General features: G+C 74.1%; 49 protein-coding genes and 1 pseudogene (1 of these 50 only partly in view). 31 read left to right on the top strand and 19 right to left on the bottom strand.

The genetic code is table 11. From position 1 onward, the window contains the following. From AB0C99_RS22300 to AB0C99_RS22285, 4 genes are all read right to left on the bottom strand, one after another. Positions 1-496, bottom strand: partial view of a transcriptional regulator gene (locus tag AB0C99_RS22300; protein WP_362477596.1) — the 5' portion only. Its footprint begins 263 nt before the window's first position; only the first 496 of its 759 coding nucleotides appear in the window; it begins with the start codon at positions 494-496; its stop codon lies off the left edge, out of view. Beyond that, complete coding sequence (locus tag AB0C99_RS22295) at positions 493-915, bottom strand: hypothetical protein (RefSeq protein ID WP_362477593.1); 423 nt, start codon at positions 913-915, stop codon at positions 493-495. The genes AB0C99_RS22300 and AB0C99_RS22295 overlap by 4 nt, the downstream gene beginning before the upstream one ends. Before the next feature lie 150 nt (positions 916-1,065). Continuing rightward, a complete protein-coding gene (locus AB0C99_RS22290; protein ID WP_362477590.1) occupies positions 1,066-1,545 on the bottom strand; it encodes an SRPBCC family protein in 480 nt (159 codons plus the stop codon). Next, positions 1,542-2,888, bottom strand: a complete 1,347-nt coding sequence (locus tag AB0C99_RS22285; protein WP_362477588.1) for a diaminopimelate decarboxylase — start codon at positions 2,886-2,888, stop codon at positions 1,542-1,544. Before AB0C99_RS22285 ends, AB0C99_RS22290 begins: the two co-directional genes overlap by 4 nt. A gap of 103 nt (positions 2,889-2,991) precedes the next feature. Between AB0C99_RS22285 and hutU the strand changes: the two genes are divergently transcribed. The 4 genes from hutU (at position 2,992) to hutI (ending at position 8,515) form a co-directional block, all read left to right on the top strand. Then, the gene (gene hutU / locus AB0C99_RS22280; protein WP_362477585.1) at positions 2,992-4,704 is read left to right on the top strand and encodes a urocanate hydratase; all 1,713 of its coding nucleotides are present in this window, start codon (positions 2,992-2,994) and stop codon (positions 4,702-4,704) included. A gap of 17 nt (positions 4,705-4,721) precedes the next feature. Then, a complete protein-coding gene (locus AB0C99_RS22275) occupies positions 4,722-5,921 on the top strand; it encodes an allantoate amidohydrolase (protein ID WP_362477720.1) in 1,200 nt (399 codons plus the stop codon). Beyond that, positions 5,912-7,246: a formimidoylglutamate deiminase gene (locus tag AB0C99_RS22270; RefSeq protein ID WP_362477583.1), complete on the top strand. Its 1,335-nt coding sequence runs from the start codon at positions 5,912-5,914 to the stop codon at positions 7,244-7,246. The genes AB0C99_RS22275 and AB0C99_RS22270 overlap by 10 nt, the downstream gene beginning before the upstream one ends. A 96-nt stretch (positions 7,247-7,342) precedes the next feature. Continuing rightward, positions 7,343-8,515: an imidazolonepropionase gene (gene hutI / locus AB0C99_RS22265; RefSeq protein ID WP_362477580.1), complete on the top strand. Its 1,173-nt coding sequence runs from the start codon at positions 7,343-7,345 to the stop codon at positions 8,513-8,515. 7 nt (positions 8,516-8,522) lie between these two features. Here the strand turns inward: hutI and AB0C99_RS22260 are convergent, their stop codons facing one another. Both AB0C99_RS22260 and AB0C99_RS22255 read right to left on the bottom strand, forming a co-directional pair. After that, the gene (locus AB0C99_RS22260; RefSeq protein WP_362477578.1) at positions 8,523-8,876 is read right to left on the bottom strand and encodes a hypothetical protein; all 354 of its coding nucleotides are present in this window, start codon (positions 8,874-8,876) and stop codon (positions 8,523-8,525) included. A gap of 65 nt (positions 8,877-8,941) precedes the next feature. Further along, positions 8,942-9,787 carry an RNA polymerase sigma factor SigF gene (locus tag AB0C99_RS22255; RefSeq protein ID WP_362477575.1) on the bottom strand — a complete coding sequence of 282 codons (846 nt, stop codon included), beginning with the start codon at positions 9,785-9,787 and terminating at the stop codon, positions 8,942-8,944. A 173-nt stretch (positions 9,788-9,960) separates the two neighbouring features. Here AB0C99_RS22255 and AB0C99_RS22250 point away from each other — a divergent pair, with 173 nt between their 5' ends. From AB0C99_RS22250 to AB0C99_RS22225, 6 genes are all read left to right on the top strand, one after another. Further along, positions 9,961-10,326, top strand: coding sequence for an STAS domain-containing protein (locus AB0C99_RS22250; RefSeq protein WP_362477572.1), 366 nt, complete (start codon positions 9,961-9,963; stop codon positions 10,324-10,326). A 178-nt stretch (positions 10,327-10,504) separates the two neighbouring features. Continuing rightward, the gene (locus AB0C99_RS22245; protein ID WP_362477717.1) at positions 10,505-10,864 is read left to right on the top strand and encodes an ATP-binding protein; all 360 of its coding nucleotides are present in this window, start codon (positions 10,505-10,507) and stop codon (positions 10,862-10,864) included. Positions 10,865-10,964: 100 nt separating this feature from the next. Next, positions 10,965-11,669 carry a peptidase gene (locus AB0C99_RS22240; protein ID WP_362477569.1) on the top strand — a complete coding sequence of 235 codons (705 nt, stop codon included), beginning with the start codon at positions 10,965-10,967 and terminating at the stop codon, positions 11,667-11,669. Beyond that, the gene (locus tag AB0C99_RS22235; protein ID WP_362477566.1) at positions 11,669-12,454 is read left to right on the top strand and encodes a hypothetical protein; all 786 of its coding nucleotides are present in this window, start codon (positions 11,669-11,671) and stop codon (positions 12,452-12,454) included. Before AB0C99_RS22240 ends, AB0C99_RS22235 begins: the two co-directional genes overlap by 1 nt. Further along, the gene (locus AB0C99_RS22230; protein WP_362477563.1) at positions 12,451-13,518 is read left to right on the top strand and encodes a hypothetical protein; all 1,068 of its coding nucleotides are present in this window, start codon (positions 12,451-12,453) and stop codon (positions 13,516-13,518) included. The genes AB0C99_RS22235 and AB0C99_RS22230 overlap by 4 nt, the downstream gene beginning before the upstream one ends. A 56-nt stretch (positions 13,519-13,574) precedes the next feature. Beyond that, on the top strand, positions 13,575-14,981 hold the full coding sequence (locus AB0C99_RS22225) for a hypothetical protein (RefSeq protein ID WP_362477714.1): 1,407 nt from the start codon (positions 13,575-13,577) through the stop codon (positions 14,979-14,981). Between the two features lie 88 nt (positions 14,982-15,069). Here the strand turns inward: AB0C99_RS22225 and AB0C99_RS22220 are convergent, their stop codons facing one another. Beyond that, the gene (locus tag AB0C99_RS22220; RefSeq protein ID WP_362477561.1) at positions 15,070-16,587 is read right to left on the bottom strand and encodes an oligopeptide:H+ symporter; all 1,518 of its coding nucleotides are present in this window, start codon (positions 16,585-16,587) and stop codon (positions 15,070-15,072) included. Positions 16,588-17,011: 424 nt separating this feature from the next. Between AB0C99_RS22220 and AB0C99_RS22215 the strand changes: the two genes are divergently transcribed. Next, positions 17,012-17,689 carry a response regulator transcription factor gene (locus AB0C99_RS22215; protein ID WP_362477558.1) on the top strand — a complete coding sequence of 226 codons (678 nt, stop codon included), beginning with the start codon at positions 17,012-17,014 and terminating at the stop codon, positions 17,687-17,689. Positions 17,690-17,739: 50 nt separating this feature from the next. After that, positions 17,740-19,011 carry an ATP-binding protein gene (locus tag AB0C99_RS22210; RefSeq protein ID WP_362477555.1) on the top strand — a complete coding sequence of 424 codons (1,272 nt, stop codon included), beginning with the start codon at positions 17,740-17,742 and terminating at the stop codon, positions 19,009-19,011. A 32-nt stretch (positions 19,012-19,043) separates the two neighbouring features. On the opposite strand, the gene AB0C99_RS22205 is transcribed toward AB0C99_RS22210, so the two are convergent. Then, a complete protein-coding gene (locus AB0C99_RS22205) occupies positions 19,044-19,559 on the bottom strand; it encodes a GtrA family protein (protein ID WP_362477553.1) in 516 nt (171 codons plus the stop codon). A gap of 133 nt (positions 19,560-19,692) precedes the next feature. Here AB0C99_RS22205 and AB0C99_RS22200 point away from each other — a divergent pair, with 133 nt between their 5' ends. From AB0C99_RS22200 to AB0C99_RS22185, 4 genes are all read left to right on the top strand, one after another. Further along, complete coding sequence (locus tag AB0C99_RS22200; protein WP_362477550.1) at positions 19,693-20,886, top strand: 5-(carboxyamino)imidazole ribonucleotide synthase; 1,194 nt, start codon at positions 19,693-19,695, stop codon at positions 20,884-20,886. Positions 20,887-20,905: 19 nt separating this feature from the next. Then, positions 20,906-21,403: a 5-(carboxyamino)imidazole ribonucleotide mutase gene (gene purE / locus AB0C99_RS22195; RefSeq protein ID WP_362477711.1), complete on the top strand. Its 498-nt coding sequence runs from the start codon at positions 20,906-20,908 to the stop codon at positions 21,401-21,403. Beyond that, positions 21,400-22,593, top strand: coding sequence for a dipeptidase (locus tag AB0C99_RS22190; protein ID WP_362477548.1), 1,194 nt, complete (start codon positions 21,400-21,402; stop codon positions 22,591-22,593). The genes purE and AB0C99_RS22190 overlap by 4 nt, the downstream gene beginning before the upstream one ends. A 160-nt stretch (positions 22,594-22,753) precedes the next feature. Further along, positions 22,754-23,677 carry a membrane dipeptidase gene (locus tag AB0C99_RS22185; protein ID WP_362477546.1) on the top strand — a complete coding sequence of 308 codons (924 nt, stop codon included), beginning with the start codon at positions 22,754-22,756 and terminating at the stop codon, positions 23,675-23,677. 112 nt (positions 23,678-23,789) lie between these two features. Here AB0C99_RS22185 and AB0C99_RS22180 read toward each other — a convergent pair whose 3' ends face one another. Together AB0C99_RS22180 and AB0C99_RS22175 are read right to left on the bottom strand one after the other, a co-directional pair. Continuing rightward, positions 23,790-25,127: a UDP-glucose/GDP-mannose dehydrogenase family protein gene (locus AB0C99_RS22180; RefSeq protein ID WP_362477543.1), complete on the bottom strand. Its 1,338-nt coding sequence runs from the start codon at positions 25,125-25,127 to the stop codon at positions 23,790-23,792. Between the two features lie 76 nt (positions 25,128-25,203). After that, positions 25,204-26,541: an LCP family protein gene (locus AB0C99_RS22175; RefSeq protein ID WP_362477541.1), complete on the bottom strand. Its 1,338-nt coding sequence runs from the start codon at positions 26,539-26,541 to the stop codon at positions 25,204-25,206. Between the two features lie 131 nt (positions 26,542-26,672). Here AB0C99_RS22175 and AB0C99_RS22170 point away from each other — a divergent pair, with 131 nt between their 5' ends. Then, the gene (locus AB0C99_RS22170; protein ID WP_362477538.1) at positions 26,673-27,206 is read left to right on the top strand and encodes an acyl-CoA thioesterase; all 534 of its coding nucleotides are present in this window, start codon (positions 26,673-26,675) and stop codon (positions 27,204-27,206) included. Between the two features lie 73 nt (positions 27,207-27,279). On the opposite strand, the gene AB0C99_RS22165 is transcribed toward AB0C99_RS22170, so the two are convergent. Beyond that, complete coding sequence (locus tag AB0C99_RS22165; protein WP_362477535.1) at positions 27,280-28,650, bottom strand: LCP family protein; 1,371 nt, start codon at positions 28,648-28,650, stop codon at positions 27,280-27,282. 234 nt (positions 28,651-28,884) lie between these two features. Between AB0C99_RS22165 and AB0C99_RS22160 the strand changes: the two genes are divergently transcribed. Then, positions 28,885-29,907 carry a glycosyltransferase family 2 protein gene (locus AB0C99_RS22160; RefSeq protein WP_362477532.1) on the top strand — a complete coding sequence of 341 codons (1,023 nt, stop codon included), beginning with the start codon at positions 28,885-28,887 and terminating at the stop codon, positions 29,905-29,907. Positions 29,908-30,002: 95 nt separating this feature from the next. Here AB0C99_RS22160 and AB0C99_RS22155 read toward each other — a convergent pair whose 3' ends face one another. The 4 genes from AB0C99_RS22155 to AB0C99_RS22140 all read right to left on the bottom strand — a co-directional run bounded on the left by AB0C99_RS22155 (position 30,003) and on the right by AB0C99_RS22140 (position 36,014). Continuing rightward, entirely contained in the window at positions 30,003-31,781 is a 1,779-nt protein-coding gene (locus AB0C99_RS22155; protein ID WP_362477529.1) for an LCP family protein, read from the bottom strand. 50 nt (positions 31,782-31,831) lie between these two features. Further along, the gene (locus tag AB0C99_RS22150) at positions 31,832-33,595 is read right to left on the bottom strand and encodes an LCP family protein (protein ID WP_362477527.1); all 1,764 of its coding nucleotides are present in this window, start codon (positions 33,593-33,595) and stop codon (positions 31,832-31,834) included. Between the two features lie 256 nt (positions 33,596-33,851). Next, positions 33,852-34,988: an LCP family protein gene (locus tag AB0C99_RS22145; protein WP_362477524.1), complete on the bottom strand. Its 1,137-nt coding sequence runs from the start codon at positions 34,986-34,988 to the stop codon at positions 33,852-33,854. Positions 34,989-35,258: 270 nt separating this feature from the next. Beyond that, positions 35,259-36,014: a TIGR03089 family protein gene (locus AB0C99_RS22140; protein ID WP_362477522.1), complete on the bottom strand. Its 756-nt coding sequence runs from the start codon at positions 36,012-36,014 to the stop codon at positions 35,259-35,261. Between the two features lie 136 nt (positions 36,015-36,150). Here AB0C99_RS22140 and AB0C99_RS22135 point away from each other — a divergent pair, with 136 nt between their 5' ends. The 3 genes from AB0C99_RS22135 to AB0C99_RS22125 all read left to right on the top strand — a co-directional run bounded on the left by AB0C99_RS22135 (position 36,151) and on the right by AB0C99_RS22125 (position 40,295). Beyond that, positions 36,151-37,809 (top strand): peptidoglycan recognition protein, encoded by a 1,659-nt coding sequence (locus AB0C99_RS22135; protein ID WP_362477519.1) that lies wholly within the window; start codon positions 36,151-36,153, stop codon positions 37,807-37,809. Positions 37,810-37,922: 113 nt separating this feature from the next. Further along, the gene (locus AB0C99_RS22130) at positions 37,923-39,005 is read left to right on the top strand and encodes an NDP-sugar synthase (RefSeq protein ID WP_362477516.1); all 1,083 of its coding nucleotides are present in this window, start codon (positions 37,923-37,925) and stop codon (positions 39,003-39,005) included. 195 nt (positions 39,006-39,200) lie between these two features. Further along, positions 39,201-40,295, top strand: a complete 1,095-nt coding sequence (locus AB0C99_RS22125) for a DNA-3-methyladenine glycosylase 2 family protein (RefSeq protein ID WP_362477513.1) — start codon at positions 39,201-39,203, stop codon at positions 40,293-40,295. Positions 40,296-40,307: 12 nt separating this feature from the next. Here the strand turns inward: AB0C99_RS22125 and AB0C99_RS22120 are convergent, their stop codons facing one another. The 3 genes from AB0C99_RS22120 to AB0C99_RS22110 are packed head-to-tail and all read right to left on the bottom strand — an operon-like array spanning position 40,308 to position 43,142. Next, positions 40,308-41,630, bottom strand: a complete 1,323-nt coding sequence (locus AB0C99_RS22120) for a coenzyme F420-0:L-glutamate ligase (protein WP_362477511.1) — start codon at positions 41,628-41,630, stop codon at positions 40,308-40,310. Beyond that, the gene (cofD, locus tag AB0C99_RS22115) at positions 41,627-42,619 is read right to left on the bottom strand and encodes a 2-phospho-L-lactate transferase (RefSeq protein WP_362477508.1); all 993 of its coding nucleotides are present in this window, start codon (positions 42,617-42,619) and stop codon (positions 41,627-41,629) included. Before cofD ends, AB0C99_RS22120 begins: the two co-directional genes overlap by 4 nt. Positions 42,620-42,632: 13 nt before the next feature. Further along, complete coding sequence (locus AB0C99_RS22110; protein WP_362477505.1) at positions 42,633-43,142, bottom strand: cysteine dioxygenase family protein; 510 nt, start codon at positions 43,140-43,142, stop codon at positions 42,633-42,635. A 703-nt stretch (positions 43,143-43,845) separates the two neighbouring features. Here AB0C99_RS22110 and AB0C99_RS22105 point away from each other — a divergent pair. The 3 genes from AB0C99_RS22105 (at position 43,846) to AB0C99_RS22095 (ending at position 49,550) form a co-directional block, all read left to right on the top strand. After that, positions 43,846-44,109 carry a WhiB family transcriptional regulator gene (locus tag AB0C99_RS22105; RefSeq protein ID WP_046911872.1) on the top strand — a complete coding sequence of 88 codons (264 nt, stop codon included), beginning with the start codon at positions 43,846-43,848 and terminating at the stop codon, positions 44,107-44,109. A gap of 213 nt (positions 44,110-44,322) precedes the next feature. Beyond that, positions 44,323-48,027 carry a glycosyltransferase gene (locus AB0C99_RS22100; RefSeq protein WP_362477503.1) on the top strand — a complete coding sequence of 1,235 codons (3,705 nt, stop codon included), beginning with the start codon at positions 44,323-44,325 and terminating at the stop codon, positions 48,025-48,027. After that, positions 48,024-49,550: a DUF5719 family protein gene (locus AB0C99_RS22095; RefSeq protein ID WP_362477500.1), complete on the top strand. Its 1,527-nt coding sequence runs from the start codon at positions 48,024-48,026 to the stop codon at positions 49,548-49,550. Before AB0C99_RS22100 ends, AB0C99_RS22095 begins: the two co-directional genes overlap by 4 nt. A gap of 102 nt (positions 49,551-49,652) precedes the next feature. Here the strand turns inward: AB0C99_RS22095 and AB0C99_RS22090 are convergent, their stop codons facing one another. Continuing rightward, positions 49,653-50,099 (bottom strand): metallopeptidase family protein, encoded by a 447-nt coding sequence (locus AB0C99_RS22090; RefSeq protein WP_362477497.1) that lies wholly within the window; start codon positions 50,097-50,099, stop codon positions 49,653-49,655. A gap of 284 nt (positions 50,100-50,383) precedes the next feature. Here AB0C99_RS22090 and AB0C99_RS22085 point away from each other — a divergent pair, with 284 nt between their 5' ends. The 7 genes and pseudogenes from AB0C99_RS22085 to AB0C99_RS22055 form a co-directional block, all read left to right on the top strand. After that, complete coding sequence (locus AB0C99_RS22085) at positions 50,384-50,815, top strand: DUF3499 domain-containing protein (protein WP_362477708.1); 432 nt, start codon at positions 50,384-50,386, stop codon at positions 50,813-50,815. A 122-nt stretch (positions 50,816-50,937) separates the two neighbouring features. Next, on the top strand, positions 50,938-52,299 hold the full coding sequence (locus AB0C99_RS22080; RefSeq protein ID WP_362477494.1) for a phosphomannomutase/phosphoglucomutase: 1,362 nt from the start codon (positions 50,938-50,940) through the stop codon (positions 52,297-52,299). A 143-nt stretch (positions 52,300-52,442) separates the two neighbouring features. Further along, positions 52,443-52,628 (top strand): Trm112 family protein, encoded by a 186-nt coding sequence (locus AB0C99_RS22075; protein WP_362477491.1) that lies wholly within the window; start codon positions 52,443-52,445, stop codon positions 52,626-52,628. A gap of 138 nt (positions 52,629-52,766) precedes the next feature. Continuing rightward, entirely contained in the window at positions 52,767-54,026 is a 1,260-nt protein-coding gene (locus AB0C99_RS22070; protein WP_362477488.1) for an SIS domain-containing protein, read from the top strand. A 352-nt stretch (positions 54,027-54,378) separates the two neighbouring features. Next, positions 54,379-55,530: a mannose-6-phosphate isomerase, class I gene (manA, locus tag AB0C99_RS22065; protein WP_362477485.1), complete on the top strand. Its 1,152-nt coding sequence runs from the start codon at positions 54,379-54,381 to the stop codon at positions 55,528-55,530. 81 nt (positions 55,531-55,611) lie between these two features. After that, positions 55,612-56,544, top strand: coding sequence for a cation diffusion facilitator family transporter (locus tag AB0C99_RS22060; protein WP_362477482.1), 933 nt, complete (start codon positions 55,612-55,614; stop codon positions 56,542-56,544). 24 nt (positions 56,545-56,568) lie between these two features. Continuing rightward, positions 56,569-56,679, top strand: a pseudogene (locus tag AB0C99_RS22055) (3-hydroxyacyl-CoA dehydrogenase NAD-binding domain-containing protein); the annotation flags it as partial.

The raw sequence follows: 56,679 nt of genomic DNA, 5'->3' as shown, positions 1-56,679 counted from the left end.
GCTGGCCGGGGGCGGCGGGGCGGGGCACCACGGGGGCGGTGTCGACGGCGGGGTAGGGCCAGACGCTGTCGAGGAGCTCGCGGCGGCGCACGGTCTCGCGCTCGACGGCCTCGGCGTCGACCGGCCGCACCGCGCCGAACCAGTGCCCCACCCCGTACCGGAAGCGGCTCGGCGCGCTGGTGGGGGCGAGGGCGAAGAAGGCGGCGTCGAAGACGGCCCCGAGGTGGCAGATCTCCAGCTCCCCGTCGTGCAGCCGGCCGCTGTCGACGAGGAAGCGGCCGACCGCGCGGTGCGCCCCGGCCCGGTCCACGGCCTCGTCCCAGCCCTCGCGGGGCAGTCGGCCGCCCGCCGTGAGCAGGACGTCGAGGCCGGGCGCGGAGGGGCTCTCGGCGTGCACGACGCGGCCGTCGACGAGGTAGAGGGTGCCGTGGTCGCGGAGCAGGGCGCCGGTGGCGCGCTCGGCGGCGAGGCGGGTGAGCATCGGGGAGACGGTCATCCGAGGACCAGCCTCTCCGCGAGGTCGCCGAGCCGGAGGCGGGCGAGGGCGAGGTTCCCGGCGTCGCGGTCGAGCCAGAGGTGGAGGAAGACGCTGCTGTCGAAGGCGGTCTCGACGAAGCGGAGCAGGTGGTAGCCGGTGCGGGTGGTGAGGATCAGGTCCTCGACGGGGGGACCGTCGGGTATGGAGCTCCCGGATCCGCCGGGTCCGCCGGGTCCGTCCGGCCCCCCGGGTGGGGATTCGAACTCGGCCGCCGCGCGGGCCAGTTCGGCGGTTTCGGCCGCCGTGGTCTCGTGGTCGCCGACCGGGGACTCGCCCGCCGAGCCGAGGGCCAGCCCGCTGGTCCAGTCGACCAGCCAGGCGCCGCGTGCCCCCGGCAGGCCCATGGCCTCCAGTAGGCACTCGTCGATTCCGGGCACGCGAGATCCCCTCCCGATGCGGCGTGCGGACGTACGGCAGTGACGGTGACGCTACTGAACGTCGCGGCCCGGGGGAGGGGTTCTGGCATTTTCCAATGGAATTTGTCAGACCGGTGGTAAGGGAGAGGGGGCGACCGCCCGGGACAGACCCTAGCCCCGGCTCTCGACCGCCGCCGCGAGCTCCGCCAGGTCCTTGGCGAGCGCCCGCGCGACGGCCCGGGCGCCGAGGCGGCTGAGCAGCCGGGTGGCCAGTCCCGGGGTGCGGTCGTGCGCGGGGCGGGCGCTGAAGGTCATCCGCAGGGTGGTCGCCCCGGCGGAGACCGCCGGGCCCTCGGGGAGCAGGGTGAGCTCGTTGACGTAGTGCATGCCGTGCGAGTCGGCCACGGTGACGTAGCGCTCGGGCGGTTCGCAGGCGGTCACGGTCATCTCCTCCGTGGCCGACCTCCCCATCATGCGCCGGGTCTCGCGCCAGCGGGTGCCCACGCCGAAGCCGCCCGGGGTGAGCACCTCGACCTTCTCCACGCCGCTGAGCACCCGGGGCAGGTCCGGCAGGTCGGTGATCGACTCCCAGACCCGCCCGGGGGAGGCGGCGACCCGGCGCTCGACGACCACGGAGGTGGTTCCTGTCATGGCCTCATGGGACCACCGGACGCCCCGTCCCGCAGGAGCGCGCCCGGCCGGTCGCCGCCCGCCTCGGCCACGATCTCGTCGAGGGTCTGGGCCCGGCGGACGGTGCGGAAGGCGACGGAGCCGTCGGCCGTCGGGGTGAACCCGTGGACCGCCGGCCGGGGCAGGCTGTTGTACGCGTAGTGGTGGGCGAAGTAGTACGCGCCGGTGTCCGGCACGGCCACCACGTCGCCGGGGCGCAGCGGCGGCAGGCTCCGGCCGGTGGCCAGCAGGTCCCCGGCGAAGCAGGCGGGCCCGGCCACGTCCTGGACGGTCTCCTCGCCGGTCCGGGGGCGGCCCCCGGAGTCGTAGGCGAGGATCCGCAGCGGCCAGGACTCCGGCGCGTACACGGTGCGGGTGGCGACCTGGACACCCGCGTGGGTGACGGCGATGGGGCGCCCGCCGGAGACCTTGGTGTACTCGACCCGGGCCAGCACCGTGCCGTGCTTGGCGAGCAGGGCCCGGCCGAACTCGGTGACCAGGGCGTAGCGCCCGTCGAGCAGTCCGGGGACGGTGGCGGCGAGCAGGGCGGCGTACTCGGCGAAGGTGGGGGTCTCCTCGTCGGAGGCGAAGTTCACCGGGAGCCCGCCGCCGATGTCGACCGTGTCGATCTGCTGCCGTCCGGCCTTGGTGTTGATCTCCTCGGCGAGCGCGTAGGCGGCGCCGACCCCTTCGGCCATCAGGGCGAGCGGGATGCCCTGGGAGCCGGTGTGGGTGTGCAGCCGGGTGAGCCAGGGGCGGTCGAGGAAGGCCCGGACGACGGCCTCGCGGGCGCCCTCGTCGCGCAGCGCCACGCCGAACTTGGAGGTGGCGGTCGCGGTGGACAGGGCGCCGATGGAGCCGGCCCCGAGCTGCGGGTTGACCCGCAGGCCGAGCGGCGAGGCGGTGGGGGCGGAGGCGACCAGGGCGTCGAGCCGGGCCAGCTCCTGGAGGCTGTCCGCGTTGACGGCGATGCCCAGCGCGAGGGCCTGGCGCAGTTCGGCGGGGGTCTTGGCGGGGGAGTCCAGGACGGTACGGGCCGGGGGCACGCCCGCCGCGCGGGCCAGCGCCAGCTCGCCGGGGCTCGCCACCTCGACGCCGAGCCCCGCCTCGTACAGCAGGCGCAGCACGGGCACGAGCGGGGCGGCCTTGACGGCGAAGGCGTGCAGCACGGGGGCGTCGGTGACGGCGGCGAAGGCGCTGGTCAGGGCGGCGGCGGAGGCGCGGATGCCCTCGGTGTCGAGGAGCGCGGCGACGGGTTCGGAGGGGGTGAGGAGTCCTTGCTCGACGGCGGCGCGGACGGCCTGGTCGCGACGTGAGGAAGCCATCCCCCCATCCCACCACCGGGCGGGGTGGGCGCGCAGCTGTTGACTACTTCTATTCAGCCGGTCAGGATGTGAATATCTGAATCACATGCGAGGAGGCACCGCCATGTCAGGACCCCGCCCCGTACGGGCCCCGCGCGGTACGGAACTGAGCGCCCTGGGATGGCAGCAGGAGGCCGCCCTCCGGATGCTCCAGAACAACCTCGACCCCGAGGTCGCCGAGCACCCCGACAAGCTCGTCGTCTACGGCGGCACCGGCAAGGCCGCCCGCGACTGGCGCTCCTTCGACGCCATGGTCCGCACCCTGCGCACGCTGAAGCAGGACGAGACCATGCTGGTCCAGTCCGGCCGCCCGGTCGGCGTCATGCAGACCCACGAGTGGGCCCCGCGCGTTCTCATCGCCAACTCCAACCTGGTCGGCGACTGGGCCAACTGGGAGGAGTTCCGCCGCCTGGAGGCCCTCGGCCTCACCATGTACGGCCAGATGACCGCCGGGTCCTGGATCTACATCGGCACCCAGGGCATCCTCCAGGGCACCTACGAGACCTTCGCCGCCGTCGCCGCCAAGAAGTTCGGCGGCACCCTGGCCGGCACCATCACCCTCACCGCCGGCCTCGGCGGCATGGGCGGCGCCCAGCCCCTCGCCGTGACGATGAACGACGGCGTCGCGATCTGTGTCGACGTCGACCCGCGCGCCATCGAGCGCCGCATCGAGCACCGCTACCTCGACGTCAGGGCCGACAGCCTCGCGCACGCCCTCCAGCTCGCCGTCGAGGCCCGCGACGCCCGCCGCCCGCTCTCCATCGGCCTGCTCGGCAACGCCGCCGAGCTCGTCCCGCAGATGCTGGCCGAGGGCGCCCCGATCGACATCGTGACGGACCAGACCTCCGCCCACGACCCGCTCGCCTACCTCCCCGTCGGCATCGCCTTCGAGGACATGGCCGACGCGGCCGCCAAGGACCCGGCCGGCTTCACCACCCGCGCCCGCGAGTCGATGGCCCGCCACGTCGAGGCCATGGTCGGCTTCATGGACGCGGGCGCCGAGGTCTTCGACTACGGCAACTCCATCCGCGGCGAGGCCCAGCTGGCCGGCTACGACCGCGCCTTCGCCTTCCCCGGCTTCGTCCCCGCCTACATCCGGCCGCTGTTCTGCGAGGGCAAGGGCCCGTTCCGCTGGGCCGCGCTGTCCGGCGAGGCGTCCGACATCCACAAGACGGACAAGGCGATCCTCGACCTCTTCCCGGAGAACGAGTCGCTGCACCGCTGGATCAAGATGGCCGGCGAGCGCGTCCACTTCCAGGGCCTGCCCGCCCGCATCTGCTGGCTCGGCCAGGGCGAGCGCGACAAGGCCGGCGACATGTTCAACGACATGGTCGGCAACGGCACCCTCGCCGCGCCCCTCGCCATCGGCCGCGACCACCTGGACTGCGGCTCGGTGGCCTCCCCGTACCGCGAGACCGAGGCCATGCTCGACGGCTCCGACGCCATCGCGGACTGGCCGCTGCTCAACGCCATGGTCAACGTCGCCTCCGGCGCCTCCTGGGTCTCCCTCCACCACGGCGGCGGCGTCGGCATGGGCCGCTCCATCCACGCCGGACAGGTCTCCGTCGCCGACGGCACCAAGCTGGCCGGCGAGAAGATCCGCCGCGTGCTCACCAACGACCCCGGCATGGGCGTCATCCGGCACGTCGACGCCGGCTACGACATCGCGGAGCGCGTCGCCGACGAGAAGGGCGTACGCGTCCCGATGCGCGAAGGCGCCGAGGGCGCCGCAAGCGCTGAGGGCGCCGAGGGCACCGGCACCGGGGCCTCCGCGTGAGCGAGAGCTTCCACGCCATGTGGCGTTCGCTGCGGCCCATCGGCCGCAGCGACGCCTCGGGCGGCTACCGCCGCTACGCCTGGACCGGCGCCGACGCCGACTGCCGGCTCTGGTTCCGGATGCAGGCGGAGGCCCGCCGCCTCGACGTCGAGACCGACCGCAACGGCAACCAGTGGGCCTGGCTCGGCGACCCCGCCGCAGGTGACGCCGTCGTCACCGGCTCCCACCTGGACTCCGTGCCCGACGGCGGCGCCTTCGACGGCCCCCTCGGCGTCGTCTCCGCCTTCGCCGCCCTCGACGAACTGCGCGCCCGGGGCGTCTCGTTCCGGCGGCCCCTCGCCATCGTCAACTTCGGCGACGAGGAGGGCGCCCGCTTCGGGCTCGCCTGCGTCGGCTCCCGGCTCGCCGCCGGGCAGCTGACCAAGGAGAAGGCGTTCGAGCTGCGCGACGCCGACGGGATCAGCCTCCCCGAGGCCATGGAGGCCGCCGGACACGACCCCGAGTCCATCGGCGCCGACCCAGAGCGGCTCGCCCGCGTCGGCGCCTTCGTCGAGCTCCACGTCGAGCAGGGCCGCGCCCTCGACCTGTCCGGCGACCCCGTCGGCATCGCCTCCGCGATCTGGCCGCACGGCCGCTGGCGGCTGGACTTCCACGGCGAGGCCAACCACGCGGGCACCACCCGGCTCGTCGACCGGCGCGACCCGATGCTGCCGTACGCCGAGACCGTCCTCGCCGCCCGCCGCGCGGCCGAACTCGAAGGCGCCGTCGCCACCTTCGGCAAGATCGCCGTCGAGCCGAACGGCGTCAACGCGATCCCGTCGCTGGTCCGCGGCTGGCTCGACCTGCGCGCCGCCGACGAGGCCACGCTCAGCGCCACCCTCGGCGGCATCCACACCGCCGCCCTGGAGCACGCCGAGCGGCACGGCGTCGACCTGGCCCTCACCCGCGAGTCGTACACCCCGGTCATCGACTTCCAGGACGCGCTCCGCGACGAGCTGGCCCGGATCCTCGCCGGGAGCCTGGGCAAGGTCCCGGTCCTCGGCACCGGCGCGGGACACGACGCCGGAATCCTCTCCGCGTCCGTCCCGACCGCCATGCTGTTCGTGCGCAACCCCACGGGCGTCTCGCACTCCCCGGCCGAATCGGCGGCCGAGGACGACTGCGTGGCCGGCGTCCGGGCACTCGCCGACGTACTGGAGGACCTGGCGTGCAGGTGACCTACTGGCTGGAACACGCCTGGCTCGGCACGAACGTCGAGCCGGGCGTGGCGCTGGACGTCGCGGACGGCCGGATCACGGCCGTGCGCACCGGGGCCGACACCCCGCCGCCCGGCGCCGTCGTGCTGCGCGGCCTGACCCTCCCCGGCCTGGCCAACGCCCACTCGCACGCCTTCCACCGCGCCCTGCGCGGCACCGTCCAGGTGGGCTCCGGCACCTTCTGGACCTGGCGCGAGGTGATGTACACCATCGCCCAACGGCTCACCCCCGACAGCTACTTCGCGCTGGCCCGCGCGGTGTACGCGGAGATGGCGCTGGCCGGGATCACCTCGGTCGGAGAGTTCCACTATCTGCACCACGCGCCCGGCGGGAGCCCGTACGCCGACCCCAACGCCATGGGCGAGGCCCTCATCGCGGCGGCGGGCGAGGCGGGCATCCGCATCACCCTGCTCGACACCGCCTACCTCTCCTCCGGCTTCGGCGCGGCCCCCGAGCCGCACCAGCTCCGCTTCACCGACGGCACGGCGGACACCTGGGCCGAGCGGGTCTCGGCGCTCAAGGAGCGCGCGGGCGTACGGATCGGGGCCGCGATCCACTCCGTGCGCGCGGTCCCGGCCGGGCAGCTCGCCACCGTCGCCCGCTGGGCCCAGGACCGCTCGGCGCCCCTGCACGTCCACCTCTCCGAGCAGACCGCGGAGAACGACGCCTGCCAGGCCGCCCACGGCATGACGCCCACCCAGCTGCTCGCCGAGCACGGCGTGCTGGGCACGCGCACCACGGGTGTCCACAACACCCATATGACCGACGCCGACATCGCCCTGATCGGCTCCTCCGGCACCGGCACCTGCATGTGCCCGACGACCGAACGCGACCTCGCGGACGGCATCGGGCCGGCCGTCGCCCTCCAGCGGGCGGGCTCCCCGCTCTCCCTGGGCAGCGACAGCCACGCGGTCATCGACCTCCTGGAGGAGGCGCGGGCCATGGAGCTGAACGAGCGCCTGCGCACCCGCACCCGCGGCCACTGGACGGCCGCCGCCCTGCTGCGCGCCGCGACGGCCGACGGCCACGCGGCCCTCGGCTGGGCGGACGCGGGCACCCTGGAGCCGGGCGCCCTGGCCGACTTCACCACCCTCGCCCTGGACTCGGTCCGCACCGCGGGCCCGGCCGCCCGCCTGGGCGCCGAGACGGCGGTCTTCGCGGCGACGGCGGCGGACGTCCACCACGTGGTGGTGGCCGGCCGCCCGATCGTCCGGGACGGCATCCACAAGACCCTCCCGGACGCGGGCCGCGCCTTGGCGGAAGCGATCAGGACCCTCAGAGACTGACCGCCCCGGGGGTTGTGGGCATGCGTTCCGCCGGGGCGGAACGGGTGGGCACAACCCCCCACCGGCCCGCACCCTCACACCCTCCCGGAGCGCCCCATGGCCACCACGCTCATCACCGACATCGCCACCCTGGTCACCAACGACCCGGCCCAGGGCGACGGTTCATCCCTAGGTCTGCTGACGGACGCCGCCCTCGTCCTGGACGGCGACCGGGTCGTGTGGACCGGCCCCGCCGCGAAGGCCCCGGCGGCCGACCAGCGGGTCGACGCCGGGGGCCGGGCCGTCATCCCCGGCTTCGTCGACTCCCACTCGCACCTCGTCTTCGCGGGCGACCGCACCGCCGAGTTCAACGCCCGCATGTCCGGGCAGCCGTACAAGGCGGGCGGCATCCGCACGACGGTCGCGGCGACCCGCGCGGCCACCGACGCGGAACTGTCGGCGAACGTCGCCCGGTTCATGCGGGAGGCCCTGCGCCAGGGCACGACCACGTTCGAGACCAAGTCCGGCTACGGCCTGACCGTCGAGGACGAGGCCCGCGCCCTGCGCATCGCCGCCGAGCACACGGACGAGGTCACCTACCTGGGCGCCCACATCGTCTCCCCGGACTACGCGGACGACCCGGCGGCGTACGTGGAGCTGGTGACGGGCGGCATGCTGGACGCCTGCGCCCCGTACGCCCGTTGGGTCGACGTCTTCTGCGAGAAGGGTGCCTTCGACGGCGACCAGGCGCGGGCGATCCTGACGGCGGGCAAGGCGAAGGGCCTGCTGCCGCGCGTGCACGCCAACCAGCTCTCGTACGGGCCCGGCGTCCAGCTCGCGGTCGAGCTGGACGCGGCGAGCGCGGACCACTGCACCCACCTGACCGACGCGGACGTGGACGCGCTCGCCTCGGGGAACACGGTGGCGACCCTGCTGCCGGGCGCGGAGTTCTCCACCCGCGCCGCGTGGCCGGACGCCCGCCGCCTGCTGGACGCCGGCGTGACGGTGGCCCTCTCCACGGACTGCAACCCGGGCTCGTCGTTCACGTCCTCGGTGCCGTTCTGCGTCGCGCTGGCCGTCCGCGACATGCGGATGACCCCGGACGAGGCCCTGTGGTCCGCCACGGCGGGCGGCGCGGCGGCCCTGCGCCGCACCGACGTGGGCCGCCTGTCCCCCGGTGCCCGCGCGGACCTGGTCCTCCTGGACGCCCCGTCCCACGTCCACCTGGCCTACCGGCCCGGTGTCCCGCTGGTGTCGGAGGTCTGGCGGGCGGGCGCCCGGGTGGCCTGACGGGCGGTCACGCCAGCCAGAGCACCCCGCGGCGGTGGCGGGCCGGGGGCACGTCCACCGCGTCCGCCGCCTCCGGGGAGAGCCGCCCGGCGGGCGAGTCGACGAGCCGTACGACGGTCCCGAGCCGCGCCCGCAGCCGCTGCCGGGCGCGGCGCTCCGCCACGGTGGCCTCGCGGCCGAGGGCGCGGTCGCGGTTGTGGCGGGCGAAGGCGTACACCGCCACGGACCGCCGGACCGCCCTCGGCGCGGACCCGCCGCCGTGGCGCAGGTCGTACAGCACCAGGGCGTGCCAGGGGCGGCCGGGGCGGTCCCCGGCGACGGGCGCGTGCCGGGGCGGCACGTGGTGGGCGGTGCGCGACATGGGACCGACTGTCGCAGCGCCGACCGGGTCCGGTCCAGCCCGTTTCCGTGCCGCCGGGCCGGAGTTCAGTCCTCCGCCGTCAGGCCCCTGCGGAGCCGGGCCAGGGTGCGGGAGAGCAGCCGGGAGACGTGCATCTGGGAGATGCCCAGCTCCTCGCCGATCTCCGACTGGGTGAGGCCCGCGGTGAAGCGGAGCGAGAGGATGCGGCGGTCGCGGGCCGGCAGTGAGGCGATCATCGGCTTGAGCGACTCGATGTACTCGATGCCCTCCAGACCGTGGTCCTCGTAGCCGAGCCGGTCCGCCAGCGGCGCCGCCTCGGACGCGGAGTCGTCGGGCGGGGCGTCCAGGGAGCTCGCGGTGTACGCGTTGGCGGCGGCCATGCCCTCGATCACCTCGTCGGCGCCGATGCCCAGTTCGCGGGCGAGCTCGTCGACGGTGGGCGAGCGGTCGAGCCGCTGGGCGAGCTCGTCGCCCGCCTTGGCCAGCGCGATGCGCAGTTCCTGGAGCCGCCGGGGGACGTGCACGGACCAGGAGGTGTCGCGGAAGAAGCGCTTGATCTCGCCGATGATCGTCGGCATCGCGAAGGTGGGGAACTCCACGCCGCGGGCCAGGTCGAAGCGGTCGATCGCCTTGATGAGGCCGATCGTGCCGACCTGGACGATGTCCTCCATCGGCTCGCTGCGGGTGCGGAACCGTGAGGCGGCGAACTTGACCAGCGCCAGGTTGAGTTCGATCAGGGTGTTGCGGACGTACGCGTACTCGTGGGTGCCCTCCTCCAGCTCGCCGAGGCGGGCGAAGAGGGTCTTGGAGAGGGCGCGCGCGTCCTGCGGCGCGATCTCGTCCGGATGCGGGATCCGCGGGAGGTCCGGGAGCTCCGTGACGTCGAGCCGGGGTGACATGGTCTCCTCCATCGTTGTGTCTCTCGCTGCGGTGTGCGGCGCCTCCAAGCCGGCCAATGCGGAATGTGTCCTTCTAGCCCTACCGGTTCGACACCGATGGTTGCAAGTGGCAATTGTCTGCTTTGGGAGTGTTTGCGGTGGAGCTCATGTGCGGTTCGGGGGGCCGCGCTTGTATGGTTCGACGCATGTACCGCCAGCACATCGGCAGCGCACCCGGGCGGTTCCGGGTCGAGGTCCGCACCGTGGGGGCGAGCGAGGTGCTCACCCCGGTGGGTGAGCTCGATCACCACACCGCCGAACTGTTGCGCGCGCCACTCGACCGCGCGCTCGACGAGGGCCGCACCCGGCTCGTCGTCGACTGCTCACGCCTCGACTTCTGCGACTCCACCGGGCTGAACGTGCTGCTCGGCGCCCGGCTGCGGGCCGACGCCGCGGGCGGCGGGGTCCATCTCGCCGGGATGCTCCCGACGGTGGCCCGGGTGTTCGAGATCACCGGCGCCGACGCGGTCTTCACCGTCCACGAGTCGCTGGCGACGGCCCTGCCCGACTGACCCCCGACCGGCCCCCGGTCGCGGCCACGGCCCGGCCCGCCGCCCCACCCGCACCGCCCGCTCGTCCCGTCCCTCGTCCATCGGCTGAACTCGGTGAGGTGAAGCGTTGAAGGAGACCGCCTCCGGCGACCCCGAGGTCCGTACCCTCGCCCTCGGCGCGGCCAGCGGCACCGTCCCGATGGCCCGGGACTTCACCCGGCAGGCGCTCCACGACTGGGGCTGGCTGCCCGCGGCCACCGCCGACCGGCGCGCCGCCGCCGAGGACGTCCTGCTCGTGGTCTCCGAGCTCGTCACCAACGCCTGTCTGCACGCCGAGGGCCCCGAGAGCCTGCGCGTGCTGCGCCTCGCCGAGGTGCTCCGCCTCGAAGTCGTCGACCGCGGCGCCGGCCGCCCCGCCCCGCGCACCCCGCACCGCGCAGGACGCCCCGGCGGGCACGGCATGTTCATCGTGCAGCGGCTCTGCCGCGACTGGGGCGTCGAACGGATCCCGGGCGCCCCCGGAAAGACGGTCTGGGCCGAACTGGCCGCGCCCGCATAGGACTTTCACTTCCCTCTCTCTTCCCTCCGCAAGACCCCCGGCGTACCTTGACGGCCAATCTGATAGATCGTCAGCTACTGTGCGGTGAGGGGTGCTCAAGGTGCCGAACCGGAGAAGAAGGGCCGGCGCGCTGACGGCGGCGATGACGGCGGCGGGCGCGACGGTCCTGCTCGCCGCCCCCGCCGCCCACGCGGCGGTCGTCGACGTCAACTACGCCTGCGAGACGAAGATCGGGCCCAAGGGCGCCGTCTCGCCCGTCGACATCACCGCCGTCAAGAACGGCGGCTCGTACACGGTCACCATGTCGTTCGAGAAGGGCGTCTCCGACAGCCCCGTCGAACTCCCGAAGGGCGTCATGACCCCCCGCGCCGAGCTCGTCCTCGGCGGCGCGGACAGCGGCAAGGTCCAGGTCAAGGGCGTCCCCAACACGGCCGCCATCCCGCCCAACACCCCGATCGCCATTGGGAAGCTGACGGGCACGTACACCCCGAAGAAGAGCGGCAAGGTCACCTTCACCGCCGGGGTGCTCACCGTCCACGCGCTCGGCATGGACGCCGCCGTCTGCACCCCCAAGAACAGCCCCAAGCCCTCCCTCGAACTCGACGTCACCGCCGCCGGCGGCTCCGGCGGCGGCTCGGGCGACTCCGGCGGCTCGGGCGGCGACTCCGGCGGCTCCGGAGGCACGACCACCCTGCCCAAGACCGGCCCGCTCGACTCGGCCGTCGCCCTCGGCACCCTCGGCGGCACCGTCCTGCTGACCGGCGCGGCCGGGGTGCTCTGGCTCACCCGGCGCACGGCACGCTGATGCGGACGGCGTGGGCCGGGACCGGCGCCGCCGCGCTCGCCCTGCTCGGGGCGGTCGCGGCGGCACCCGCGCCCGGCTGGACGGCGGCGCCCGCCGCGGGACGCCCGTACGTCTACCTGGAGGGCGCCCCCGGCAGCGTCCTCCAGGACACCCTGTCCGTCACCAACCCGGGCAGCCGCCCGCTCACCGTGCGGCTCACCGGCGAGGGCGCCCCGGGCGCCCGGGTGGCCCTCGCCGCCCGGACCGTCACCGTGCCCGCCCGGACCCGCGCGGACGTGCCCTTCGCGGTGACCGTCACCGCCGACACCCCGCCCGGCGAGCTGCGCGGCACCGTCCGCGCCGCCGCCGCGGGACGCGAGGCGCTCGTCCCGCTGCGCCTGCGGGTCAGCGGGCCCCGGCTCGCCGCGCTCACCGTCGAGGACGTCCGCGTCGACCGCGCCGGGACCCTGCACTACACGCTCGTCAACCGCGGCAACACCCTGCTCGCCCCGCGCCTCGCCGTCCGCGCCGACGGCGCCTTCGGCCGCCGCCTGGTCGACCGGCCCGAACGCCCGCTGGAGCTGACCCTGCGCCCCGGCGAGCGGACCGTCCGCACCGAGCCCTGGCCCGACCCGCCGGCCCTGGACACGGTCACCGTCCGCGTCACGGCCACCGCCCCGGGCGCGGCCCCCGCGACGGCCGCCGCGGACACCGTCTTCGCCTCCGCGGCGGGTGTCGGCGCCGGAGCCGCCGCCCTCCTCGGGGCCGCCGCCGCCACCGCGTACGCGATACGGAGGACCCGATGAGCCCGACCAGGCCCGCGCGTACGGGTGTGGCCGCCGCCCTGCTCGCCGCGCTGCTGTTCGCCCTGCTGCCCGCCGCCCCGGCCGCCGCCGAGCCCGCGCCCACGGTGGCGCTCTCGAAGACCGAGGGCGGCAAGGGCGGCGAGCTCACCGTCAGCGGCTCCGGCTGGAAAGCGGGCGCCCTGCTCATGCTGCTGGTCTGCGGCCAGTCCGCGCCCGGCAAGGGCGTCATCGGCGGCACCAACTCCTGCGCCAACACCGAGGGCCGGGCCGCCACCGTGGACGCCAAGGGCGCCTTCAGCCAGAAGCTGCCGGTCGCCGAGCCGCCCAAGCCCTGCCCCTGCGTGGTGCACGTGGCCGGGGTCACCGGCCAGCAGGACTCCGTGGACGTCGCCTTCACCGTCGCCGGGCACCCGACCGCGCCGCTGCCCGAGCCGACCGGCACCGGGCGGCTCGCCGTCCTCGCCACCGTACGGCTCGAAGGCTCCAGCGGCGTCCTCGTCTGGTTCGGCGCCCCGGCCCGCCGCGAGGTGGTCTTCACCGTCGGCAACCTCGGCCAGACGCCCCTCAAGGACCCGGTGTTCGAGGTCGGCAGCAGCCACGGCGTCTTCTCCCCGCAGTACGAGGAACGGCCCTGGCGCGGCACCCTCCAGCCCGGCCGCAAGGCCGAGATCCGGCTGCCCGTCGAGCTGACGGCCGGCGCCCACGGCGACTACCAGGTCTCCGTCCGCTACGACGGCAAGGTGCTGGTCGAACAGCCCTGGGGCGTCGGGCGCCCGTGGGGCGTCACGCTCTTCTGGCTGCTGCTCGCGGTGGTCGTCCCGGCGGGCCTCTTCCGGATCGGCATGGCCGTCGTCGACCGGGTCCGCCCGGCGGCCCGCCGCCGCCCGCACCGGCAGCACGCCCAGCCGCACCCCCCGCACGCGCACCGGGCGCCGGACCGCGCCCCCGGGCCCGTACCGCCGGCGACCGCCGCCGGTGACGAACGGCCGACCGCGGTCCTGCCCTGGTTCACGCCCCATTCCGCACCGTCAGAGAACAGTCCGACGACGAAGGGACAGTCGTGAGCACCACACGCACGACACGCACGGCCCGCAGCACGCTCGCGGCGGGTGTCGCGCTGATGCTCGGCGGCGCGGGAATCCTGCTGACCGCGAGCCCGGCGCTGGCCGCCGAGGTCTCCTACAAGACCGAGTGCATCCCGCCCGCGATCTCCGGCCTCCCGGCGGTCCAGGGCACCACCACGGTCCGGATCACCGCGCCCGCCGAGGCCAAGGTCGGCGACGAGGTCGAGGTGGTGTGGAAGACCGTCACGGCCGCCTCCAAGAACCCCGACATGCTCGACCTGGACCAGGACACCGTCAAGCCGACCGGCACGGTCAGGCTGGGCGGCGCGGGGAGCGGGACGCTGTCCATGGAGGGGCCGCGGCAGAACCCGCCGATCAAGAAGAACAGCCCGATGGTCCTGCCGGACATGAAGGGCAAGCTGAAGCTGGACAAGGCCGGTGAGATCACGCTGACGCCGGACAAGTACACGATCAACGTGTCCAAGCCGCTGTCCACGGACACGAAGTGCACGCCGAAGGAGACCGTCGGGGCCGCCGCCACGATCAAGGTCACGGACGGCGGGACCTCGGGCGGCTCGGTCTCGGGCGGCTCCACGTCCGGCGGCTCCACGACCACGACGGGCGGGACCACGACGACGTCCGGCGGGACGACGACGACCTCCGGCGGCTCGACCACGGCCTCGGGCGGCACGACGGGCACCAGCGGCACGACGGGCACCACCGGCACCACCGGCGGCACGTCCGGCGCCACCACGGCCGGGACCACCGGCGGCTCCTCCACGAGCTCCGGCGGCAGCTCCGGCGGCGGGGGCGGACAGAGCGACTTCCCCGGCAAGGAGGTCGCCGTGAAGCTCTCCTGCCAGGCGCCCGGACCGGCCGACGTCACCTCCCAGGTGACGATCAACGCCCGCAAGGACGGCGGCTCGTACAAGCTCACCGTGAAGACCGGCAAGGGCATCATGCCGAGCCCCGCCCCGCTCCCCAAGGGCGCGCTGAAGCCGTCGATGAAGGTACGGATCGGGGGCGCCGAGGAGGGCGCGGTGACCGTGACCGGCCCCGGAAACCCGGCCCCCCTGGAGACCGGCGCGATGGTGTCGCTGACCGACATGACCGGCGTCTACAAGCCGGGCGCCAGCGGCAAGGTGACGCTCAGCCCCGGCGACCTCACCATCACGGTGTCGCTGGCCGGCACGGACATCGTCCTCCCGTGCAAGGTCCAGGGCGCCTCCCCGGTCTCCCTGGAGCTCGACACGACCAAGCAGGAGGGCGGCGTCACCGGCGGCACCGGGAACTCCGGCGGCGGGAACTCCGCCGGCGGGAGCTCCGGCGGCGGTGACGACCTCGCGCACACCGGCGCCGACGACACCGGCGCCCTGCGCGCCCTCGCCCTCGTGGCGGGCACGGTGATCCTGCTCGGCGGGGCGGTGTTCACCTTCACTCCGTGGGCCAGGCTGCGCCGCTAGATCCTGTCGTCGGACGGAAACGGCGGAGGGCCGCCGCACCGGAATCGGTGCGGCGGCCCTCCGTGCGTACGGGTGCCGGGCGGCAGGGTCAGTGGACGCTGCCCATGAGGCCCTGGACCTTCTTGCGGTACATGTAGATCGCGAAGCCCGCGGCGACCGCCAGGGTGGCCTCCAAGGCGATGATCCCGGTGCCGTTCAGGTCCACCCCCGCCAGCGAGAGCAGGCCGGTGGTGCAGTCACCGGCGGTGACCGCGAGGAACCAGACGCCCATCATCTGGGAGGCGTACTTCTGCGGGGCCATCTTCGTGGTGACGGAGAGGCCGACGGGGGAGAGGCACAGCTCACCGATGGTCTGGATCATGTAGATCGAGACGAGCCACATCGGGGAGACCTTGCCGTCGCCCGCCATGTTCATCGGGACGATGAAGACGAAGAAGGACGCGCCGACCAGGACCAGGCCCATCGCGAACTTCACGATGGTGTTCGGCTCCTGGTTCTTGCGGGCCAGCCACAGCCACAGCCAGGCGAAGACCGGGGCCAGCGACATCACGAAGAGCGGGTTCAGCGACTGGTACCAGGTGGCCGGGAAGCCGAGGCCGAAGACGCTGTCCGCGGTCTTGGTGGAGGCGAAGAGCGACAGGGTCGAGCCGCCCTGGTCGTAGATCATCCAGAAGACGGCGGCGGCGACGAAGAACCAGATGTATCCGGTCATCTTCGACTGCTCGGTCTTGTCGAGGTCCTTGTCGCGCTTGATGCGGACCAGGACGGCGACCGGGATGATCAGACCGGCGAGGGTGATCGGGACCAGGGCCCACTTCAGGGTGTACATGCCGAGCGCGACCACGGTGCCGTAGAAGGCGGCGGCGAGGGCGACGACGGCGATGACCTTGACCAGGACGCTCTTGCGCTCGGCGGCGGAGAGCGGGTTCGGGACGACGTTGCTCTTCGGGCTCAGGCTCTTGGTGAAGGACAGGAAGCAGGCGAGGCCCAGGCCCATGCCGACCGCGGCGAGCGCGAAGCCGAGGTGCCAGTTGACCTTCTCGCCCAGCGTGCCGACGGCGAAGGGGGCGATGAAGGCGCCCAGGTTGATGCCGATGTAGAAGAGCGTGAAGCCACCGTCACGGCGCGGGTCGTCCGGGCCGTTGTAGAGGTGGCCGACCATCGTCGAGATGTTGGCCTTGAGCAGACCGGAACCGACGGCGACGAGCGCGAGGCCCGCGAAGAACGCCGCCTGGCCGGGGACCGCCAGCGAGGCGTGGCCCGCCATGATCACGAAACCGGCGATGGCGACCGTCTTGCGGGCGCCCCAGACACGGTCGCCGAACCAGCCGCCGGGCATGGCCATCAGGTAGACCATCGACACGTACACGGAGTAGATCGCCGTGGCCGTGGCCGCCGTCATGGCGAGACCGCCGCCCTGGCTGCCGGTGGCCGCGTCCGTGCCGCCGGAGACCAGGTAAAGGACGAGAAGGGCCCTCATGCCGTAGTAGGAGAAACGCTCCCACATCTCGGTGAAGAAGAGGGTGGCCAGACCACGGGGGTGGCCGAGGAACGTCTTCTCGGAACCAGGGGTTCCGGTCGAAGCCGTCGTCAGGCTGGACGCCATGTCGATCCTTGCTCTGTCGGGACGCGCGCTTCGTGAGCGAGTGCGCCCGGTGGGGGAGGCCGGCACCGGGGAGAAGCGGTCGCACCTCCCCGGGATCCACGCCCTGACGCGTCATCGCACCCAGGACCCGGCCCACAGGTCATTCACTGTTCTCAAGGCTGCCGAGGCCATCCTTGTGCAGAAAAGAGACCCTTGGCTGACGAACACGGCCAAAGGTCCCCGATTACCGCTACAGAACTCTCGACACCATACGACACGACACTGCCGGATATGAAAGGACTTGAGAGATGGATCACAGGCCGTCACGGAACCAACTGCCTTCAATCGAAGGTCATGAGCTGGATACGAGCCAAGATCCACAGGTGTGGCGGAAGGCCCGCCGATCACGCCCCGGCACCGCCGTCCCGCGGACTACCATCACCCCATGACCCGTGTACTGCTCGCCGAGGACGACGCCTCCATCTCGGAACCGCTGGCCCGCGCCCTGCGGCGGGAGGGATACGAGGTCGAGGTACGGGAGGACGGTCCCACCGCCCTCGACGCCGGACTCCAGGGCGGGATCGATCTGGTCGTGCTCGACCTCGGGCTGCCCGGCATGGACGGCCTGGAGGTCGCCCGCCGGCTGCGCGCCGAGGGACACACGGTGCCGATCCTGGTCCTGACCGCCCGCGCCGACGAGGTCGACACGGTCGTCGGCCTCGACGCCGGCGCCGACGACTACGTCACCAAGCCCTTCCGGCTCGCCGAGCTGCTGGCCCGCGTCCGGGCCCTGCTCCGGCGCGGCGCCACCGAGCCCGCCGTCGCCCCCACCACCCACGGGGTGCGGATCGACGTCGAGTCCCACCGCGCCTGGATGGGCGACGAGGAGCTCCAGCTCACCGCCAAGGAGTTCGACCTGCTCCGGGTGCTGGTCCGCGACGCGGGCCGGGTGGTCACCCGCGACCAGCTGATGCGCGAGGTCTGGGACACCACCTGGTGGTCCTCCACCAAGACCCTCGACATGCACATCTCCTGGCTCCGCAAGAAGCTCGGCGACGACGCGGCCAACCCCCGCTACATCGCCACGGTCCGCGGCGTCGGCTTCCGCTTCGAGAAGAGCTGAGCCGCCCCGCCGTGCGCCGAGCGCCCCGAGAGAGCTGAGCCCGCCCCGCCATGCGCCGCCGCCTGATCAACTCCACGCTCGCCGTGGTGCTCGTCGTCATCGCCGTCTTCGGCGTCTCCATCGTGATCGTCGAGTCCCGCACCATCTCCAACAGCGCCCAGGAGAGCGTGGACTCCGAGGCGCTGCGGATCGTCTCGATCGTCGACAGCCGGCTCATCGGCGGGGAGCCGGTCAACCCGGACATCCTCGCCGAGCAGTCCATCGCCAAGCGGTACGCCCGGATCAGCATCCCCGGCCGCGCCGCCATCGAGATCGGCACCCGCCCCACCGGCCAGGTCATCCACGGCGTCGCCAAGGGCGAGCGCGGCGAGACCGTCGTCGTCGAGGAGGCCCGCTCGGTCGTCACCGACGAGGTCGCCCGCACCCTGATGATCATCGCCGGGGTGGCGCTGCTCTGCGTCGTGGCCGCCGTCCTCCTCGCCGTACGCCAGGCCAACAAGCTGGCCTCGCCGCTCACCGACCTCGCCGAGACCGCCGAGCGGCTCGGCTCCGGCGACCCGCGCCCGCGCCACAAGCGGTACGGGGTCCCCGAGCTCGACCGGGTCGCCGACGTCCTCGACGCCTCCGCCGAGCGGATCGCCCGGATGCTCACCGCCGAGCGCCGGCTCGCCGCCGACGCCTCCCACCAGCTCCGCACGCCGCTGACGGCCCTCTCCATGCGCCTGGAGGAGGTCGCCATGTCCGACGACCTCGACACGGTCCGCGAGGAGGCGACGATCGCGCTCACCCAGGTCGAGCGGCTCACCGACGTCGTCGAGCGGCTGCTCACCAACTCGCGCGACCCCCGGACCGGCTCCGCCGTCGCCTTCGACCTCGACGAGGTCATCAAGCAGCAGATCGCCGAGTGGCGCCCCGCCTACCGCAGCGCCGGCCGGGCCATCGTCCACTCCGGCAAGCAGCACATGCGGGCCGTGGGCACCCCGGGCGCGGTCGCCCAGGTCCTCGCCGCGCTCATCGAGAACTCGCTCATGCACGGCGGCGGCACCGTCGCCCTGCGCACCCGGGTCACCGGCAACCAGTCCGTGATCGAGGTCACCGACGAGGGGCCCGGCGTCCCCGCCGACCTCGGCGCCCGGATCTTCGAGCGGGCGGTCAGCGGGCGCAGCTCCACCGGCATCGGCCTCGCCGTCGCCCGCGACCTCGCCGAGGCCGACGGCGGGCGCCTGGAGCTGCTCCAGCAGCAGCCGCCGGTCTTCGCGCTCTTCCTCAGCCGCGAGGTGCGCAGCCGCACGGAGCCGGAAGCCGAACGCCCGGTCCGCTGAGCGGACCGGGCGCGGGGATCGGCCGGGGAGGATCAGACCCGGTCGGGCTGCTTGCGGGTACCCTGCCGGGGCGCCTGCTCCAGGAACGATTCGGCGGTCTGCACCGCCTCCTTCGCGGGCAGCGCCTTGAAGACCCAGGTCCGGTAGGACCAGAAGCGGAACAGCGTGGCCACGCCGATGCCGAAGAACTTGAAGAAGTTGCTGGCCAGCGGGGTGTCCCAGCCGAAGCCGTAGGTCGCGGCGTACAGCACGCCGTTCTCGATCACCATGCCGACCGCGCTGAACAGCAGGAACAGGGTCAGTTCCTTCGTACGGCCGGACTTCTCGCGGTCGCGGTACGTGAAGTAGCGGAACCCCACGTAGTTGAAGGCGATGGCCACGACCGTGGCGATGATGCTCGCCCGGACCACCGCGAGGTCGGTGAAGTGGCGGACCAGGTTGAAGACGCCCAGGTTCACCAGGACGCCCAGACCGCCTACCACGCCGAACTTGGCGACCTCGCGGACGAGCCGGTCCACTCGGGTGCGCAGCGCGCCGGGTTCACTCATCGTGGTGGCTCTGTCCCGTCCGTTTCGGAGGTGTTCCGGCCGACGCCCGGACGGCGTCAACCAAACCATGCTAACCAGCCCTCCTGTCACCCGCCTGTGTTGCGGTCGATCTGTAGGGGAAGCCACCTCGGCTGTGACAAAACACAGCCGGACGAGTGTCCGGAACTTGTGCGGATACCCTAAGAGGGTGACGTTCCCGGTAGTCGGCATGGTCGGTGGCGGTCAGCTCGCCCGAATGACCCACGAGGCGGGCATCCCCCTCGGCATCAAGTTCAAGCTGCTCAGTGACACCCCGCAGGACTCGGCGGCCCAGGTGGTGAGCGAGGTCGTGCTCGGCGACTATCGCGACCTGGACACGCTGCGTGACTTCGCGCGCGGCTGCGACGTGATCACCTTCGATCACGAGCACGTGCCCGCGGAGCACCTGGCGGCCCTGGAGGCGGACGGCGTCGTCGTCCGGCCCGGCCGCGCGGCCCTCGCGCACGCCCAGGACAAGGGGGTGATGCGGGCGCGGCTCGACGAGATCGGCGCGCCCAGCCCGCGGCACCGCCTGGTCGCGGACCCGGCCGACGCGGCGGCCTTCGCCGCCGAGGGCGAGGGCTTCCCGATCATCCTGAAGACCGTGCGCGGCGGCTACGACGGCAAGGGCGTCTGGTTCGTGCGCTCCGCCGAGGACGCCCATGACGCCTTCAAGGCGGGTGTCCCGGTCCTCGCCGAGGAGAAGGTCGACTTCGCGCGCGAGCTCGCCGCGAACATCGTCCGCTCCCCGCACGGGCAGGCCGTCGCCTACCCGGTGGTGGAGTCCCGGCAGGTCGACGGGGTCTGCGACACGGTCATCGCGCCCGCCCCCGGCCTCTCCGGCGAGCTGGCCGGCCAGGCCCAGGAGCTCGCCCTGCGGATCGCCAAGGAGCTGGACGTCGTCGGGCACCTGGCCGTCGAGCTGTTCGAGACCCGCGACGGCCGCATCCTCGTCAACGAGCTCGCCATGCGCCCGCACAACTCCGGCCACTGGACCCAGGACGGCGCGGTCACCTCGCAGTTCGCCAACCACGTCCGCGCGGTCCTGGACCTCCCGCTGGGCGACCCGCGCCCCCGCGCGAAGTGGACCGTGATGTGCAACGTTCTCGGCGGCGACTTCCCGGACATGTACCAGGCGTACCTGCACTGCATGGCCCGGGACCCGCAGCTGAAGATCCACATGTACGGCAAGGACGTGAAGCCCGGTCGCAAGGTGGGCCACGTCAACACCTACGGCGACGACCTGGACGAGGTGCTGGAGCGCGCCCGCCACGCCGCCGACTACCTGCGAGGAACGATCGTTGAGTAATCCGCTCATTGGCATCGTCATGGGGTCCGACTCGGACTGGCCCGTCATGGAGGCCGCGGCGCAGGCCCTGGACGAGTTCGAGATCGCGTACGAGGTCGACGTCGTCTCCGCGCACCGGATGCCGCGCGAGATGATCGCGTACGGCGAGCAGGCCGCCGGGCGCGGCCTGAAGGCGGTCATCGCGGGCGCCGGCGGCGCCGCCCACCTGCCGGGGATGCTCGCCTCGGTCACCCCGCTGCCCGTCATCGGCGTCCCGGTGCCGCTGAAGTACCTCGACGGCATGGACTCGCTGCTCTCCATCGTGCAGATGCCGGCGGGCGTACCGGTCGCCACCGTCTCGGTCGGCGGCGCCCGCAACGCGGGCCTCCTCGCGGTCCGGATCCTCGCCGCGCACGACCCCGCGCTCCTCGACCGGATGCGGGAGTTCCAGCAGGAGCTGAACGACCAGGCGACCGAGAAGGGCAAGCGGCTGCGGGCCAAGGTCGAGGGCGCGGAGTCCTTCGGGTTCGCCCGGTGACCGCCGCCGACCGGCTCGCCGAGGCGCACGGGCTCCTCGCCGCCGCCCCCGTCGTCGACGGGCACAACGACCTGCCCTGGGCGCTGCGCGAGCAGTGCGGCTACGACCTGGACAAGCTGGACATCGCGGGCGACCTGAGCGGCTCGCTCCACACCGACCTGGCGCGGATGCGGGCCGGCGGCGTGGGCGCCCAGTTCTGGTCGGTGTACGTGCCCGGCCGGCTGACCGGCGACGCGGCGGTCAGCGCCACCCTGGAGCAGATCGACGTGGTCGACCAGCTCCTCGCCCGCTACCCCGGGGACCTCGCGCCCGCGCTCGTCGCGGACGACCTGGAGACCGCCCGCGCGCAGGGCCGGATCGCCTCCCTCAAGGGCGCCGAGGGCGGCCACTCGATCAACAACTCGCTGGCCACCCTGCGCGCCCTGCACACCCTGGGCGTGCGGTACATGACGCTCACCCACAACGAGAACAACGACTGGGCGGACTCGGCCACCGACGTGCCCCGGCACGGCGGACTGACCGCCTTCGGCCGCGAGGTCGTCCGCGAGATGAACCGCGCCGGGATGCTGGTCGACCTCTCGCACGTCGCCGCCACCACCATGCGCGACGCGCTGGACACCTCCGCGGCGCCGGTGATCTTCTCGCACTCCTCCTCCCGCGCGGTCTGCGACCACCCGCGCAACATCCCGGACGACGTCCTGGAGCGGCTGCCCGCCAACGGCGGCGTCGCGATGGCCACGTTCGTCCCGAAGTTCATCCTGCCCGCGGCCGTCGAGTGGACCGCCCTGGCCGACGCGAACCTGCGCGCCCACGGCTTCGACCACCTCGACACCACCCCGGAGGCGATGGAGATCCACCGCGCCTTCGAGGCGGGGACCCCGCGCCCGGTCGCGACGGCCGCCACCGTGGCCGACCACCTCGACCACATGCGGCAGGTCGCGGGCATCGACCACATCGGCATCGGCGGCGACTACGACGGCACCGCCTTCACCCCGGCCGGCCTCGACGACGTCGCGGGCTATCCGAACCTGGTCGCGGAGCTCCTCGACCGCGGCTGGTCGGCCGCCGACCTGGCCAAGCTGACCTGGTCCAACGCGGTGCGGGTGCTGCGCGACGCGGAGTCCGTGGCGCGCGAACAGCGGGCGCTGCGCGGCCCGTCGATCGCGACGATCGCGTCGGCGGCGGGCTGACGGAACCCCACCCGCCCACCGAGGGGCCCCCGCCGACGGCGGGGGCCCCTCGGGCTTGTCGTCACACTCTCGTCGCCCGAACGGCGCAGCCCACCGCGCCCGCCGCCGCGGACGGTGACACCGTGAACGTACTGCCCAGTAGTACGGAGTTGAGTCACCCATGGCAGATCTGCTCGACGAACCCACCCTGACGTTCACCGTCGCCCACGCCGCGTCCGCGGGCGACCAGGATCCCCCCGAACATCCCCGGCCCCTCGACGAGCCGACCCGTGCGCGCGCCCTGCTCGCGGCGCAGCCGGTCGTCGAGGGGCACACGGAACCGCCCCGCGTGCTCGACCCGGACGACCGTCCGCCGGTCCGCGCCCCGGAGGCGGGAGCCCAGCTCTGGTCGCTGCGCGTGGGCGCGGACGAGGGCGCGCTCGGCACCCTGCGCCGGATCGACGCGGTCCGCGCGCTGGTCGCCGCCTTCCCCGAGGAGCTGCGCCTGGCGTACACCACCTCGGAGATGGCCCACACCCGCAACTGCGGCCGGGTCGCCGCCCTGCTGGGGCCGGTGAGCTGGGAGGCGGTCGGCGGCTCGGTCGCCGCGCTCCGGGCGTACCACGCGCTCGGGGCCCGGGCGGTCGGCCTCACCCGCTTCGACCGCTTCGCCCGCGAGGCGGTGCGCGAGATGAACCGCCTCGGGCTCACCGTGGACCTCGCGGGCGCCGACCCGGACACCGTCCGGCATACCCTCGCGGTGGGCCGGGCCCCGGTCCTGCTGACCCGCGCGGAGCCCGACACCCTGCCGGACGACGTGCTGCGCCTGCTGGGCGAGAACGACGGCGTCTGCATGGTCCCGGTCACCCCGGACGCGGCGGCGACGGCCGACTCCCTGGACCGCCTGCGCACCCTCGCGGGCCCCGGGGCGACCGGCATCTCCCACGCGACCGAGCCGGCCGGCGGCTACGTCCCGCTCTTCGCGGAACTCCTGCGCAGGGCCTGGCCGGCCCAGGACCTGGTGGCGCTGGCCCACGGCAACGCCACGAGGGTGCTGCGCGAGACGGAGTTCCACGCGAGGACGAGCCGCCTCAGGGCGGCGTGACGCGAGGGGCCCCGGCCGTGTGACGCGGGGCCCCGTACGGAGCGCCCCACACGCGGGAGGGCCCGCACCCGGTCATCACCCGGGTGCGGGCCCTCCCGCGTACGTCTCCCGATCAGGCGCGCGGACGCCCCATCGCGCGGTACGTCCACCCCGCCTCCCGCCAGCGCAGCGGGTCCAGGGCGTTGCGCCCGTCGAGGATCACGGGCGAGGAGACGACCCCCGCCAGCTCCTTCGGGTCGAGCGCGTCCCGGAACTCCCGCCACTCCGTGAGGTGGAGCACCACGTCCGCGCCCCGGGCGGCCTCGATCGCGGAGTCCGCGTACCCCAGCGTGGGGAAGAGGCGCCGCGCGTTGGCCATGCCCTTGGGGTCGTAGACGGTGACCTGACCGCCCTGGAGGTGGATCTGGCCCGCCACGTTGAGCGCGGGGGAGTCGCGCACGTCGTCGGAGTCGGGCTTGAAGGCGGCGCCGAGCACCGCGACCCGCTTGCCGAGGAAGCCGCCGCCGAGCGCCTCGCGGGCCATCTCGACCATGGAGGCGCGGCGCCGCATGTTGATGGAGTCGATCTCGCGCAGGAAGGTCAGCGCCTGGTCGGCGCCGAGCTCGCCGGCGCGCGCCATGAAGGCGCGGATGTCCTTGGGCAGGCAGCCGCCGCCGAAGCCGATGCCGGCCCGCAGGAACTTGTTCCCGATCCGCTCGTCGTGCCCGATGGCCTCGGCCAGCTTGGCGACGTCGCCGCCGGCCGCCTCGCAGACCTCGGCCATGGCGTTGATGAAGGAGATCTTGGTGGCGAGGAAGGAGTTGGCGGAGGTCTTCACCAGCTCGGCGGTGGGGAAGTCGGTCACCACGAACGGCGAGCCCTCGGCGACGGGCACCGCGTAGACGGTACGGAGCAGCCGCTCGGCCCGCTCGCCGCCCTCGCCCCCGGCGAGGCCGACCACGACCCGGTCCGGGCGCAGGGTGTCCTGGACGGCGAAGCCCTCGCGCAGGAACTCGGGGTTCCAGGCCAGCTCGACCCCCTCGGGCAGCAGCCCGGCGAGCCGCTCGGCGGAGCCGACGGGCACGGTCGACTTGCCGACGACGAGGGCGCCCTCGCGCACCACGGCGGCCAGCGAGCCGAAGGCGGCGTCGACGTACGACATGTCGCAGGCGTACTCGCCGTGCTTCTGCGGGGTGTTCACGCAGACGAAGTGGACGTCGCCGAAGGCGCCGACCTCCTCCCAGGAGGTGGTGAACCGCAGCCGCCCACTGGACCCCTCGATCCCCGCCACGTGCCGCGCCAGCAGCTCCTCGAGCCCCGGCTCGTACATGGGCACCCGCCCGGAGGCGAGCAGCTCGACCTTCTCCGGCACGACATCGAGCCCGAGTACCTCGAAGCCGAGCTCAGCCATGGCCGCGGCGTGGGTGGCCCCGAGGTATCCGGTGCCGATCACGGTGATCTTGAGGGCCATGCGGGACTCCCTGTGCGTACGCGCGTGAATGCCTGCCCGAGCATAGTCGGGGCCCGGAAGGTGCCCGCCCCGCGCGTCAGCGGTCCGACGTCACCGTGACCGGCTGGTCGTTGCGGATCTGCTCGACCAGCTGCTTCACCTTGGGCATGTCCCAGCGCAGCGAGTTCTGCGGGGCCGTGCCGTTGATCGGCATGTTCATGGACTTGCCGTCGCCGCCGTTGATGCCCTTCATCGCGAAGAACATCTTGGCCAGGTCGTACAGCGACATGTCCTTGTCGACGATCAGCGTGTCCAGGCCGGCGCCCAGCGTCGGGTACAGCTTGAACGGGTTGATGATCGTGCCCGGGGTCGCCGCCTGGTTGGCGAGCGCCGACAGGAACTTCTGCTGGTTCTTCGTGCGGGCCAGGTCCGACTCGGCGAAGGCGTAGCGGGTGCGGACGAAGGCCAGGGCCTGCTCGCCGTTGAGGGTCTGCTCGCCCGCCTGGAAGTCGGCGCCGGACTTCTTGTCCTTGAAGCCCTTCTCGATGTTCAGGTCCACGCCGCCCAGCGCGTCCACGATGTTCGCGAAGCCGGCGAAGCCGATCTCCGCGTAGTGGTCGATGCGCAGCCCGGTGTTGAACTCCACCGTGCGCACCAGCAGTTCGGGGCCGTCCATGGCGTACGCGGCGTTCAGCTTGGAGCCGCCGCGCTCGCCGTACTTCTTGCCGGACTGCGAGCCCACGAAGGACGGGATGGTCACCCAGGAGTCACGGGGCAGCGAGATCATCGTGTTGCCGCTGGAGCAGGCCGCGAGGATCATCATCGAGTCGGTCCGCTTGCCCTCGGCGGAGCCGGTGTGGAGCTTCTTCTTCTCCTCGGCCGACATGCCCTCGCGGGAGTCGGAGCCGACGATCAGATACGTGGTGCAGTCGCCCTCCGCCGGGCGCTCGATGACCTTGGCCAGGTCCACCTCGTTGCGCATCCGGGAGCTGGCCCAGGCGTAGGTGCCGACGCTCCAGCCGACCACGGCGACCACGAGGACGATCGAACCGATCTTGATCCGGCGGCGCCAGTCCGGCCGCGCCGCGGGCCCGCCCGGGCGGGGCGCGTACTGCGGCGGTACGGTGCCGTGCCCGCCGCCGCCCCGGCCGCCGCCCTGCGGGGCGCCGTACACCTGGGCGTCGCCGTAGCCCGAGTCGTAGCCCTGGCCCTGGGCCTGGGTGAAGCTGGGGTTGTAGCCCTGGTCGTAGCCCTGGCCGCCGTACTGGCCCTGCTGGCCCTGGCCCTGACCCCGCTGCCCCTGGCCGTACTGCTGCTGCCGCTGCTGCTGCTGCCGGTAGGGCTGCTGCTGCGGCTGCTGCGGGGGGACCTGCGGGCGCTGCACGTGGCGCATCCGGCGGGGTCCCTCGGGCTGGGCGTCGGGCCAGTCATTCATGTGGACCAGTCTGCCGTCCGGCCAGGTCGCGCCGACAGGCCGGGTGGGGAATCGGGTCGGCGCTGTTGCCAAGCTGATGCAAACCGGACGGTGTCGGGACCGGCCGGCGGACCAGGCATAAGGTAGAGGGCATGACAGATCAGGGCGACATCCCGGGCAAGCCCACCTCGGCGTCCCGCACCACGCTGAGCCACATCATGACCGCCCACGACACCAACCTCCTGGGCACGGTGCACGGCGGCGTGATCATGAAGCTGGTGGACGACGCCGCGGGCGCCGTCGCCGGCCGGCACTCGGGCGGCCCCGCCGTCACCGCCTCCATGGACGAGATGGCGTTCCTGGAGCCGGTCCGGGTCGGCGATCTGCTGCATGTGAAGGCCCAGGTCAACTGGACCGGCCGGTCCTCCATGGAGGTCGGCGTCCGGGTCCTGGCCGAGCGCTGGAACGAGTCCACACCAGCCACCCAGGTCGGCTCCGCCTACCTCGTCTTCGCCGCCGTGGACGGCGACGGCAAGCCCCGCCCGGTGCCGCCCGTCATCCCCGAGACCGAGCGGGACGAACGCCGCTACCAGGAGGCCCAGATCCGGCGCACCCACCGGCTGGCCCGCCGCCGCGCGATCAAGGAGCTGCGGGAGCGCCGCGCGGCCGAGGGGTACGAGGAGTAGGGGTACGAGGCGCAAGGGGTACGAGGAGCAGGGGCGCACGCGGGACCGGTGTCCCTCGCGGGACCGGTGTCCCTCACGGGCACACCACCTGGTCCCCCCGTACCGCCTCGAACTGCCCCGACTGCGTCTCCCTCGCCCGGACCGGTGTCACGCCCTTGAAGTCCGCGCCCGCCGTCACCCGCAGCGTCGCGCCCTGGCCCGGCATCTGCCGCAGCTCCGCGCCCGGCAGGGCCGCCGCCAGCGAGCGGGCCGAGCGGTCCCAGCGCGGGTCGTACTCGACGAGGGTCCGCGCCCGCTGCGGCCCGGTGCCGGTCCGCGGCTCCCGGGTGGTGTCGAAGCCGGCCGCCCGCAGCGCCGCGTCCACCCGCCCGCCGAGCCCGTCCGTGCGGGTCCCGTTGTAGACCTGCACCCGGATCGACTTCGGCTCCACGTCCACGTCCACCGGCTTCGGCCCCTTGGGGGCGGGCGGCTGCGCGGCCAGCGGGCGGTCCTCGCGCAGCGACTGGAAGAGCTTCTGCGCCTTGGCCGCGTCCCACTTCACCGTGGAGCCGATCCCCTTCACGGGGAAGCTCATGTCGCCGATCGGCACGGAGACGAACTCCGAGGACGCCGGCGTGAAGCCGCGCATCGCCTTGGCCAGCGCCAGCATCTGCTCCGAGCCGAAGCCCTGGTCGGCCCGGACCGAGCCCAGCGCCGCCGTGGCGACCTCCCGGAAGCGCACCGGGTTCAGCAGCACCCCGCCGCTGCTGAGCCGGTCGATGAGGGCGGCCAGGAACTTCTGCTGGCGCTGCATCCGCCCGAGGTCCGCGGCCCCGTCGACATGGCGGGAGCGCACGTACTGCAGCGCCTGCCCGCCGTCGAGCTCGTGCGTCCCGGCCGGCAGGTCGAGCCCGGTGTAGGAGTCCTTCATCGGCTTGGTGGTGCAGATCTGCACGCCGCCGACCGCGTCCACCGTCTTCATGAAGCTGGTGAAGTCGACCTCCAGATAGTGGTCGATCTTCACCCCGGTCATCGACTCGACGGTCCGCACGGTCAGCGAGGGCCCGCCCTCCGCGTAGGCGGCGTTCAGCTTCACCGGGTGGGCGTGGTGGTGCCGTCCGGTGGTCAGGTCGGTGTGCTCGGGCATCTCGGCGTACGAGTCGCGGGGCAGCGACACGACGCTCGCCCGCTCCCGGTCCTCCGAGATGTGCACCAGCATCACGGTGTCCGTGCAGTGGCAGGGGGCGCCGCCCAGGCGGTACTTCGCCTTCTCCTCCGGGGTGATCCGGTCCCGGCCGTCGGTGCCGACGACCAGCACGTTCATCCCGTGCCCGCCCTGCGGCCGGTTCTTCATGTCCTTGAAGGGGTCGACGCGGCTGATCCCGGTGTCCAGGCTCGTCACCACGGCGTGCCCGATCCCCCCGGCGGCCAGCACGAAGACGGAGAGCGCGGTCGCCATCCGCATCCCCCACCTCGGCCGCCTCGGCCTCCTCCGCTGCCCCGCCGGCCTCCGGCGGGGAGGTGCGGGCCGGGCGGCGGGCCGGGGACGGGGCGTGCGGGGCGGTGTGGGCACCGGGGGACACCTCCGCGGTGGGACAAGGGGGAACCGTGTAGCACCGTAGGCCCATACGATCAGCGCCACCCGGAGGACCCCCGTTGGCACGCGTCCGTGTCCCCCGTTCGCGGTAACGTGCGGCGGATGAACGCCAAACCCCCCGTCTCCGTGATCATGCCGGTCCTGAACGAGGAGCGGCATCTGCGCGACGCGGTCCGCCACATACTCGCCCAGGAGTACGAGGGGGAGCTGGAGGTGGTGATGGCGCTCGGCCCGTCCACGGACCGCACCGACGAGATCGCCGCCGAGCTCGTGCGCGAGACCGCGGCCGACGGGCGCGCCCGGGTGCGCACCGTGCCCAACCCCACCGGCCGCACCCCCGCCGCCCTCAACGCGGCGATCGGCGCCTCCCGCCACCCGGTCGTGGTGCGCGTCGACGGCCACGGCCTGCTGTCGCCGGACTACGTCGGCACCGCCGTCCGGCTGCTGGCCGAGACGGGCGCGATGAACGTCGGCGGCGTCATGCACGCCGAGGGGGAGAACCCCTGGGAGGACGCGGTCGCCGCCGCCATGACCTCCCGGATCGGCGTCGGCAACGCCGCCTTCCACACGGGCGGCGCGGCGGGCCCGGCCGACACCGTCTATCTGGGCGTCTTCCGCCGCGAGGCGCTGGAGCGGGCGGGCGGCTACGACGTGGAGTTCGTCCGCGCCCAGGACTGGGAGCTCAACTACCGCATACGCGAGGCCGGCGGGCTCGTCTGGTTCTCGCCGGACCTGCGCGTCCGCTACCGCCCCCGGCCCTCCGTCCGCGCGCTGGCGAAGCAGTACAAGGACTACGGCCGCTGGCGGCACGTCGTCGCCCGCTGCCACCGGGGCTCCCTCAGCGCCCGCTATCTGGCCCCGCCCGCCGCCGTCTGCGCGATCGCCGCCGGCCTCCTCGTGGGCGCCGCCCTCACCCCGCTCGGCCTGCTGGTCCCGGCCGGCTACCTCGCCGCCGTCGCCGCGGGCTCCGTCCCGGCCGGCCGGGGGCGGCCCCTCGGGACCCGGCTGCGGATACCGGTGGCGCTCGCGACCATGCACCTGTCCTGGGGCTACGGCTTCCTCACCAGCCCCCGCGCGCTGGCCCGCCGGGTCATCGCGGCCCGGCGGCCCGCGGCGACCGCCTGAGACCCCCGCCCGTACGCGCGCGACGGCCGGACCCCTTCCGGGGCCCGGCCGTCGGCGTCACGGGCGGCGCGAGAGGCCCGCGCGGCGCGGGGGCGTCAGCTCTTGCCGTCCCACTTGTAGACCGAGTAGACGTCCATGCAGGTCACCTTGTCGTCGGCGCCCTCGGGCAGGTCGCCCGCCGTGATCTTCGGCTTCTTGTACGTGGTGCCCTCGCGCCAGTCCGCGCCGACCACCAGCGTCACGCCCTCGGCCTTCGCGTCGGCGCGCACCGCCGAGTCCGGCAGGCCCAGCGCCTTGGCCACCGAGGCCGCGTTCGCCTTGCCCTGGTCGCCGGCGGCCTTCGGGTAGAGGACCACGGTGTCCTTGCGCGGCTGCGCCGTCCGCGAGGACTCGGCCTTGGTGAAGCCCTTGCCGCGCAGGTGCTCGGCCACCGTGCCGGCCCGGCCCTCGGCGGCCGACTGCCCGTCGCCCCCGGTGCCGTTGACGACCGTGACCCCGACGGAGCCCGGCTCCTCGGCCGCCGTCTTCGGCGTGGCCGGCGCCGTGGACTTCGGCTTGTCGCCGGCCGCGTCGCCGTTCTTGTCGAAGGCCACGTCGTCGCGGAGCATCGCCCACATCTTGTCGGCGGCGCTCTGCACCAGGACCAGCTTGTCGCGGTTCTGCGACCACTCGGCCGTCGGCACCGTCGCCGTCGTGAGCCGGTCCATCTTCACGTTCTTGAGCTGCATCGACAGGTCGAAGAGCCCCTTCACGGTGCTGATCTCGTCCGAGACCTGGAACGCCTTGACCGCGACCTCGGCGAGCCCGATGAGCCGCCCGGTGTCGGTCCAGGCGTTCTGCCCCTGGAGCTTCTTCATCAGGCCGTTGAGATACATGTGCTGGGCCTTGGCGCGGCCCTGGTCGTTGCCCCAGGCGTGCCGGGTGCGCAGCCACTGGAGGGCCTGCTCGCCCTGCACCTCGCTGGTGCCCTTGGGGAGCTTGAGGCCGGAGCCGCCGCGCACCCGCGGGGTCGGCCGGTCCCAGACGCCGGTCTTCACGCAGACCGGCACGCCGCCGACCTCGTCGGCCATCGACACCACACCGGCGAAGTCGATCATCATCCAGTGGTCGATGTAGACCCCGGTGAGCTTCTCCCAGGTGGTGAGGGTGCAGCCGGGGCCGCCGCGCGCGAGGGTCTCGTTGATCGGCGCGTTGGTGGTGGCCGCGTAGGTCTTGCCGTCGTCGCCCTTGCACTGGGGGATCGGCACGATGGTGTCTCGGGGTATGGAGACCAGCGAGGCGTTCTTCCGGTCCGCCGACACGTGCAGCAGCATCTGGACGTCGGCGAGCGCGGCGCGGTCGCGGTCGTCCTTGCCGCCGCCGAGGGCCACGTTCTTGGCGTCGGCCCGGCTGTCCGAACCGATCAGCAGGATGTTCAGCGGGGTGTCGCCCAGCGCGTTCGGGGCGGCCTTCTTCACGCCGCTCTCGCCGCCCGCGCGCCCGCCGCTGCGGATGCTGCCGTTGAGGTGCTCGTAGTAGAGGTATCCGGCGCCGGCCGTGCCGAGTATCAGCAGCGACAGCGTCGCCGCCACCCAGCGCAGCACCTTGCGCTTGCCGGACTTCTTCGCGCGCCGCCGCGGGCCGCCGCGCCGGTGGCCGGAGCGGTTGCCGCCCTTGCCGCCGTCACCGTCACCGTCGCCGCCGTCACCGTCGCCGGAGCCGCCGCCCGCGCGCCGGGACCGGGGCACGCCGGCGCGCCGGCCGCCCTCCCCGGCGCCGTCCTCGGCTCCCTCGGTGCCCTCGGCACCGTCGTAGAGCGTCTCGTCCCAGCCCAAGTCGCGGGCGTGCGGGGCGCGTTCTCGCGCCCCCTCCCGTCGCACGCTGCTCTGTCCCACCCCAGGTCTCCTCGTCATTCAGGTGCGGCCCGAGGCCCGATCGTGCCGGGTCACTTCGCGCACACCTGCTTGTCTGCCGTCTGCGCACCCTCCGGCGCCTTCGCCGGACCGGTGAGGGGCACCCCCGCGCCCTTGAAGTCCGCGCCGAGGACGAGCGTCATGGGCTCGCGCTCCCCGGCGTCCTGCGTGCCCGGCTTGAGAGCCGTGGCGGGCAGGCCCATCAGGTCCGCGAGCTTGCGGGCCTGGTCGGCCTGGTTCGGTGCGTAGGTGAGCGTGGTCGCGGCCGCCTTCTCGGGGGCGTTGCTCTTGTTGGTCGACCTGGTCACGCCGTGCTCGTTCTGCAGCCAGTTGATGGTGGACTGGGCCGCGCCGCGGATCCCGCTGCCGTTGTAGACGTCGACGCGGACGTCCCGCGCGGTGGAGCGGGCGCCCTTGAGGAGGTCCGCCTGGGCCTGCGCCTGGGCGTTCTTGGCGTCCTGCTGCTTCTTCTTCACCTCGGTGAGCGAGGTGTCGGACAGCATCATCGAGAAGAGCTGCGGGGCCTTCACCGGGTCGGGGACGACGGTGATCGGCTTGGGCTCGTCGGGGTTGTCGATGACCGGCATCGTCAGGAACGTGATGTTCTTGGTGTCGATCTTGGCGAGTTCCTCGGCGAGCGAGGTGAGCTTCTTGATGCTCCCGATGCCCGTGTCGACGGTGAGGGCGTTGGTCGCCGCCTCGGCGAGCCCGAGCATCTTGGTCGGGGACGTGAGGGTGTCGTCCGACTTCATCTGCCGGATCATCGAGCTGAGGAACTGCTGCTGGACCTTGATCCGGTCCAGGTCGCTCTCGTTGCCGAAGCTGTGCCGGGTGCGGACGAAGGCGAGGGCCTGCTCGCCCTGCACGGTCGACTCGCCGGCCGGCAGGTCCAGCTTGGAGTCCTTGTCCTTGACCGGCTTCGCGAGGCAGACCTTGACGCCGCCGACGGCCGTCGTCATCTCCTTCACGGCGTTGAAGTCGGCCATCATGAAGTGGTCGACGGTCAGGCCGGTGAGCTCCTTGACCGTGCGCATGGTGCAGCCGGGGTCGCGGTCGGACTGACCGAGGCTGACGTTGAAGCGGGTCTTGGCCTGGCCGGGGATGGTCTTGACGGTGCCGTCGGGCATCTTGCTCTGGCACTCGGGGATCGTGGTGACCAGGTCGCGCGGGATGGACATCGCCGTGGCGTTGGTCCGGTCCTTGGAGACGTGGAACAGGATCGTGGTGTCCGCGTGGCCGGGGCTGTTCTTGTCGCCGTAGCCCGCGTTGCCCTCGCCGGTCCGCTTGTCGGTGCCGATGACGAGGATGTTGAACGCCTGGTCCTTGCGGAAGCCGCCGCTGCCCGCGCCGGGCACCTCGATGGTCTTGAGGTTGCCGTTGAAGTGGTCGTAGAGCGCGTACGCGCCCGCGGCGCCGCCGACGAGCACGAAGGCCATCGTGCCGCCGGTCCAGATCAGGACCTTCTTCTTCGGCTTCCGCGCCTTCTCGGGCCTGCGCTTGCGGCGGCTCGCGGGCGGCTGCCCGACCGTCTCGGCGGGACGCCTGCGCCGCTGCCCGGGCACGGGCGGGGCGGTCTCCGGCGCCTGGCCGCCGCCCCCTCGCGGCTCGGGCCCGCCGCGGCCTCCCGGGCCGGGCGCGGTGGCGCCGCGGGCATCCTCGCGCGGGTGGGACGGAGCCTGCCGCGACTGCCCAGCGGAGCGGTCCAGTCGCAGTTCGTAGTTGCCGGTCTGCGGGTTGAGCACCCACTGGTCGGCGGGGTCGATCTCGTCCGCCCGTCCACGGCTGTGCGCGTCCACGGTTACTAGAGTCCTCCGTCGGTGCCACACGCGAGGCGCCTCCCCCACGGGCGCTCGGTCCTTCGATCCAAAGAGTGCGCGACCACGCGGTCGGTAGCACCGGATCGCGTCACACTATCCGCCCAGTTCAGCGTGGGGCGACGTCCGTGACAAATTCCACGCCCCTTACAACCGGGCAATTTGCTCAAACCTCATGCTGTGCGTCCCTCCCCTTGGTCCCTGCTTTGCCATTCGCGTCACACCGCCCCCTCCGAGGTCATCCCGTGCACCCCCCCTCCGCCGCGTTCCGTCCGGCGAAGGACGGGGTCTCCGACGGGCTCGGGCTGCCGTCCGCCTGGTCGGGCTTCTCGTTGCCCCCGGGCCGTACGGTCACCGGCTTGTCGGCGCGCAGGGCGGCGAACAGCCGGTCGGCGTCCGGCTGCACCAGTTCGTCCCGGTTCGCGTTGTACGTGTACGGGCGCCGGGGCACCGTCAGGAACTGCACCTTCTGCGTCGGGATCGCCCGCATCGACCGCGCCAGGTCGTACAGGTCCCGCAGCGAGTCGAGCCCCGGGTCGGTCGTGATCGACTTGGTGGCCGCGTCCAGCACCGGGTAGAGCCGGGTCGGGTTGAGCAGCACGCCGTCGCTCTGCACCTTGCTGACCAGCGCGCCGAGGAACTGCTGCTGGCGGTCCATCCGCTCGGTGTCGCTGCCGTTGCCGATCGACTTGCGGGCCCGGACGAAGCCGAGCGCCTGCTCGCCGTGGAGCGTCTGGCGCCCGGCGGGCAGCTTCAGGTGGGCGTCGGCGTCGTCGATCGGCTCCTTGAGGCAGATCTCGACGCCGTCGACCGCGTCCACCATCTTCTTGAAGCCCCGGAAGTCGATCACCATGTGGTGGTCGACCCGGATCCCGGTCATCTTCTCCAGGGTGCGGATCGTGCAGGCCGTGCCGCCGAACTCGAAGGCCCAGTTGAACTGCGCGAACTGCTCCTTGGTCCGGGTCCCGTCCGGCTTGGCGCAGCTGGGGATGGTCGTCATCAGGTCGCGCGGGATGGAGACGGCGGTCGCGGAGGACCCGCCGCCCGACAGGTGCAGCAGGATCGTGGTGTCCGAGCGCTGGCTGCCCTCGTCCTGCCCGTACTTCCCGTTTCCGGCGCCGGCCCGGGTGTCGGAGCCGATCAGCAGGATGTTCCGCGCCGCGTTGACGGCGGGGGAGGGGCGCTCCTTCTCGTACTTCAGGAGCTCGGCCTCGGCGGAGGTGTCCGTGGTGATGTTCGAGTCCAGCTTGCGGTAGAACCACCAGCCGACCCCGGCCGCGGCCAGCACGACCAGCGCCACGGCCAGAGCGGCCCAGCGCAGCCAGTGCCTGCTGCGCCGCGGCGGCGGCTCCGCGCTGTCCGTGCTGTCCGTCACGTGTGCGTCCGTCCTCGAAGGCGTCTCCGGCGCGCCGGGCGGGCGTCGTCTCGCAGAACTAGACGGGCGGTCGCGGCGCTTGGTTGTGCGGAGGGCGTCGATACCCCCCCGGCCGATCATGTACCGGAGTCGCCGCCGGGACCCGGGTACCCGGCGCGTCGGTAGGCCGGACGGGTGGGGAGCGGGCGCGAGGGCGTGCGAGAGGGCGGTGCGAGGGAGGCGAGGGGCCGACCGGGAGGCCCTCGCCGCCCTCCCGGTCCGCCGCGCGGCTCAGTCGGTGAGGGTGACGGTCACCCGCTCGCTCTCCACCCGCTTGGCGAGCCCGTCCGCGTCCAGCAGGTCCAGGTTCCGGCACAGCACCACGGAGCCGCCGGCGGCCAGCGGGGCGTACAGCCCGGCGGAGAGCCCGGACCAGCCCTCGTACGGGCGCCCGCTGAGCAGCCGTCCCCCGGCCCCGAGCCCCAGCCCGGCGGCGTCCGCGCGGGCGCGCTCGACGAGCTGGGTGCCCGTCAGTTCCGTACCGTCGACGAGGAGGGCGGGCGCATCGGGATCGACCGGTACGAACGGGGCGAACCGGTCGCCCTGTCCCGGGACCTCCACGGCGTAGTCCGCGTACCCCGCGGGCGGCGCCGGGAAGCGGCGGCCCAACGGGGCGAGGGAGAGCGCGATCCGGTCTCCCGAGCAGGCCAGGCCCGCCTCCAGGCCCTCCGGCCCCGCGACCACGTAGTCGGCGTCGGCCGGGTCGCCGCCGAGCTCCGCCGTGACGCCGACGGACGAGCAGGCGAGCAGCCAGACCGCGGTCTGCCAGTGCGCGGGCAGCAGCAGCGCGAGCCGGTCGCCCGGGGCGGCGGACAGCTCGCCCTGGAGCAGATTGGCCGTCTTCGCCACCCAATTGGCGAAGGTGGCCACCGACAATTCCACGCGTTCACCGGTGGCGTCGTCGTAGAAAGTGACCAAGGGGCGGGCCGGGTCCGCGGCGAGCGCGGATCGCAGCAGGTCGGCGGGGGTACGGTCGCTGGCGTTCACGCGGGCAAGCGTACGCGCGGGGCGGCGCAGGGTCCGCCGTACCGGTGACCCGGTCCACCGGTCGGCCCGACGGGCCGTCAGTTTCCGTGCGGATTCCCGGCGCGCGGAACCCGCGCGCGGTGCGGACGATCGCCCCATGCGTGCCAACCTCGTGTCCTCGATCGCCGTCAGCTGCGCGGCGGTGCTCGCCCTGCCGCTCTCCCTCGCGACCCCGGCGAGCGCCACCGGCGCCTTCCCGACCGCGTCCTACGGCACGAGCGCGGCCAGCGCCGTACCGGAGCCTGGTGGGTCGGCCGGGCCCGCGAAGCCCGCGGCCTCCGCCGGGCCTGCCGGGGGCGCGGCGCCTGCCGGGTCGGCGGAGCCCGGTGGGGTCGCCGAGCCCGGTGGGTCCGTAGAGCCTGCCGGGGTCGCGGCGCCTGCCGGGCCTGCCGGGTCCGCGAAGCCCGCCGCCTCCGCCGGGCCTGCGGAGCCTGCCGGGTCCGCGGAGCTTGTGGGGCCCACCGGGCCCGCAGGCGCCGCTGCCGTCGCCGAGCCCGCCGCCTCCGCCAAGCCCGCGGCCCCCGCGGCCCCCGCCGAGCCCGCCGGCTCGACGCAGTCGCTCCCGCTCGAACCGCTCGCGGGCCCGCGAGAGCGGGCGCTGGGCTCCGCCGCCGCGGCCGGGCGGGGCCTGGCCCGACGGGACGTCAGGCCCTTCTCCCTGGTCGGCGTGGTGTGGGACGACGTCCATGCCGCGCTGCGCGGCACGGTCGAGGTCCGCACCCGGGGGACCGGCGACGGTGTGTGGTCCGACTGGCAGGCGGTGGAGACCCACAACGACGAGCACGGCGCCGACCCGGAGAGCGCGGAGGGCCACTCCCGCGCCCTGCGCGGCTCGACCGCCCCGCTGTGGGTGGGCGATTCGGACGGCGTCGAGATCCGCGTACGCCCGGAGGCACGGCCGGAGGTGCGAAAGGCGGCGGGGACGGCGGAGGGTGCGGCGCCCGCGCCCCTCCCCGCCGGCCTCCGCCTGGAGCTGGTCGACCCCGGCCCGGAACCGGCGGCCGGGGACGGGCCCGAGGCCCGCGCGCTCCCGGCGGCCGGGACGCCCGCCGCGCCCGCCGCGCCGCTCGCGCTCCCGGCGCTGACCCGGGAGCAGACCCTGGCGACGCTCCCCGCCGGGTCCGCCGGGTCCGCCGCGGCGAAGCCGTACATCGGCCCCCGCCCGCGGATCATCACCCGCAAGGGCTGGGGCGCGGACGAGCGGCTGCGCGAGAAGGGCTTCGTCTACACCAAGACGATCAAGGCGGTCTTCGTCCACCACAGCGCCACCGGCAACCGCTACACCTGCCGCCAGGCGCCCTCCGTGCTGCGCGGCATCTACCGCTACCACGTGAAGAGCAGCGGCTGGCGGGACTTCGGCTACAACTTCGCCGTCGACAAGTGCGGAAACATCTACGAGGGCCGCGCCGGGGGCGTGTCGAAGCCCGTGATGGGCGCGCACACGCTCGGCTTCAACACCGACAGCATGGGCATCGCGGTGCTCGGCAGCTACGGCGGCACCACCCCGCCGGCCGCCGCGGTGACCGCCGTCGCACGGCTGACCGCGTGGAAGCTCGGGCTGTACGGGGTGAACCCGCAGGCCAAGACGTATCTCACCTCGGGCGGCGGAAACCTGTACAAGAAGGGCAGAAAGGTCAGGTTCAACGTGATCGCCGGGCACCGCGACGGCTTCGCGACCGAGTGCCCGGGCGCGCGCCTGTACGGAAAGCTCGGCACGGCCCGCTCGGCGTCGGCGAAGTACCAGGGGAGGCGCTGATGGGGCCGGGGGCTCAACCATCTGCATAAACTGACCGGTCATATCGTACGGACGGGCGAAACGTGCCTCCCCGGCGACGAGACCGGACCCGAACAGGAAGCAGAGACGTACAGGTGACAGAAGCGATCCTCCTGGTCGGCGGTAAAGGCACGCGCCTGCGTCCCCTGACGGTCAACACGCCCAAGCCGATGGTCCCGGCGGCGGGCGTGCCCTTCCTGACCCACCAGCTCGCGCGGGCCCGCGCGGCCGGTGTGGAACACATCGTCCTGGCCACGTCCTACCTGGCGGAGGTCTTCGAGCCGTACTTCGGGGACGGCTCGGCGCTCGGCCTGAGCATCGAGTACGTCACCGAGACCGACCCGCTCGGCACCGGCGGCGCGATCCGCAACGCCGCCTCCCACCTGCGCTCGGGCCCCGACGCCCCGGTCCTCGTCTTCAACGGCGACATCCTCACCGGCCTGGACATCCGGGCCCTGCTGGCCACCCACGAGTCGTCCGGCGCGGACGTCTCGCTGCACCTCACGCGGGTCGACGACCCGCGCGCGTTCGGCCTGGTGCCGACGGACGGCACCGGCCGCGTCACGGCCTTCCTGGAGAAGCCGCAGACGCCCGAGGAGATCGTGACGGACCAGATCAACGCGGGGGCGTACGTCTTCCGCCGCTCGGTCATCGACACGATCCCGACCGGCCGCCCGGTCTCCGTCGAGCGCGAGACCTTCCCCGAGCTGCTGGCCGGCGGCGCCCACCTCCAGGGCATGGTCGACTCCACGTACTGGCTCGACCTCGGCACCCCGCAGGCGTTCGTGCGCGGCTCCGCCGACCTGGTCCTGGGCCGCGCGCCCTCCCCGGCGGTCCCGGGCCGCTGCGGCGACCGGCTGGTCCTGGAGACGGCCGAGGTCGCGGCGGACGCGAAGCTGACCGGCGGTACGGTCGTGGGCCCCGGCGCGGTCGTCGGCGCGGGCGCCCGGATCTCGGGCTCGACGGTCCTGGAGGGCGCGGTGATCGCCCCCGGAGCCGTCATCACGGACTCCCTGATCGGCGCGGGCGCCCGCATCGGCGCCCGTACGGTGCTGACCGGCGCGGTGATCGGCGACGGCGCGGACGTGGGCGCGGACAACGAGCTCCGCGACGGCGTCCGCGTCTGGTGCCGGGCGGTCCTCCCGGCGGGCGCGGTCCGCTTCAGCTCGGACCAGTAGCGCCGGGGCGCGGGCGGCCCCGTCGGCCGCCCGCCCGAGCGCCCGTCGGCCTGCCGGCGCGCCCGGCCGAGCGCCCGTCGGCCTGCCAGCACGCCCGCCCGGGTGCCCGCTGGCCCGCCCCCGGAGCCGCCCGAGCGCCCGTCGGCCCGCCCGCGCACCCGCCGCCCGCCCGCGCACCCCGATACGCTCGAACCCATGGCAGGCCGCTTCACCCCAGGGACCCCCAGGACCCCGGGGACTCCCAGGACCCCCGGGACTCCCCGTACCTCCAGTACCTCCGAGACTCCCGGTACCCCAGGTACCCCAGGTACCCCAGGTACCCCAGGTACCCCGTCCGCCCCGCTCCTCCCCGCCACCCGCACCACCACGCGCGGCGGCCACGTCTCCGTACCCGCCCCGGCGGACGGGGCCGGGCCCGTGGGGCTGGACCTGGACCTGGGCCTGACCCTGGGCCCGCTCCGCCGGGGCCCCGCCGACCCCACCTTCCGGGTCACCCCGGACGGCTCCGTCTGGCGGGTCAGCCGGACGCCCGACGGCCCCGGCACCCTGCGCGTACGCCCCGACGGGGCCCAGGCGTGGGGACCCGGCGGGCCCTGGCTGCTGGACCGGCTGCCGGGCCTGCTCGGCGCGGACGACGACCCGGCCGCCTTCGTCCCCCGCCACCGCCTGCTCGCCGCGACCCACCGGGCCCGCCCCGGCCTCCGGCTGACCCGCACCGGGCTGGTGCTGGAGTCGCTGATCCCGACGGTCCTGGAGCAGAAGGTGACGACCGACGAGGCGTACCGGTCCTGGCGGCTGCTCGTACGGAAGTACGGCGAGCCCGCCCCGGGACCGGCCCCGGAGGGCATGTACGCGATGCCCGACGCCCGCGGCTGGGCGACGATCCCGTCCTGGGAGTGGCACCGCGCCAACGTGGACGGCAAGCGCTCCGCGACGATCGTGCGCGCCGCCCGCGTGGCGAACCGCCTGGAGGAGGCCGCCGCGATGGACCCGGCGGCGGCCCGCGCGCGCCTCGAACTGGTCCCCGGCATCGGCCCCTGGACCTCCGCCGAGACGGTCCAGCGCAGCAACGGCGCCCCCGACGAGGTCACCACCGGCGACCTCCACCTGCCCGGCATCGTCGGCTGGGCCCTCGCGGGCGACCGCGCCGCGGACGACGCGGCGATGCTGGAGCTGCTGGCCCCCTACGCGGGCCAGCGGCACCGCGCCGCGCGCCTGATCCTGCTCAGCGGCCGGGTGCCGCCCCGCCGGGCGCCCCGGATGACACCGGGCGACATCACGCGCCTGTGAGGCCGGGGACGCTCAGCGCACCTCGATGAAGGCCCCGGCCCGCCGCGCGGGCCGCTCCTTGGGCGGCGCCGCCGGACGCCCCACGGCGACCGCGCCCATCGGGTCCCAGTCCTCCGGCAGCCCGAGCACCTCCCGTACGACGTCCCGGCAGAACATCGTGGAGGACACCCACGCCGAGCCGAGCCGCTCCCCGGCCAGCGCGACCAGCAGGTTCTGCACGCCGGCGCCCGCCGCGACCACGAACATCTCGCGCTCTGCGGCGTCCCGGCGCGGGTCCCCGTAGGAGTGGGCGCCGTCCATGACGAGGCAGGGCACGATCAGGTACGGGGCGTTCCGCAGCACGTCGCCGCGGCGCACCCGCTTGGCGATGGACTCCTCCGTCTTGCCGTCGGCGCGCAGGTCCGCGATCCACGCGTCCCGCATGGTGTCGAGCAGCCGCAGCCGCGAGGCGGCCGATTCGAGCAGCACGAAGCGCCACGGGGTGGTGTGGTGCGGCGCGGGCGCCGTGACGGCGGCGGCGACGGCCCGCCGGACCGCCCCGGGGTCGACCGGCTCGTCGGCGAACTCCCGTACGGTGCGCCGCAGCGTCACCGCCTCCCGGACCGCCTCCGAGGTGCCGAGCCGGAACATGTCGTCGGCGGCGTCCCGCACCAGCGCCCGGCCGCCCGGCTCCTCGTCGCCCGCGACCAGGTGGGCGAGCCCGCGCACGACGGCGACGGGCCGCCCGGCGGCCTTGCCCTTGACCAGGTCGCCCGCGGCGGCGAGCTCGTCGCCGGTGGCGACCACGGTGACGTTCAGCTCGTTGCCGTGGGAGTCGGTGACCCCCCGCAGGTCGTCCAGGACCCGCACCCCGGCGGCGCCGATGGCGACGTCGGTGAGCCCGCCGCGCCAGGGCCGCCCGAAGGTGTCGGTGACGACCACGCCGACGTCCACGCCGAGCGCCTCGCGCAGCCCCGCGCGGATCCGGCGGGCCGAGGCGTCCGGGTCCTCGGGCAGCAGCAGCACCGTCCCGGCGGGGGTGTTGGAGGCGTCCACCCCGGCGGCGGCCATGACGAGCCCCTGCCGGTTCTCGACGATCCGCAGCGTCCCGCGCCGGGCGACGACCCGTACGGTCTCGGCGTCGATCGCCGCCTCGCGGTCGGCGGCGGCGAGCACCCGCCCCTCGGCCTTGCTCACGATCTTCGAGGTGACGAGGAGGACGTCCCCGTCGAGCAGCCCGGGGGAGACGGAGGCGATCAGCTTGGCGAGGTCGTCCCCGGCCGCGACCTCCGGCAGCCCGTCGAGCGCCCACACCTCGTAGCGGGCCGCCCCGCCCGCGTCGGGCCCCGCCGTCACGCGCCGGCCCCGCCGTCCCCGTCGGCCGCCCCGCCGTCCCGGACCGCCTCGGCGAGCGCCAGCGCCTCGCGGGCCATCGCGGCCGTCGCGTCCAGGTCGGTCATCATCAGCGGCACCGCGCGGCAGCGGATGCCCGCCGCCTCGACCTCGGCGACCGCGCCCGCGTCGACGGTGTCGACGAGCCAGCCGCCGACCAGCCCGGGGCCGTAGTGCTTGGCCACGGCGGCGGCCGTGGACTCCACGCCGACGGCCGCGAGCACCTTGTCGGCCATGCCGCGCACGGGCGCGTCCCCGACGATGGGGGAGAGGCCGACGACCGGCGCGGGCGCGGCGGCGACGGCCTCGCGGATGCCGGGCACGGCGAGGATCGTGCCCACGGACACGACCGGGTTGGACGGCGGGAAGAGGATCACGTCGGCGTCGGCGATCGCCTCCAGGACGCCGGGCGCGGGCTTCGCCTGCTCGGCGCCGACGGGCACCACGGCGTGCGCGTCCACGGAGGCGCGCAGCTTCACCCAGTACTCCTGGAAGTGCACGGCCTTCCGCTCGCCGTCCACGTCGATCGCCACATGCGTCTCGACCCGGTCGTCGGACATCGGCAGCAGCCGGACGCCGGGCCGCCAGCGGGCGCACAGCGCCTCGGTGACGGCGCTGAGCGGGTAGCCGGCGCCCAGCATCTGAGTGCGGACGATGTGGGTGGCGAAGTCGCGGTCGCCGAGGCCGAACCACTCGGGTCCGACGCCGTACGCCGCCAGCTCCTTCTTGACGGCGAAGGACTCGCCCTCGCGGCCCCAGCCCTGCTCCTCGTCGATGCCACCGCCGAGGGTGTACATCACGGTGTCGAGGTCGGGGCAGACCTTGAGGCCGAAGAGATGGATGTCGTCACCGGTGTTGCCGACGACCGTGATCTCCGCGTCCGGCGCGGCCTGCTTGAGGCCGCGAAGGAAGCGGGCACCACCGATGCCACCGGCCAGAACCACAATGCGCATGGGCAGCAGTCTGTCAGGCGGGTACGACTCCCGGGGCCGCCGGGGCGCACTGCGCGCGCAGCGACTCGTGCATCGGCATCGCGGTGAGGCCGGGGTGGTAGACGTGCAGGCTGACGGCCGGTTCGAGGGAGTCGTTGGCGACCTCGTGGACGTAGCCGGGCGCGAAGACGCGCTGGGCGCCGGCGCCGAGGGTGCGCACGCCGCGCTCCGTACGCTCCGTCAGCTCGCCCTGGAGGACGGTGAGGACGCCGGAGGAGGCGCCGTGGTCGTGGCCGCCGCTGCCCTGTCCGGGCAGCCAGGAGAGCAGCCAGACCTCGTAGCCGGGCCCGGTGCGCAGGCGGTGGTACCAGCGGGTGGTGGCGTCGTACTCGACGTACGGGGCCCACTTGGCGCGGTCGGCGGCGATCTCGCGGGCGAGACCGGCGAACTCGGCGACGGTGGCGGGGTGCTCGCGGGCGGGCTGCAGGAGGTGCGGGACCTCAAGGATGTCGCCGGCGATCTGAAGGTCGCTGTCCATGTTCATGGGTGCGGTGGTTCCTCGGCAGAAGTGCTGGGGTGTCGCGATGAGGGGAGCTGTCGCGGGGGCGGCGCGGGGGCCGCGGACGCGCGGCGGGAGGCCGCGGAGGGGGGTGCCGGAGCGCTGCGGTGGGACGCGCGCGTCAACAGGCGGTCGGCAACGTCAACAACAGGGACGGCAACAGCAACAGCGTTCCCAGGCAGCGCCGCGGCACCCACGGGCGTGGGTCGCGAAGGGCGCTGAGGTCGCTGGCATGGCACCAAAGTGGCGGGAGGGACACCCGACTGTCAACTCAATGCCCGATTTGGGGCTAATGTTTCACCTCATCCGGTTACAGTGCCCGGAGAAAGGTTTGTGCAGCGCGTGACCAGGAGACATCGCGCTGCAACCGTGCCCGTAAACATGGCGGCGGTCCCGTGATCAGGCTGTGATCCGGATCGCTTCCATGGCTGGATCGCAACAGGATCCATGTCTCGGTCGTCCTTCCCTATGAGGACGCGACGGTGAGTCAGGTCGGTGGCATGTGTCACGTTTTTTGGTGATTTGAACACTTTCCGCATACGCTTGGTTCCGCAGAGTGAATACGGGGCCCAATAGCAGATCTCGGCTTGACTCGCACAGAGCACGAACTTGTAATTTCACTCGTGTCGTTCGGCCGGATTCGGTAGCGGCAACATCACGGGGACGCAGAGACAGACGAGGGGCGCAGATGACCGAGACGTTCCAGGAACTGCTGGTCGAGGACGCGGAAGAGGAACTCGGCTGGCAGGAGCGCGCGCTGTGCGCCCAGACCGACCCCGAGTCCTTCTTTCCCGAGAAGGGCGGCTCGACGCGCGAGGCCAAGAAGGTCTGCCTCGCCTGCGAGGTCCGCTCCGAGTGTCTCGAATACGCGCTGCAGAACGACGAACGCTTCGGCATCTGGGGCGGCCTCTCCGAGCGCGAGCGCCGCCGCCTCAAGAAGGCCGCCGTCTGAAACCGGCCACTCCCCGGCGGGCGCCCGCCGGGCCGTCCGAGGCGGCCCCGGGGCCCACAGACAAAGACGTACACAACGAACGGTCCGCATCCTGTGCTCTGTCCACAGGCGGCGGACCGTTGTCGTGCCAGCCGTTAGTGTGGGCCTCCGTCCGAGACGCACCGCACCCACGCCCCTCGCGGGGCGACCCCCGGCCGGAGGGCCCGTAGCTCGATGTCCTCAACTCCTGAGTTCCCGCGACACGTCGTCACCGCCGTGCTCGTCGCCCACGACGGCGCCCGCTGGCTGCCGGACGCCCTCGCCGGGCTGCTCGCCCAGGAACGCCCCGTACAGAACGCCGTCGCCGCCGACACCGGCAGCGCCGACGACTCCGCGCAGCTCCTGGCCGACGCCCTCGGCGCCGACCGCGTCCTCCACCTCGCCCGCCGCACCGGCTTCGGCACCGCCGTCGAGGAGGCCGCGCGCACCGCGCCCGCGCTCGGACCCGAGGACCTGCCCTACCTGAAGCGCCCCAGCGGCTGGGACCCGGTCAGCAGGACCTGGCAGGACGAGAACTACGAGCTGCCCGAACTCCCGCACGGCGAGCCCGTCCAGTGGCTCTGGCTGCTCCACGACGACTGCGCCCCCGAGCCCGGCGCCCTCGCCGAACTCCTGCGCGTCGCCGACTCCGACGCCCACGCCGCCGTCATCGGCCCCAAACTGCGCGGCTGGTACGACCGCAAGCAGCTCCTCGAAGCCGGCGTCACCATCGCCCGCAGCGGACGCCGCTGGACCGGACTCGACCGCCGCGAACAGGACCAGGGCCAGCACGACCAGGTCCGCCCCGTCCTCTCCGTCTCCAGCGCCGGCATGCTCATCCGCCGCGACGTCTTCGAGGAGCTCGGCGGCTTCGACCGCCGGCTGCCCCTCATGCGCGACGACGTCGACCTGTGCTGGCGCGCCCACGCCGCCGGCCACCGCGTCCTCGTCGCCCCCGACGCCGTCCTGCGGCACGCCGAGGCGTCCGCCCGCGAACGCCGCACCGTCGACTGCGCCGGCCGCACCGCCGCCGACCCGCACCGCGTCGACAAGGCCGGCGCCGTCTACACCCTGCTGGCCAACACCCGCGGCGCCGCCCTCCCGTACGTCCTCGTCCGGCTCGTCGTCGGCACCGTGCTGCGCACCCTCGGCTACCTCGTCGGCAAGGCCCCCGGACAGGCCGTCGACGAGATCATGGGCCTGCTCGCCACCCTGCTGCGCCCCGAGAAGATCCTCGCCGCCCGCAAGCGCCGCAAGAACCCGGCCGTCCCCGCGAGCGAACTGCGCCCGCTGTTCCCGCCGCCCGGCGCCACCATCCGCGCCGCCGCCGAGCAGCTCACCTCCCACTTCGGCGGCGACGACACGGACGCCGGCTCCCGCCACGGCGCCGTCGAGTCGGGCCCCGGCGGCGACGACGCCGACTTCATGGAGGTCGAGCAGTTCGCGCGCCTGAAGAAGGTCGCCGGCAGGCCCGGCCCCCTCCTCTTCGCCGTCCTGCTGGTCGTCTCCCTCGTCGCCTGCCGCGGCCTCCTCGCCGGCGGCTCCCTCGCCGGCGGCGCCCTGCTGCCCGCCCCCGACACCGTCTCCGGCCTCTGGTCCCGCTACGCCGACGGCTGGCACGCCATCGGCGGCGGCGGCACCCAGACCGCCCCGCCCTACCTCGCCGTGCTGGCCGCGCTCTCCGCCGTCCTCCTCGGCTCCACCTCCCTCGCGCTGACCCTGCTGCTCGTCTGCTCGGTCCCGCTGGCCGGCTTCACCGCCTACTTCGCCTCCCGAGGCATCGTCGAATCCCGGCTGCTGCGCGCCTGGGGCGCCGTCGCCTACGCCTTCCTGCCCGCCGCCACCGGCGCCCTCGCCACCGGCCGGCTCGGCACCGCCGTCCTCGCGATCCTGCTCCCGCTGATCGCCCGCGCCGCCGTCGCCGCCCACGGCTTCGGCCGCGCCGAGCGCGGCAGCTGGCGCGCCACCTGGGCGTACACCTTCCTGCTCACCTTCGCCATGGCGTTCACGCCGGTCGTCTGGCCGCTCGCCGTCGTCCTCGGCCTCGGCGTCCTCGTGCTCCGCCGCGACGACATCACCGCGTACGGGCTGCGCTTCCTCGCCGCCGTCGGCACCCCGCTGCTCGTCCTGGCCCCCTGGTCGCTCTCGCTGCTGACCAGCCCCGGCGACCTGCTCGGCGAAGCCGGCCTCGCCATCCCCACCGGCGCCGCCTCCGCCCTCGACCTGCTCGGCACCAGCCCCGGCGGCCCCGGCACCATCGGCGGACTCGTCCTCCTCGGCTTCGTCCTCGCCGCCCTCGGCGCCCTGCTCCGCGAGGAGCGCGCCTTCGCCGTCCGCGCCGCCTGGGCCGCCGCCCTCGCCGGACTCCTCCTCGCCGTCCTCGGCAACGGCACCGGCGGCACCGGCTGGGCCGGCCCCGCCACCCTCGTCTACGGCGCCGCCCTGCTCGCCGCCGGCATGATCGGCGCCGAGGGCGGCCGCACCCGCGTCGCCGCCCACGGCTTCGGCTGGCGCCAGCCCGTCGCCGCGCTCATCGCCCTCGCCTGCGCCCTCGGCCCCGTCGTCGCCGCCGCGAGCTGGATGATCGGCGGCGCCGACGGCCCGCTCACCCGCCGCGACCCGGTCCAGGTGCCCGCCTTCGTCGCCGAGGAGAGCGCCACCCGCGACCAGGCCCGCACCCTCGTCCTCGGCGGCGGCGCCGCGGGCCGCGTCGACTACACCCTGGTCCGCGGCTCCGGCGCCCGCCTCGGCGACGCCGAGCTCGCCGCCGCCGCGGGCGGCGACTCCCGCCTCGACGACGTCGTCTCCCACCTCGTGGCCGGCTCCGGCGCCGACCAGACCCAGGAGCTCAGCGGCTTCGCGATCCGCTACGTCCTGGTACGGGACGGCGCGCCGCGCTCCATGAGCCGCGTCCTCGACGCCACCCCGGGCCTCTCCCGGCTCAGCCAGCTCGACGGCAGCGCCCTGTGGCGCGTCGACCGCGAGGTCGCCCGGATCACCATCGTCCCCGGCACCGCCAAGGGCGCCCCCGCCGCACCGGCCGCCGACGGCACCGAGGCCGCCAAGACGGTCGCCGTCGCCGCCGGACCCGTCGAGGCCCACACCACCGTCCCGGCCGGCCCCGCCGGCCGCGTGCTGCGGATCGCCGACCGCGCCGACGCGGGCTGGACCGCCACCCTCGACGGCAAGCCGCTCACCCCGGTCACCGTCGACGGCTGGGCCCAGGGCTTCACCCTCCCCGCCGAGGCCGGCCGCCTCGACCTCACCTTCGACCAGCCCCTCACCCACACCGTGTGGATCTGGACCCAGGTCGGCCTCGCCGTCGTCCTGCTCGTCCTCGCCCTCCCCGGCCGCCGCCGCGACATCGACGACGACCTGCCCGAGGAGGAGCTCGCCATCCCCGCGCCCGCCGCCGAGGGCGACGGCCGCCGCGCCCGCCGCCTGCGCGCCGCGGCGGAGGCCGAAGCCGAGGCCGAGGCGGCCGCGCCCGCCGCCGCGCCGGAGCCCGTCCCCGCCCCGGTGCCCGCCCAGCAGACGCACGAGCCCCAGCCGTACGAGCCGCAGGCCGCGGAGGGCTACGAGCAGCCCCAGGTCCAGTACGCCGAGGCCCCCGGCTACTACCAGCAGCCCCAGGGCCAGGACCCGTACGCGTACCCCCAGCAGCAGTACGGCGAGCAGTACGCCGAGCAGGGCTACGACCCGTACGCCCAGCAGTACCCGCAGCAGTCCAACCCGCAGCAGGCGTACCCGGAGCAGCAGCCGTACGCGGAGCAGCCGTACGCCGAAGGGGCGGCCTACGACCCCTACGGCTACGGGTACGACCCGGCCGCGCATCCCGGCCAGGTCCCCGAGCAACAGCAGCAACAGCAGCAGCGTCCCGACGGGAGCAGCCACCAGTGAAGCGCACCACCCTCTCCCTGATCGCGGTCGCCACCGCCCTCGCCGCCGTCACCGGCGTCGCCTCCCTGACCGCCCCCGACGGCACCGCCGCCCCGGCGGCCCAGGCCCCCGCCCGGCTGCCCGTGGAGCGCTCCAGCCTGGTCTGCCCGGCCCCCAGCCTGTCCGAGGTCGCGGAGACGCTGTACACCGCGTACACCCCGCCCGGCACCGGCAAGGGCCGCACCAGCGAGACCGGCGGCTCCACCGCGGCCCGCGCCGAGCTCAGGCCCGCCGCCACCGCCGCCGGCCCCGGCGACACCGCCGCCAAGAAGCCGAAGGCGCCCAAGGCCCCGGCGCCCGTCACCAAGCCCGGCACCCCCGTCACCGCCGAGGCCGACGGCGCCACCGCGCCCGCCCTCACCGGCACCGCGAACGGCGTCCTGGCCCCCGGCTGGACCGTCCAGCAGACCACGGTCAACCCGGCGGGCGGCGCCCGCGGCCTGCTCGGCGCCTCCTGCACCGCCCCCGACACCGAATTCTGGTTCCCGGCCGCCTCCACCGCGAAGCAGCGCCAGGACTACGTCCACCTCACCAACCCCGACGACAGCGCCGCCGTCGCCGACATCGAGCTGTACGGCCCCGAGGGCGTCCTCAAGTCCCAGATCACCGAGGGCATCCCGGTCCCCGCCCACTCCACCGTCCCGGTGCTGCTGCCCACCCTCACCGGCGAGGCGGCCCAGCAGGACGTCACGGTCCACGTGACCACCCGCAGCGGACGCGTCGGCGCCCTCATCGGCTCCGCCGACGACAAGCTCGGCAGCGACTGGCTGCCCGCCTCCGCCGACCCCTCCGCCACCGCCGTGCTGCCCGGCATCCCCGCCGACGCCACCTCCGTACGGCTGGTGGCCTTCGCGCCCGGCGACGACGACGCCGACCTGAAGATCCAGCTGGTCACCCCGACCGGCGCGATCGTCCCGGCCAGCGCCTCCTCCCTGCACGTCAAGTCGGGCATGACCGCGGGCACCGACCTCAAGGACCTCATGCGCGGCGAGCCCGGCTCGCTCCTGCTGACCCCGTCCGACCCGAAGAAGCGGACGCCCGTCGTCGCCGCGCTCCAGGTCGTCCGGGGCAAGGGCGACCGGCAGGAGGTCGCCTTCATCCCGGCGGCCGGCGCCATCGAGGGCCGCGCGACCGTCGCCGACAACCGCGCCAAGGGCTCCACGCTCTCCCTGACCGCCCCCGGCGCCGGCGCCGAGGTCATGATCACCGCCTCGGCGGGCTCGGAGGGCGGCACCCCGGTCACCAAGAAGCTCACCCTCAAGGCCGGGACGACCACGACGCTCCCGGCCCCCGTCCCCGAGGGCCTGAAGGGCAGCTACGCGCTGACCGTCGAGCGCCTCTCGGGCGGCCCCGTCCACGGCTCCCGCACGCTGGAGCTGCCGCGCGACGGCATCCCCATGTTCACGGTCCAGAACCTCGAGGACGACCGGGGCAGCGTCATCGTCCCCACCGCCCGGCAGGACCTGTCGGTCCTGGACGACTAGGGCAGGCCCAGAGCGGCCCCCGCACCCCGTACGGGTGGTGCGGGGCTCCCGTAAGAGTGGTGCGGCCCCCGGCGCGAACGCGTCCCGCCCGAACCCGGGGGCTCAGTCCTGCTCGTCCTGCCCGTACCGCGGATCCACGGACTCGGGGGAGAGCCCCAGCAGCTCGGCCACCTGCTCCACCACCACCTCGTGGACCAGCAGCGCCCGCTCGTCACGGCTCTTGGAGCGGATCTCCACCGGCCGCCGGTAGACCACCACCCGGGCCGGCTCGCCCTTCTCCGCCGGCGCCGAACCGCCCAGCGCCACCACGGCCTCGCCCGCCGGCGTCGGCGGGACCTCCATGACCAGGAACTCCACGTCCGCGAGCTGCGGCCAGCGCCGCTCCAGCCGCTCCACGGAGTCCAGCACCAGATCCCGGAAGGTGTCCGCCCGGCTCGCCGACAGCGGCACCTGCGGCGGGGCGACCGGCCCCCGCATCCCCCGGCCGTGCCGGTCGCGGCGCCGCACCCGGGGCGCGGGGCTGTCCTTGCTGCTGGTGGGTTCGGTCACTGACGCAGCGTAACTCTCTCCGGTCTTCCACGAGCTTCCCTTGCCCGCCCCCGGACCCCGCCCCGGCCGGCCGGACTGTCGGAAGCCGAGCGTTCCGGCCACACACGGGCCCGATTTCCGGGCCGCCCGTGATCGGCCATCTGGCCGTGACCGACCGAATCGGTACGCCGTGATGTCCGGATCCCGCCCCGCCGCGCCCGGCGCGGCGGGGCCCTTCCGCAGGTCGGAACGGGCGCCCGGAACGGTCCCGTGGCGGACGTCACACCACGACACGGTGGAGTGACCTGGGGGCGAGTCGTCGCGGCCCGCTCAAGAGTGCGGTACCGTCCAACGTCGTGAGCCCTGTACGTCGCTGTTCGCGCACTGCGTGCGGCCGGCCTGCCGTCGCGACACTGACGTACGTCTATGCCGACTCGACCGCGGTCCTCGGCCCGCTCGCCACCTACGCCGAGCCCCACTGCTACGACCTGTGCGCCGAGCACAGCGAGCGCCTCACCGCCCCGCGCGGCTGGGAGGTCGTGCGCCTCACCGACGGCTCCGCCCCCGCCCGCCCCAGCGGCGACGACCTCGAAGCCCTCGCCAACGCGGTCCGCGAGGCGGCCCGCCCCCAGGAGCGCGCGGCCGAGGCCGGCGGCAAGGGCGGCGGACGCGGCGGCGACCCCACGGAGGTCGGCCGCCGGGGCCACCTCCGGGTGCTCCGTTCCCCCGAGAACTGACTCCCCGGCGAGAACCGGCTCCCCGAAAACTGATCAAGGTCCCTTCCCGGGTAGTTTGGGCGTTCCGCACGCGCGCCGCATTCCGCGCGTCGGTGTTGCCGAGACTTCAGGAGGGTTGATCCGTGGCTGCTGACCTGTCGCAGATCGTGAAGGCGTACGACGTCCGCGGGGTGGTGCCGGATCAGTGGGACGAGGGACTCGCCGAACTCTTCGGCGCGGCCTTCGTGAAGGTGACGGACGCCGACGCGATCGTCATCGGCCACGACATGCGCCCGTCCTCGCCGGGCCTGTCCGCCGCGTTCGCCCGCGGCGCGGCCCGCCAGGGCGCGGACGTGACGCTGATCGGACTCTGCTCCACGGACCAGCTGTACTACGCCTCCGGCGCGCTGGCCCTGCCGGGCGCCATGTTCACCGCCTCGCACAACCCCGCCCAGTACAACGGCATCAAGCTGTGCCGCGCGGGCGCCGCCCCGGTCGGCCAGGACACCGGCCTCGGCGAGATCCGCGAGCTCGTCGAGCGCTGGTCGGACGAGGGCGCCCCCGCGGCGGCCCCCACCGAGGGCACGGTCACCAAGCGCGAGACCCTGGCGGACTACGCGGCCCACCTGCTCTCCCTCGTCGACCTCTCCGCCATCCGACCCCTCAAGGTCGTGGTGGACGCGGGCAACGGCATGGGCGGCCACACCGTCCCCACCGTCCTCGGCGGCCTGCCGCTCGACGTGATCCCGATGTACTTCGAGCTCGACGGCACCTTCCCGAACCACGAGGCCAACCCGCTCGACCCGAAGAACATCGTCGACCTCCAGGCCCGCGTCCGCGCCGAGGGCGCCGACCTCGGCCTCGCCTTCGACGGCGACGCCGACCGCTGCTTCGTCGTCGACGAGAACGGCGACCCGGTCTCCCCGTCGGCCATCACCGCCCTCGTCGCCGCGCGCGAACTCGCCAAGAACCCGGGCGGCACGGTCATCCACAACCTGATCACCTCCTGGTCCGTCCCCGAGGTCGTCCGCGAGCACGGCGGCACGCCCGTCCGCACCCGCGTCGGCCACTCCTTCATCAAGGAGGAGATGGCGAAGACCGGCGCCGTCTTCGGCGGCGAGCACTCCGCGCACTACTACTTCAAGGACTTCTGGAACGCGGACACCGGCATGCTCGCCGCGCTCCACGTCCTCGCCGCCCTCGGCGGCCAGGACGGCCCGCTGTCGGCCCTGGTCGCCGCCTACGACCGCTACGCGGCCTCCGGCGAGATCAACTCCACCGTCGACGACCAGGCGGGCCGGCTGGCCGCGGTCCGCGAGGCGTACGAGGGCCGCGACGGCGTCACCCTCGACGACCTCGACGGCCTGACGGTCACCGCCGCCGACTGGTGGTTCAACCTCCGCGCCTCCAACACGGAGCCCCTCCTCCGCCTCAACATCGAGGCCCGCACCGAGCCCACGATGACCGAACTCCGCGACGAGGTCCTCAAGCTCGTACGCGGCTAGGGCCTGGCTGTCGGCGGGGCGGGGGACCCGGTCCCCCCCCCCGGCCCGGCCCCACCGGGCCGCCGACCGCACACCCCCCGCTCCCGGCGGTAGGCTGACCTGGCCCGCGACCGCAGAAACGCCCGCCCCCGAAGGGACCCGACATGCCGCAGCTCGACGCCGGCCTCCTGGAGATCCTGGCCTGCCCGGCCTGCCACGCTCCCCTCGACGACCGGACGGCGCAGGAGACCCCGGAGCTGGTCTGCACGGCGGCCGACTGCGGCCTCGCCTACCCGGTCCGCGACGGCATCCCGGTCCTCCTCGTCGACGAGGCCCGCCGCCCCGCGTAACGGGCGACAGGGCGACCCGCGCCCGGCGCGACGATGACGGGGCGACCCGCCGACCCGCGCGACGGGTGACGGGGAGACCCGGGGGAAGACCACGCCGGCCGACACCGGCCGGCCCCGCTCCGACGACCGGAGGCCGACATGCTCGACGAGACGCTCCTCGACGATCCGGACGCCCTCGCCCTCGCCGACCGCCGCGGCCTGCTCCGCGGCGCCGCCGAGGCCGGCGCCCGGGTCAGGACCGCCGCCCGGCACGCCACCGAGGCGGGCATCGCGGAGCTCCGCCCCGAGGGCCGCCCGCGCGCCGTCCTCGTCGCGGGCCCCGGCACCGCCGCCGCCGGTGTCGCGGACCTCGTCGGCGCCCTGGCGGGCGCGGCCGCCCCGGTCATCCGCCTCGCCCCCACCGGCGTCGCCCCCGCGGCCGGCGCCCTGCGCTGGGCCCTGCCCGGCTGGGCCGGCTCCGTGGACCTGCTGCTCATCCCGACGACGGACGGCTCCGAACCGGGCCTCGGACTCCTCGCCGAACAGGCGTACCGCCGCGGCATCACCGTCGTCGCCGTCGCCCCGAAGACCTCCCCGCTCGCCGAGGCCGTCGGCCGCGCCCACGGCCTGCTCGTGCCCATGGCCATGGCCCCGCACGAGACCGTCGCGGAGTACGGCGAGACGCTCGCCGCGAGCCCCGGCGCGCTCTGGGCCCTGTTCACCCCGCTCCTCGCGCTGCTGGACCGCGTCGGCCTCGTCGACGCCCCGCCGGAGGCCCTGGAGCAGGTCGCCGACCGCCTGGACCGCACGGCCGAGCGCTGCGGCCCGGCCATCGCGACCTACGGCAACCCGGCCAAGACCCTGGCCGCCGAACTCGCCGACGCGCTCCCGCTGATCTGGACCGAGGGCCAGGCCGCGGGCCCGGCCGGCCGCCGCTTCGCCGCCGTCCTCGCCGAGCTCGCCGGCCTGCCCGCCCTCGCCGCCGAGCTCCCGGAGGCCATGCCGGCCCACGGCGTCCTCCTGGCGGGGGACTACGCGGCGGCCGCCGACCCCGACGACTTCTTCCGCGACCGCGTCGACGAGCCGCAGGCCCTGCGCGCCCGGGTCGTCCTGCTCCGCGACCGCGCCACCCGCAGGGGCCGGGCGCCCGGGGCCGGACGGGAGCGGGCGGACGGCACACCGCCCGCGGAGAGCCCCGGCCCGGAGACCCCCGGCCCCGAGAGCCCGGTGGACCCGGAGACCGGCGCCCTCAGCGCCGCGCCCGCGGCCCGCGAGCTCGTCCTCGGCCACGGCACGGCCCTCAGCGAGCTGGAGCCGGAGGAGGGCACGGCGCTGGAGGCGCTGGCCGAACTCCTCGCGGTGACCGACTTCGCCGCCGTCTACCTCTCCCTCGCCTCCGCGGGCCTGTCCCCCCGCTGACCACCCCGGCACCATGACCCGCCCCGCGCCCACCACCCCGTACGGCCCCCGCACCGCCCACGGCACCCGCCGCGGCCCCCGGCCCTTCACCGAGCGGCCCCGCGGCGGCCCCTTGACGTCCCCACAGCCCCTGTAGACAGACCCGACGGACCCGGCGGACCCGACAGACCCCGAGTCCTCACAGCCCCAACAAGCCCCACGACCCACACACCCACCAAAGACCCCACAGCCCTCACAGACCACAGACTCCTCACGGACCCCCACAGCCCTCACAGACCCCAAAGCCCCCGCAGTCCCCACGGCCCCCACGTCCATCACCGCACCCATCGCACTGAAAAGAGCTGGAAGCCCCATGGACCGCCTCGCCAACACCGTCCGCCCCTACGCCTGGGGATCGACGACGGCCATCCCGGAACTGCTCGGCCTCGCCCCCACCGGCGAGCCCCAGGCCGAGATGTGGATGGGGGCCCACCCCGGCGCCCCCTCCCGCACCGACCGGGGTCCCCTCAACGAGGTCGTCGACGCCGACCCCGTACGCGAACTGGGCCCGGCGGCCGTCGAGAAGTTCGGCCCGCACCTCCCCTTCCTCTTCAAGATCCTCGCCGCCGGCGCGCCCCTCTCCCTCCAGGTCCACCCCGACCTCACCCAGGCCCGCGAGGGCTTCGCCGCCGAGGAGGCCGCGGGTGTCCCGCTCGACGCGCCGCACCGCAACTACAAGGACGCCAACCACAAGCCCGAGCTGATCTGTGCGCTCACCCGCTTCCACGGCCTGTGCGGCTTCCGCGACCCGATCGACGCGGCCGACACGCTCGCCGCGCTCGGCGTCGACACCCTCAAGCCGTACGTCGACCTCCTCCACGCCCACCCGGCCGAGGCCGCCCTGCGCGAGGTCCTGACGGCGCTCCTCACCGCCGACCGCGAGGAGCTCGCCCCCACCGTCGCCGAAGCCGCCGCCGCGGCGGGCCGGCTGGGCGGCGCGTACGCCACGTACGCCCAGATCGCCCACCACTACCCCAACGACCCCGGCGTCATCGCCGCCATGCTGCTCAACCAGGTGACCCTCCAGCCCGGCGAGGCCCTCTTCCTCGGCGCCGGGGTGCCGCACGCCTACCTCGACGGCCTCGGCGTCGAGATCATGGCCAACTCCGACAACGTGCTGCGCTGCGGCCTCACCCCCAAGCACGTCGACGTGCCGGAACTCCTTCGGGTGGTCCGCTTCGAGCCGATGGACCCGGGCATCCTGCGCCCGGAGGCGTCCCCGGCGGGCGAGGAGGTCTACGAGACCCCCATCGACGAATTCCGCCTCTCCCGTTTCGTACGCCCCGAGGGCGCCGCCCCCACCGCCCTCACCACGGCGACCCCGCAGATCCTGCTCGCCACCGCCGGCCGCCCCGTCGTGAACGGCGCCGCGCTCGCGCCCGGCGACTCGGTCTTCGTCCCGGCGGGCGAAACGACCGAACTGTCCGGCGCCGGAACGCTCTTCCGTGCCACCGTCGTGGCCTGATGCGACAATGACCGGCCGAACGACGGCAGTAGGGCGGCACCACCGCGGCCCGTAGCAGCGACGAAGGGAACACGTAGACCCATGAGCGCGTCAGGCGGAACCAAGGCGATCGTGGCGGCGCTCGCCGCCAACCTCGCGATCGCCGCAGCCAAGTTCGTGGCGTTCCTCTTCAGCGGTTCGTCCTCGATGCTCGCCGAGTCGGTGCACTCCCTGGCCGACTCCGGCAACCAGGGGCTGCTCCTCCTCGGCGGCAAGCGCGCCCAGCGCGAGGCCACCCCGCAGCACCCCTTCGGCTACGGCCGCGAGCGGTACATCTACGCCTTCCTCGTCTCCATCGTGCTCTTCTCCGTCGGCGGCATGTTCGCCATCTACGAGGGCTACGAGAAGATCAAGCACCCGCACGCGATCGAGGCGTGGTACTGGCCGGTCGGCGTCCTCCTCTTCGCGATCGTCGCGGAGTCCTTCTCCTTCCGGACCGCGATCAAGGAGTCGAACCAGCTCCGCGGCTCGCTGTCCTGGAAGGAGTTCGTGCGCCGGGCCAAGGCCCCCGAGCTGCCCGTCGTCCTCCTGGAGGACCTCGGCGCCCTCATCGGCCTCGTCCTCGCCCTCGGCGGCGTCGGCCTGGCGCTGCTGACCGGCAACGGCGTCTGGGACGGCATCGGCACGGTCTGCATCGGCGTGCTGCTCGTCCTCATCGCGATCGTGCTCGCGGCCGAGACCAAGTCGCTGCTCCTCGGCGAGGCCGCCGGGCTCGACGAGGTGAAGCGGATCGAGGCCGCGATCGTCGACGGCCACACCGTCACCCGCCTCATCCACATGCGCACCCTGCACCTCGGCCCCGAGGAGCTGCTGGTCGCGGCCAAGATCGGCGTCCAGGGCGGCGACACCGCCGCCGAGGTCGCCGCCGCGATCAACGCGGCCGAGGAGCGCATCCGGGCCGCCGTCCCGATCGCCCGGGTCATCTACCTGGAGCCGGACATCTACACCGAGCGCCGGGCGGCCGAGACCGCCTGACGCGCACGAAGGGCGGAGGCCCCGGACCTGAACGAACGGGTCGACAAGGTCGCCAAGGACGGCGCCGTGCTCGCCTCCAACACCTCCGCCATCCCGATCACCAAGATCGCCGCGGTGACGGAGCGCCCCGAGTCC

Origin of the sequence: Streptomyces sp. NPDC048659, assembly GCF_040650575.1 — a bacterium.
Classification (GTDB): domain Bacteria; phylum Actinomycetota; class Actinomycetes; order Streptomycetales; family Streptomycetaceae; genus Streptomyces.
The sequence above is the reverse complement of the archived record's forward strand: the minus strand, read 5'-3'. Positions and strand labels throughout refer to the sequence as shown.

Excerpts from the sequence above, each read along its gene's own strand:
- manA (WP_362477485.1), top strand. The coding sequence starts at position 54,379 with ATGGACCGCCTCGCCAACACCGTCCGCCCCTACGCCTGGGGATCGACG.
- AB0C99_RS22175 (WP_362477541.1), bottom strand. The coding sequence starts at position 26,541 with ATGAATGACTGGCCCGACGCCCAGCCCGAGGGACCCCGCCGGATGCGC.
- AB0C99_RS22060 (WP_362477482.1), top strand. The coding sequence starts at position 55,612 with ATGAGCGCGTCAGGCGGAACCAAGGCGATCGTGGCGGCGCTCGCCGCC.
- AB0C99_RS22185 (WP_362477546.1), top strand. The coding sequence starts at position 22,754 with ATGGCAGATCTGCTCGACGAACCCACCCTGACGTTCACCGTCGCCCAC.
- AB0C99_RS22170 (WP_362477538.1), top strand. The coding sequence starts at position 26,673 with ATGACAGATCAGGGCGACATCCCGGGCAAGCCCACCTCGGCGTCCCGC.
- AB0C99_RS22105 (WP_046911872.1), top strand. The coding sequence starts at position 43,846 with ATGACCGAGACGTTCCAGGAACTGCTGGTCGAGGACGCGGAAGAGGAA.
- AB0C99_RS22110 (WP_362477505.1), bottom strand. The coding sequence starts at position 43,142 with ATGAACATGGACAGCGACCTTCAGATCGCCGGCGACATCCTTGAGGTC.
- AB0C99_RS22275 (WP_362477720.1), top strand. The coding sequence starts at position 4,722 with ATGTGGCGTTCGCTGCGGCCCATCGGCCGCAGCGACGCCTCGGGCGGC.
- AB0C99_RS22220 (WP_362477561.1), bottom strand. The coding sequence starts at position 16,587 with ATGGCGTCCAGCCTGACGACGGCTTCGACCGGAACCCCTGGTTCCGAG.
- AB0C99_RS22180 (WP_362477543.1), bottom strand. The coding sequence starts at position 25,127 with ATGGCCCTCAAGATCACCGTGATCGGCACCGGATACCTCGGGGCCACC.
- AB0C99_RS22205 (WP_362477553.1), bottom strand. The coding sequence starts at position 19,559 with ATGAGTGAACCCGGCGCGCTGCGCACCCGAGTGGACCGGCTCGTCCGC.
- AB0C99_RS22245 (WP_362477717.1), top strand. The coding sequence starts at position 10,505 with ATGGCCCGGGACTTCACCCGGCAGGCGCTCCACGACTGGGGCTGGCTG.
- AB0C99_RS22260 (WP_362477578.1), bottom strand. The coding sequence starts at position 8,876 with ATGTCGCGCACCGCCCACCACGTGCCGCCCCGGCACGCGCCCGTCGCC.
- AB0C99_RS22250 (WP_362477572.1), top strand. The coding sequence starts at position 9,961 with ATGTACCGCCAGCACATCGGCAGCGCACCCGGGCGGTTCCGGGTCGAG.
- AB0C99_RS22160 (WP_362477532.1), top strand. The coding sequence starts at position 28,885 with ATGAACGCCAAACCCCCCGTCTCCGTGATCATGCCGGTCCTGAACGAG.
- AB0C99_RS22125 (WP_362477513.1), top strand. The coding sequence starts at position 39,201 with ATGGCAGGCCGCTTCACCCCAGGGACCCCCAGGACCCCGGGGACTCCC.
- AB0C99_RS22230 (WP_362477563.1), top strand. The coding sequence starts at position 12,451 with ATGAGCCCGACCAGGCCCGCGCGTACGGGTGTGGCCGCCGCCCTGCTC.
- AB0C99_RS22165 (WP_362477535.1), bottom strand. The coding sequence starts at position 28,650 with ATGCGGATGGCGACCGCGCTCTCCGTCTTCGTGCTGGCCGCCGGGGGG.
- AB0C99_RS22215 (WP_362477558.1), top strand. The coding sequence starts at position 17,012 with ATGACCCGTGTACTGCTCGCCGAGGACGACGCCTCCATCTCGGAACCG.
- AB0C99_RS22285 (WP_362477588.1), bottom strand. The coding sequence starts at position 2,888 with ATGGCTTCCTCACGTCGCGACCAGGCCGTCCGCGCCGCCGTCGAGCAA.
- hutI (WP_362477580.1), top strand. The coding sequence starts at position 7,343 with ATGGCCACCACGCTCATCACCGACATCGCCACCCTGGTCACCAACGAC.
- AB0C99_RS22135 (WP_362477519.1), top strand. The coding sequence starts at position 36,151 with ATGCGTGCCAACCTCGTGTCCTCGATCGCCGTCAGCTGCGCGGCGGTG.
- hutU (WP_362477585.1), top strand. The coding sequence starts at position 2,992 with ATGTCAGGACCCCGCCCCGTACGGGCCCCGCGCGGTACGGAACTGAGC.
- AB0C99_RS22235 (WP_362477566.1), top strand. The coding sequence starts at position 11,669 with ATGCGGACGGCGTGGGCCGGGACCGGCGCCGCCGCGCTCGCCCTGCTC.
- AB0C99_RS22075 (WP_362477491.1), top strand. The coding sequence starts at position 52,443 with ATGCCGCAGCTCGACGCCGGCCTCCTGGAGATCCTGGCCTGCCCGGCC.
- AB0C99_RS22255 (WP_362477575.1), bottom strand. The coding sequence starts at position 9,787 with ATGGAGGAGACCATGTCACCCCGGCTCGACGTCACGGAGCTCCCGGAC.
- AB0C99_RS22100 (WP_362477503.1), top strand. The coding sequence starts at position 44,323 with ATGTCCTCAACTCCTGAGTTCCCGCGACACGTCGTCACCGCCGTGCTC.
- cofD (WP_362477508.1), bottom strand. The coding sequence starts at position 42,619 with ATGCGCATTGTGGTTCTGGCCGGTGGCATCGGTGGTGCCCGCTTCCTT.
- AB0C99_RS22210 (WP_362477555.1), top strand. The coding sequence starts at position 17,740 with ATGCGCCGCCGCCTGATCAACTCCACGCTCGCCGTGGTGCTCGTCGTC.
- AB0C99_RS22225 (WP_362477714.1), top strand. The coding sequence starts at position 13,575 with ATGCTCGGCGGCGCGGGAATCCTGCTGACCGCGAGCCCGGCGCTGGCC.
- purE (WP_362477711.1), top strand. The coding sequence starts at position 20,906 with ATGGGGTCCGACTCGGACTGGCCCGTCATGGAGGCCGCGGCGCAGGCC.
- AB0C99_RS22070 (WP_362477488.1), top strand. The coding sequence starts at position 52,767 with ATGCTCGACGAGACGCTCCTCGACGATCCGGACGCCCTCGCCCTCGCC.
- AB0C99_RS22290 (WP_362477590.1), bottom strand. The coding sequence starts at position 1,545 with ATGACAGGAACCACCTCCGTGGTCGTCGAGCGCCGGGTCGCCGCCTCC.